The sequence below is a fragment of the Pseudomonas sp. YQ_6 genome (genome assembly GCF_043103245.1).
Classification (GTDB): Bacteria; Pseudomonadota; Gammaproteobacteria; order Pseudomonadales; family Pseudomonadaceae; genus Aquipseudomonas; species Aquipseudomonas alloputida.
The window spans coordinates 1-57671 of sequence record NZ_JBICJR010000014.1 but is presented as its reverse complement, the minus strand read 5'-3'; the positions used below and the strand labels follow the sequence as shown (position 1 = coordinate 57671).

43 protein-coding genes (1 of these 43 running past the window's edge) are annotated in these 57671 nt (G+C 63.0%); 34 read left to right on the top strand and 9 right to left on the bottom strand.

The window, feature by feature from the left end:
* From ACF8FG_RS04365 to ACF8FG_RS04295, 15 genes are all read left to right on the top strand, one after another.
* On the top strand, positions 1–1412 hold the 3' portion of the coding sequence (locus ACF8FG_RS04365) for a BcsE family c-di-GMP-binding protein (protein ID WP_070383809.1). The gene continues 79 nt to the left of window position 1, outside the view; the window shows 1412 of its 1491 coding nt (coding positions 80–1491); its start codon lies off the left edge, out of view; it ends in the stop codon at positions 1410–1412.
* Positions 1409–1594 (top strand): cellulose biosynthesis protein BcsF, encoded by a 186-nt coding sequence (bcsF, locus tag ACF8FG_RS04360; RefSeq protein WP_010953551.1) that lies wholly within the window; start codon positions 1409–1411, stop codon positions 1592–1594. Before ACF8FG_RS04365 ends, bcsF begins: the two co-directional genes overlap by 4 nt.
* Positions 1587–3200 carry a cellulose biosynthesis protein BcsG gene (bcsG, locus tag ACF8FG_RS04355; protein ID WP_318078915.1) on the top strand — a complete coding sequence of 538 codons (1614 nt, stop codon included), beginning with the start codon at positions 1587–1589 and terminating at the stop codon, positions 3198–3200. The genes bcsF and bcsG overlap by 8 nt, the downstream gene beginning before the upstream one ends.
* Entirely contained in the window at positions 3197–3415 is a 219-nt protein-coding gene (gene bcsR, locus ACF8FG_RS04350) for a cellulose biosynthesis protein BcsR (protein ID WP_014591429.1), read from the top strand. The genes bcsG and bcsR overlap by 4 nt, the downstream gene beginning before the upstream one ends.
* A complete protein-coding gene (gene bcsQ / locus ACF8FG_RS04345; RefSeq protein WP_014591428.1) occupies positions 3412–4119 on the top strand; it encodes a cellulose biosynthesis protein BcsQ in 708 nt (235 codons plus the stop codon). Before bcsR ends, bcsQ begins: the two co-directional genes overlap by 4 nt.
* The gene (bcsA, locus tag ACF8FG_RS04340; RefSeq protein WP_318078916.1) at positions 4116–6725 is read left to right on the top strand and encodes a UDP-forming cellulose synthase catalytic subunit; all 2610 of its coding nucleotides are present in this window, start codon (positions 4116–4118) and stop codon (positions 6723–6725) included. Before bcsQ ends, bcsA begins: the two co-directional genes overlap by 4 nt.
* On the top strand, positions 6722–9010 hold the full coding sequence (bcsB, locus tag ACF8FG_RS04335; RefSeq protein WP_318078917.1) for a cellulose biosynthesis cyclic di-GMP-binding regulatory protein BcsB: 2289 nt from the start codon (positions 6722–6724) through the stop codon (positions 9008–9010). The genes bcsA and bcsB overlap by 4 nt, the downstream gene beginning before the upstream one ends.
* Positions 9010–10125, top strand: coding sequence for a cellulose synthase complex periplasmic endoglucanase BcsZ (gene bcsZ / locus ACF8FG_RS04330; protein WP_019436855.1), 1116 nt, complete (start codon positions 9010–9012; stop codon positions 10123–10125). Before bcsB ends, bcsZ begins: the two co-directional genes overlap by 1 nt.
* Entirely contained in the window at positions 10113–13631 is a 3519-nt protein-coding gene (gene bcsC, locus ACF8FG_RS04325; RefSeq protein WP_076402929.1) for a cellulose synthase complex outer membrane protein BcsC, read from the top strand. The genes bcsZ and bcsC overlap by 13 nt, the downstream gene beginning before the upstream one ends.
* Positions 13632–13968: 337 nt before the next feature.
* Complete coding sequence (gene dapA / locus ACF8FG_RS04320; protein WP_318078920.1) at positions 13969–14835, top strand: 4-hydroxy-tetrahydrodipicolinate synthase; 867 nt, start codon at positions 13969–13971, stop codon at positions 14833–14835.
* A gap of 186 nt (positions 14836–15021) precedes the next feature.
* Positions 15022–16065 (top strand): aliphatic amidase, encoded by a 1044-nt coding sequence (locus tag ACF8FG_RS04315; protein WP_012052052.1) that lies wholly within the window; start codon positions 15022–15024, stop codon positions 16063–16065.
* A gap of 55 nt (positions 16066–16120) precedes the next feature.
* Entirely contained in the window at positions 16121–17242 is a 1122-nt protein-coding gene (locus tag ACF8FG_RS04310; RefSeq protein WP_014591421.1) for an AAA family ATPase, read from the top strand.
* Positions 17243–17263: 21 nt separating this feature from the next.
* Complete coding sequence (locus ACF8FG_RS04305; protein ID WP_014591420.1) at positions 17264–18421, top strand: transporter substrate-binding domain-containing protein; 1158 nt, start codon at positions 17264–17266, stop codon at positions 18419–18421.
* Positions 18418–19002 carry an ANTAR domain-containing protein gene (locus ACF8FG_RS04300; protein ID WP_318081970.1) on the top strand — a complete coding sequence of 195 codons (585 nt, stop codon included), beginning with the start codon at positions 18418–18420 and terminating at the stop codon, positions 19000–19002. Before ACF8FG_RS04305 ends, ACF8FG_RS04300 begins: the two co-directional genes overlap by 4 nt.
* Before the next feature lie 12 nt (positions 19003–19014).
* Positions 19015–19527 carry an AmiS/UreI family transporter gene (locus ACF8FG_RS04295; RefSeq protein WP_012052056.1) on the top strand — a complete coding sequence of 171 codons (513 nt, stop codon included), beginning with the start codon at positions 19015–19017 and terminating at the stop codon, positions 19525–19527.
* A gap of 81 nt (positions 19528–19608) precedes the next feature.
* Here ACF8FG_RS04295 and ACF8FG_RS04290 read toward each other — a convergent pair whose 3' ends face one another.
* Together ACF8FG_RS04290 and ACF8FG_RS04285 are read right to left on the bottom strand one after the other, a co-directional pair.
* A complete protein-coding gene (locus ACF8FG_RS04290) occupies positions 19609–20325 on the bottom strand; it encodes a Crp/Fnr family transcriptional regulator (RefSeq protein WP_070383815.1) in 717 nt (238 codons plus the stop codon).
* A gap of 71 nt (positions 20326–20396) precedes the next feature.
* On the bottom strand, positions 20397–29057 hold the full coding sequence (locus tag ACF8FG_RS04285; protein WP_392518615.1) for a GH36-type glycosyl hydrolase domain-containing protein: 8661 nt from the start codon (positions 29055–29057) through the stop codon (positions 20397–20399).
* Positions 29058–29251: 194 nt separating this feature from the next.
* Here ACF8FG_RS04285 and ACF8FG_RS04280 point away from each other — a divergent pair, with 194 nt between their 5' ends.
* Entirely contained in the window at positions 29252–30514 is a 1263-nt protein-coding gene (locus ACF8FG_RS04280) for a PAS domain-containing sensor histidine kinase (protein WP_240788779.1), read from the top strand.
* 46 nt (positions 30515–30560) lie between these two features.
* Here the strand turns inward: ACF8FG_RS04280 and ACF8FG_RS04275 are convergent, their stop codons facing one another.
* A complete protein-coding gene (locus tag ACF8FG_RS04275) occupies positions 30561–31019 on the bottom strand; it encodes a GNAT family N-acetyltransferase (protein ID WP_318081894.1) in 459 nt (152 codons plus the stop codon).
* Between the two features lie 115 nt (positions 31020–31134).
* Complete coding sequence (locus ACF8FG_RS04270) at positions 31135–32901, bottom strand: NAD(P)H dependent flavin oxidoreductase family protein (protein ID WP_318081895.1); 1767 nt, start codon at positions 32899–32901, stop codon at positions 31135–31137.
* On the opposite strand from ACF8FG_RS04270, the gene ACF8FG_RS04265 reads away from it, so the two are divergent.
* The 5 genes from ACF8FG_RS04265 (at position 32902) to ACF8FG_RS04245 (ending at position 41232) form a co-directional block, all read left to right on the top strand.
* Positions 32902–34398 (top strand): PLP-dependent aminotransferase family protein, encoded by a 1497-nt coding sequence (locus tag ACF8FG_RS04265; protein WP_392518614.1) that lies wholly within the window; start codon positions 32902–32904, stop codon positions 34396–34398.
* 322 nt (positions 34399–34720) lie between these two features.
* On the top strand, positions 34721–35611 hold the full coding sequence (locus ACF8FG_RS04260) for an alpha/beta fold hydrolase (RefSeq protein ID WP_119713891.1): 891 nt from the start codon (positions 34721–34723) through the stop codon (positions 35609–35611).
* Positions 35612–35751: 140 nt separating this feature from the next.
* A complete protein-coding gene (locus ACF8FG_RS04255; protein WP_392518613.1) occupies positions 35752–37377 on the top strand; it encodes a methyl-accepting chemotaxis protein in 1626 nt (541 codons plus the stop codon).
* A gap of 741 nt (positions 37378–38118) precedes the next feature.
* Positions 38119–40833: a magnesium-translocating P-type ATPase gene (mgtA, locus tag ACF8FG_RS04250; protein ID WP_014591410.1), complete on the top strand. Its 2715-nt coding sequence runs from the start codon at positions 38119–38121 to the stop codon at positions 40831–40833.
* A 21-nt stretch (positions 40834–40854) separates the two neighbouring features.
* Complete coding sequence (locus ACF8FG_RS04245) at positions 40855–41232, top strand: DUF2493 domain-containing protein (protein WP_014591409.1); 378 nt, start codon at positions 40855–40857, stop codon at positions 41230–41232.
* Positions 41233–41337: 105 nt separating this feature from the next.
* Here the strand turns inward: ACF8FG_RS04245 and ACF8FG_RS04240 are convergent, their stop codons facing one another.
* A complete protein-coding gene (locus ACF8FG_RS04240; protein WP_014591408.1) occupies positions 41338–42564 on the bottom strand; it encodes an MFS transporter in 1227 nt (408 codons plus the stop codon).
* Between the two features lie 293 nt (positions 42565–42857).
* Positions 42858–43412 (bottom strand): GNAT family N-acetyltransferase, encoded by a 555-nt coding sequence (locus tag ACF8FG_RS04235; protein WP_041167019.1) that lies wholly within the window; start codon positions 43410–43412, stop codon positions 42858–42860.
* A 151-nt stretch (positions 43413–43563) separates the two neighbouring features.
* On the opposite strand from ACF8FG_RS04235, the gene ACF8FG_RS04230 reads away from it, so the two are divergent.
* Positions 43564–44418: a helix-turn-helix transcriptional regulator gene (locus tag ACF8FG_RS04230; protein WP_014591406.1), complete on the top strand. Its 855-nt coding sequence runs from the start codon at positions 43564–43566 to the stop codon at positions 44416–44418.
* 59 nt (positions 44419–44477) lie between these two features.
* On the opposite strand, the gene ACF8FG_RS04225 is transcribed toward ACF8FG_RS04230, so the two are convergent.
* Positions 44478–45353, bottom strand: coding sequence for a universal stress protein (locus ACF8FG_RS04225; protein ID WP_076402935.1), 876 nt, complete (start codon positions 45351–45353; stop codon positions 44478–44480).
* Between the two features lie 289 nt (positions 45354–45642).
* The gene (locus tag ACF8FG_RS04220) at positions 45643–46584 is read right to left on the bottom strand and encodes a LysR family transcriptional regulator (RefSeq protein WP_318080655.1); all 942 of its coding nucleotides are present in this window, start codon (positions 46582–46584) and stop codon (positions 45643–45645) included.
* 142 nt (positions 46585–46726) lie between these two features.
* Here ACF8FG_RS04220 and ACF8FG_RS04215 point away from each other — a divergent pair, with 142 nt between their 5' ends.
* The 3 genes from ACF8FG_RS04215 to ACF8FG_RS04205 all read left to right on the top strand — a co-directional run bounded on the left by ACF8FG_RS04215 (position 46727) and on the right by ACF8FG_RS04205 (position 50181).
* On the top strand, positions 46727–47869 hold the full coding sequence (locus tag ACF8FG_RS04215) for an iron-containing alcohol dehydrogenase (protein ID WP_070383823.1): 1143 nt from the start codon (positions 46727–46729) through the stop codon (positions 47867–47869).
* Between the two features lie 44 nt (positions 47870–47913).
* Positions 47914–49257 carry an MFS transporter gene (locus ACF8FG_RS04210; RefSeq protein WP_119713887.1) on the top strand — a complete coding sequence of 448 codons (1344 nt, stop codon included), beginning with the start codon at positions 47914–47916 and terminating at the stop codon, positions 49255–49257.
* A 138-nt stretch (positions 49258–49395) separates the two neighbouring features.
* Entirely contained in the window at positions 49396–50181 is a 786-nt protein-coding gene (locus tag ACF8FG_RS04205; protein WP_014591402.1) for a 2-keto-4-pentenoate hydratase, read from the top strand.
* On the opposite strand, the gene ACF8FG_RS04200 is transcribed toward ACF8FG_RS04205, so the two are convergent.
* A complete protein-coding gene (locus ACF8FG_RS04200) occupies positions 50171–50989 on the bottom strand; it encodes a helix-turn-helix domain-containing protein (protein WP_003254128.1) in 819 nt (272 codons plus the stop codon). The two genes, ACF8FG_RS04205 and ACF8FG_RS04200, sit on opposite strands and share 11 nt — an antisense overlap.
* Before the next feature lie 106 nt (positions 50990–51095).
* On the opposite strand from ACF8FG_RS04200, the gene ACF8FG_RS04195 reads away from it, so the two are divergent.
* From ACF8FG_RS04195 to ACF8FG_RS04155, 9 genes are all read left to right on the top strand, one after another.
* Positions 51096–51410, top strand: a complete 315-nt coding sequence (locus ACF8FG_RS04195; protein ID WP_014591401.1) for a hypothetical protein — start codon at positions 51096–51098, stop codon at positions 51408–51410.
* Positions 51407–51832: an MAPEG family protein gene (locus ACF8FG_RS04190; RefSeq protein WP_019439087.1), complete on the top strand. Its 426-nt coding sequence runs from the start codon at positions 51407–51409 to the stop codon at positions 51830–51832. The genes ACF8FG_RS04195 and ACF8FG_RS04190 overlap by 4 nt, the downstream gene beginning before the upstream one ends.
* Before the next feature lie 71 nt (positions 51833–51903).
* Positions 51904–52137, top strand: a complete 234-nt coding sequence (locus tag ACF8FG_RS04185) for a hypothetical protein (RefSeq protein WP_014591399.1) — start codon at positions 51904–51906, stop codon at positions 52135–52137.
* A 217-nt stretch (positions 52138–52354) separates the two neighbouring features.
* On the top strand, positions 52355–53386 hold the full coding sequence (gene pstS / locus ACF8FG_RS04180) for a phosphate ABC transporter substrate-binding protein PstS (protein WP_003254123.1): 1032 nt from the start codon (positions 52355–52357) through the stop codon (positions 53384–53386).
* Between the two features lie 70 nt (positions 53387–53456).
* Positions 53457–54425, top strand: a complete 969-nt coding sequence (gene pstC, locus ACF8FG_RS04175) for a phosphate ABC transporter permease subunit PstC (RefSeq protein WP_004574212.1) — start codon at positions 53457–53459, stop codon at positions 54423–54425.
* Complete coding sequence (gene pstA / locus ACF8FG_RS04170; protein ID WP_014591397.1) at positions 54422–55315, top strand: phosphate ABC transporter permease PstA; 894 nt, start codon at positions 54422–54424, stop codon at positions 55313–55315. Before pstC ends, pstA begins: the two co-directional genes overlap by 4 nt.
* Before the next feature lie 74 nt (positions 55316–55389).
* Positions 55390–56151, top strand: a complete 762-nt coding sequence (gene pstB / locus ACF8FG_RS04165) for a phosphate ABC transporter ATP-binding protein PstB (RefSeq protein ID WP_017148287.1) — start codon at positions 55390–55392, stop codon at positions 56149–56151.
* Positions 56152–56245: 94 nt separating this feature from the next.
* Positions 56246–56944 carry a hypothetical protein gene (locus tag ACF8FG_RS04160; RefSeq protein WP_004574211.1) on the top strand — a complete coding sequence of 233 codons (699 nt, stop codon included), beginning with the start codon at positions 56246–56248 and terminating at the stop codon, positions 56942–56944.
* Entirely contained in the window at positions 56944–57543 is a 600-nt protein-coding gene (locus ACF8FG_RS04155; protein ID WP_318080656.1) for a hypothetical protein, read from the top strand. Before ACF8FG_RS04160 ends, ACF8FG_RS04155 begins: the two co-directional genes overlap by 1 nt.
* Positions 57544–57671: the final 128 nt, after the last annotated feature.

The window sequence follows — 57671 nt, the reverse complement described above, 5'->3', positions numbered from 1 at the left end:
ACGCCGCCGAAGACGCCTCCTTGCTATGCCGCCAGGTAGTCGAAGGCATGCCCGATAATGCCAGGGCAGCCCTGATCGCCGATGCGCAAGCCATGGATGACGTGCTGGGTGCACTCGACGCGACGCGCGGTCCGGCCGAGCTGGCACTGTATGAGGCCAACCCGCAAGCCACCCGTTATCTGGTTGAAGACCTGCCTCGTCTTGATGCCCGTGGGCGTGTGCTGGTGCTGCTGGCACCGGCACACGCCTGGGCGGATACCGAAGTCGAGCACTGGTGCAATGCGCTGCGCCCGGCATTGTTGGCTGAAGCGGCGTTGCTGCTGGTCGTCAGTGGAGGGCAGAGCACTGCCTTGGTCGAGTGCCTGCGCGTTTTCAACCAGTGCCTCGACGGCCTTGGGCAGGTGTACCGCGGCAAAGGTGGGGTACGTTACCTGCAGCATTTCTGGAGCAATCCGCTTGGCAAAGCAGCCACCCGGGACATGGAGCTGACTCGGCTGAGTGCGGGCTTTGCCGTTGCTGCCGCGCCTCAGGCACCCAGCGACACCGGTGGTGACGAGTTGCTGTGCCTGGCCCAGCGCCCGGTACTGGAAGGCGCGCCAGCCTTCTCCGAACACTGGCAGGTCTGCGAAAGCTTTGAGGAACTGGGGGGCAAAGCCAGCCGGGCGGTGTCTGCCACGGTGATCTTTGCCATGGACGGTGGGCAGCGTCTGGATAGCCTGGCGCGCCAACTGCACCACCTGCGGCAGTCGCGTGGCAACGCCTTGAAGCTGGTGGTGCGCGAAATGGCGCCGACCCTGCGTTATCAAGACGAACAGTTGCTGCTGGCTTGTGGTGCCAGCCAGATCGTGCCGTTCGGTGCCAGCTTGTCACGCTTCCTGACCATGGTGGAGAGCATCCAGGGTTACGTCTGGCGTCGACACCTGCCAACCGACTTCGATGCCTTGCTGGCACGCCTGCGGCCGCTGGCCATCTGCGGGTTGGTAGCGCCACGGGCGTTCGCCGATGCTGTGCAGAGCATGTGGCACGGGGTGCGCAACGGCGAAATCGTCCATCAGTTGCTGGTGTTGCGTCCGGCGCCTGGCCTGACCCCGCTGCAGGCTTGCTCGCGTACGGTATTCCGCCGTGATGGCGACATTGCCTGCGTGGTTGGCGAGGTGCTGTTCCTGTTCCTGTTCGCCTGCCGCTCCGAAGGGGTCGAGCAAGCGCTTGACCACATCTTCCAGCTGTCATGGAAAGAGCTGTTCATCAGCCAGGAGGTACTTGCCGGCGTCGACAGCCTGGCCACTCCGGCCTTCCTCGACAGCAACCTACCGCAGCCACCCCGCAGCAACACGGCGGCGCAACTGCCTGCACAGGCATGTTCGGCGCTGGCACCGCGCAAGGTCGGCCTGGCCAAGCGGGGTAGCGCATGAACTTCGTGCAACTGCTGCAGGTGGTCGGCATTACCGCACTCGTCACGCTGGGCCTGGCCTTGTTGCTAGTGCGCCTGTGTTCGGCATTACGTGGCGTGCTGCGCCGTCGCCTTCCCCCCCGTTACCTGAAACCGCTGGGCGTACGCCGCCGCGCTGCACGCCAGGAACCCCAGAATGACTAATACCACCATCACCCTCCCGGTACTGGCCCGCTGGCCTGGACTGGGAGGGTGGAACCTCTATTTTTTTGCAAAGTTTCTGCTGGTCGCGCTGGGCATGCTCGACTTCCAGGCGCTGCCGAACCTGTTGTTCGCTGCGTTTCTGCTTGTCCCTTTGCCGGGCAAGTGGCTGCGTATTGCCCGGCAACTGCTGGCGGTGCCAATCGGTATCGCGCTTTTCTACCAGGACACCTGGCTGCCACCCTTCAGCCGCCTGCTGGCGCAGCCGGGGGTGCTGGACTTCTCGTGGGACTATCTGCTCGAGCTGCTGGGCCGCTTCATCAACTGGAACCTGCTGGGGGCGCTGGCAATGTTGCTGGTGGGTTACCTGTACCTTCGCCATTGGCTGCGCCTGAGCACCCTGAGCCTGCTGGGGTTGGCATGGCTGTCGGCCGGCGGCTTGCCGTCGCTGGGTGCAGGCCAGGCGCCCGGCGTGGCGGCGCGCACCGCAGCCGAACCTGCGCCTGCCTCTGCAGTAGCCGACAATGCTACGCTCGACAGCTGGCTTGAGCGCTTCTTCGCCAGTGAGCGCGAGCGGGTGACGGCGTTCCCTGCCGTGAATGCCGATGAGCAACCGTTCGACCTGCTGGTAATCAACATCTGCTCGCTGGCCTGGGATGATCTGTCTGCCGTGGGGCTGCGGGACAACCCGCTGTTGTCGCGCATGGACGTGATCTTCGACCAGTTCAACTCGGCGACCTCCTACAGCGGCCCGGCCGCCATCCGTGTGCTGCGTGCCAGTTGCGGACAGTCGTCGCACACTGGCCTGTACCAACCGGCTCCGGAGCAGTGCCTGTTGTTCCAGAACCTGGCCCGGCTGGGTTTCCAGAGCAACACCTTGCTCAACCACAGCGGCCGGTTCGACAACTTCATCGGCGACATTACCCAACAGCACATGCCGCAACCGGGCATGCGCAATACCGACTTCCCACGGGCGCTGGTGGGCTTCGACGGCTCGCCGATCGCCAGTGACCTGGATGTCTTGCGCCGTTGGTGGGGGCAACGCAAAGGCACCCCGGACGAGCATGTGTCACTGTTCTACAACAGCATCAGCCTGCATGACGGCAACCGTATCGTGACTGCCGACGGCGGCACCCGCGTGGCCGACTATGCCACCCGCGCCAATCGCCTGTTTGGCGAGCTTGGCACCTTCCTTGACGAACTGGAGCGCAGTGGGCGCCGGGTAGTGGTTGCCATTGTCCCTGAGCATGGGGCCGCGTTGCATGGTGACCGCATGCAGTTGTCTGGCATGCGCGAAATTCCCACGCCGTCGATTACCCATGTGCCGGTCGGCCTGAAGTTCATCGGGATGGGCCAGCCTGCCCGCAACGAGCCGCTGCGGGTCACGGCAGCCACCAGCTACCTGGCGTTGTCCGAGCTGATCTCGCGTGTGTATGCGGGGCTCGGCCAGCAGCAGGTGCTGGATGTACCCGGCCTGCTGACCGACCTGCCAACCACCGAGCAGGTTGCCGAAACCTCTGGCGCACAGGTGCTGAATTACCAGGGGCGTGCCTACATGCGCCTGCAAGGCCAGCCTGACTGGCAGCCCATCCCCAAGGAGCGCCCATGATCACTGGCAAGTCAGACCCGTCCGACCGTAGCGATGATATTGCCCAGTTGCGCCAGCACCTGGACATGCCAGAGCTGAACTACCAGGACATCTCGATGCTGGTGGGCGTTCAGCAGGCCCTGCAGCGCTGGCCATTGCTGGGTGAAAGCTGCAGGGCCAGTAGCGACGATGCGCTGTACGCGGCTGTCACCCAGCGCGAGAGGATCGCGCCATGACCAGCCTGGCATTGCATGGGGTGCGCGGAGGCCTGGGGCGCAGCGCCTTGCTGGCTGCATTGGGCTACGCGCTACAGGGCGTGGGCGAGCGGGTGCTGCTGATTGACCTGTGTCCAAGCAACTTGCTCGGGTTGCACTTCAACCTGCCGCTGGATACGTCCGAGGGCTGGGCGCTGGCCGAGCGGGAAGGGCGGCCGTTCAGTGATGCCGTGTACGAGGTGCTCGATGGCCTGTTCCTGCTGCCGTACGGCAACCTGCCTGGCGGTGCGCAGCACCGTGTGCCCGATGCGCAGTCATGGCGCGCTCGCCAGGTCGAGCTGGCCGAGCATTTTGACTGGCTGTTGTACGACCTGCCGCAATTGCCGGGCGATACCGCCGGCAATGGCATCGAGACTGATGTGCGGGTATTGGTGGCAGAAGCCGAAATGGCCAGCCACCTGCTGCTCGGGCGACGCCCGCTCGAGCACTTCGACATGCTGCTGGTCAACCGCTACGACCCGGCCAGCCGCTTGCAGAGCGACCTGTTGATGGTGTGGCGTGATCTGTTTCGTGATCGCTTGCCGATCCAGGTGGTCCATCGCGACGAAGCCTTCCTCGAAGCGCTGGCGTACAAGGCTCCCCTGGGTCTTTACGCACCGCAGAGCCTGGCCTGCCGTGATGTGCAAAGCCTGGCGGTGCGCTGTCTGACGAGGCGCCAGCCGTGACCCTGACCCCTCTGTCGGCTTATACCTGGTTCACTGTCCGTGGCGCGCGTCTGCCGGTCGCATGGCTGTTCACCCTCGGCGTGTGGCTGGCCTTCCTGTTTCTGCGCCTGGAGTCACCCGCCTGGCAGGCGCTGCTGGCCGAGCGCCAACGCCTGTACCCGCAGCTGGCGGGCAAGCGCCCAACCCTGGGTGACCCGCTGCGTCTGTTGATCCAGAGCCTGTGGTTGTTGCTGTGGCGCCAACCGCAGGCACGTACAGCAGGGCCTGGCCGCCGCGCGTTGGGCGCTGTGCGCATGCACCTGCGGGCGGCAGGCGGGGTGGCGCGCCACTACCGCGGCCTGCTGATCGATGCATTGCAACAGGTACCCGCGCGCTACCGCGCCAGTGTTTTCAAGCACCAGGCCTCGGCACGCCTGCGCGGCCTGAGCGTGTTTGCCCGGCGGGCGTTCTATAGCGTGCTGACGGTATTCGCCCTCAGCCTCGCCCTGCTGTGCGTGACCGAGCCGTTCGGCTACCTGGCGCAGCTGATGTTCATCTGCCTGCTCCTGGTTATCGCCATGCTGGTGCGACACATGCCGGGGCGTTTCCCGACCCTGATGCTGATCGTGCTGTCGACCATCATCTCGTGCCGCTATCTGTGGTGGCGCTACACCTCGACCCTGAACTGGAACGACACCACCGACTTGGTATTCGGGGTGATCCTGTTGGCGGCAGAAACCTATTCGTGGTTCGTGCTGATCCTGGGTTACATCCAGACCAGCTGGCCATTGCAGCGCAAGCCGGCAAACCTCCCGGCCAACGCCAGGCACTGGCCAACCGTCGATTTGCTGATCCCTACCTACAACGAAGACCTGTCAGTGGTGCGCACCACGGTAATGGCCGCGCTGGGCCTGGACTGGCCACGCGAGTGCCTGCGCATCTACATTCTCGATGATGGCCGCCGCGACGCGTTTCGTGCCTTTGCCGACGAAGTCGGGGTAGGGTATATCGTGCGGCCCGACAGCAAGCATGCCAAGGCCGGCAACCTCAACCATGCGCTGGGCGTCACCGACAGCGAGTTGATCGCCATCTTCGACTGCGACCATGTGCCGGTGCGCTCCTTCCTGCAACTGACCGTGGGCTGGTTCCTCAAGGACGCTAAACTGGCGCTGGTGCAGACACCGCACCATTTCTTCTCGCCTGACCCGTTCGAGCGCAACCTCGGCTCGTTCCGCCGCCGCCCCAACGAAGGGGAGCTGTTCTACGGCCTGATCCAGGACGGCAACGATATGTGGAACGCGGCGTTTTTCTGCGGCTCCTGTGCCGTGCTGCGCCGCACTGCGCTGGAAAGCATCGGTGGTTTTGCCGTCGAGACCGTGACCGAAGATGCCCACACCGCCCTGCGCCTGCATCGCCAAGGGTGGACGTCAGCCTACCTGAGCATTCCGCAGGCCGCGGGCCTGGCCACCGAAAGCCTGTCGGCGCACATCGGCCAGCGCATTCGCTGGGCCCGTGGCATGGTGCAGATCTTCCGCACCGACAACCCACTGTTCGGGCGTGGCCTTAGCCTGTTCCAGCGGGTGTGCTATGCCAACGCGATGCTGCACTTCCTGGCCGGCCTTCCGCGGCTGGTATTCCTGACGGCGCCACTGGCGTTCCTGTTGCTGCATGCCTACATCATCTACGCACCGGCGTTGATGATTCTGCTGTACGTACTGCCACACATGATCCACGCCAGCCTGACCAACTCGCGCATGCAGGGCAAGTACCGGCAAACCTTCTGGGGCGAGGTCTACGAGACCGTACTGGCCTGGTACATCGCCCGCCCGACCACGGTCGCGCTGTTCGCGCCAAAAAAGGGCACGTTCAACGTCACCGCCAAGGGCGGCCTGATGGAGCATGAACAGTTCGACTGGCGTATCGCCCAACCTTACCTGTGGCTGGCGGCCCTCAACGTGGTGGGTCTGGGCTTTGCGGTGTGGCGCCTGTTCACTGGCCCGACGGCAGAAATCGGCACGGTGGTCGTCAGCTCGCTGTGGGTGATCTACAACCTGCTGATTATCGGTGCCGCAGTTGCGGTGGCCGCCGAAGTGCGCCAGGTGCGCCGCGCCCATCGGGTGCCGATGCGCTTGCCGGCGGGGCTGATGCTGGCCAGCGGTCATGCCTACCCCTGCACCCTGGTCGACTACTCCGACGGCGGTATCGGCCTGCAGGTACAGCCCGGTCTGGAGTTGAAACCGGGGGAGCAGGTACGCCTGCTGCTCAACCGCGGCCAACGCGAGTTCGCCTTCCAGGCGTGCGTCACCCGTACCGTCGGGCAACACGTCGGCCTGGTGTTCCGCGACCTCGCCCTGCAGCAGCGTATCGACCTGGTCCACTGCACCTTTGCCCGCGCCGATGCCTGGCTTGGCTGGAACGAGCAGCACGAGGTCGAGCGCCCGCTGCGCAGCCTGATCGATGTGTTGAAGCTGGGCGGCGTCGGTTACGTGCGCCTGGTCGAGCACATGCCGCCATGGCTACGGGCGTGGTTGCGCCCACTGCGTTCGCTGGCGCTGTGGCTGGCCAGCTACTGGCCCCGCACACCGCGGGCAATCCCTTCCATGAACCCTGTTGATCGAGACGCATGATGACTGGTTATCCCGCGCGTACCTGGGGCCTGGCGATGGCGCTGTTTACCGCCTTGTCGCAGAGCGCCGCTGCTGCTTCCGTAGCTCCGCTTGCCGAGCCTGCGGTACCCACACCCACGGTACCAAACTGGCAGGTTGCGAAAACCTTCGAGCAGCTTGGGCATGCGTCCGACAGCCTGCTGCTGGGGGTACGCAACAGCGAGCATGTCGAGTTTGGCCTGCGTCGCGATCGCCTGGCCACCGATGCCAGCTTGCAACTGGACTACACGCCTTCGCCAGCCTTGCTGCCGAACCTGTCGCACCTGCGCGTCTACCTCAACGACGAGCTGATGGGCGTAGTTCCGGTGGAAAAGGAGCAGTTGGGCCAGCGCGTGCGTCGCCAGTTGGCGTTGGACCCGAAACTGCTCGGCGACTTCAACCGGGTACGTCTGGAGTTTGTCGGGCACTATACCGATGTCTGCGAAGACCCGGCGCACAGCGGCCTGTGGCTGAACCTTAACCGCAAGAGCCAGGTGCAGTTGCACGAGCAGGCGCTGGTGCTGGAAAACGACCTGGCGTATTTCCCGTTGCCGTTCTTCGATACCCGCGACACAGCCAAGGTAGAACTGCCGGTGGTGTTCAGCGGCGTGCCGAGCCTTGGCGAGCAGCGTGCGGCGGCAATCCTGGCATCCTACTTCGGCAGCCAGGCCGGTTGGCGCAAGGCCAGCTTCCCTGTGCTGTACAACCGCCTGCCGGCCCGTGGCGATAAACCTGCACCGAGCATCGTGTTTGCCAGCAACGACCGTCGCCCGGCGTTCCTCGCTGATCTGCAGCAGTTCCCGCCGGTCGACGGCCCCGTGCTGCAGATGATCGATCACCCGGACGACCGCTTCAGCAAAGTGCTGCTGGTGCTGGGCCGTAACGACGACGACCTGATCAAGGCCGCCTCGGCGTTGGCGGTTGGCAACAATCTGTTCCGCGGCGCGCGCGTGAAGGTGGAGCAGATGACCGCGCTGCAACCGCGCCAGCCCTACGATGCGCCGAACTGGACGCGCACCGACCGGCCGGTACGCTTTGCCGAGCTGCTGGATTACCCCGAGCAACTGCAAGTCAGCGGCCTGCAACCGCGGCCGGTGACACTGGAACTGAACCTGCCGCCCGACTTGTTCGTCTGGCGCAACCAGGGTATTCCGCTGCGCACCCTGTACCGCTATACGGCGCCAGCGGTGACCGACGAATCGCGCCTGAGCATCAGCGTCAACGATCAGTACATCACCAGCATGCCGCTGGTGGGCAATGACCGGCGCGGCGGTACCCTTGAAGAAATGCGCCTGGCAGTGCTGTCCGGTGACAACACTGCATTGACCGAGAACTCGCTGGTACCGGCGCTGAAGATTGGCGACCGCAACCGCCTGCGCTTCGACTTCAGCTTTGCCAGTACCCTGGGCAGCGCCCAGCGCGATCGCTGCCAGACCTCGCTGCCGGTGGACGTGCGTGCAGCAATCGACGACAACTCCACCATCGACCTTTCCGGTTACCACCATTACATCGCCATGCCCGACCTGCGTGCATTCGCCCGCAGTGGCTTCCCGTTCAGCCGCATGGCCGACCTGTCCGAGACGCTGGTCATCATGCCGGCCAAACCTACGGCGATGCAGGTCGGCACTTTGCTCGACACGGTTGGCGGGTTGGCCGGACAGATCGGTTACCCGGCGCTTGGCCTGCAATTGATCGACGACTGGCAACAGGTCGCAGCGGCAGACGCCGACTTGCTGCTGATCGGCAGTCTGCCCGAGGCCCTGCGCGATGCGCCCGACCTTGGCCTGTTGCTCAGCGCCCAGCGTGACTGGTTACTGCAGGGCCGCAGCGCATCGTTGCCCGGTGGCCAGCGTTTCGATACTGAGCCGGTGGCTGCAAGCAGCCGCGTGGCGGTCAGCGCCCAGGCGCCGATTGCGGCCATCACCGGGCTGAAGTCGCCGTTCCACGAGCAGCGCAGTGTTGTGGCCTTGCTGGCCAACAGCGACAGCGATTACGCATTGCTGCGCGACGTGCTTGGCGATGTGGGCAAGCTCGATGCGGTGGCGGGTTCAGTAACGCTGGTACGCAGCAGTGGCGTGAGCAGCCAGTTCGTCGGCGAGCACTACTTCGTGGGCGCGTTGCCGTGGTGGCTGCTGCTGTGGTTCCACTTGTCCGAGCACCCTGTGTTGCTGGCGGTGATTGCGGCTGTTTGTGTGGTGCTGTTCGCCTTCTTGTTGTGGCGGGCACTGCGCTGGGCAGGCAAGCGCCGCTTGGGTGAGGCGGGGTGATGATGCGTCAGATGCTGGTAGGGCTGGTCGCCTTAGGCCTGCCCGTTTTCGCCAATGCCGGGTCGGTTTGCCCATGGCCTGCCTGGGAGCGGTTCAAGGCCGAGCTGGTGAGTGTGGATGGGCGGGTCATCGACCCGAGTGACGAGCGCCTGATCACCACCTCGGAAGGGCAGAGTTACGCGCTGTTCTTCGCCCTGGTAGGCAACGACCGGCAAACCTTCGCGCAGTTGCTGCGTTGGACCAGCAACAACCTCGCCGAGGGTGACCTGGCCCGGCATCTGCCTGCCTGGCTGTGGGGCCGTGACGGGCAGCAGCAGTGGCAGGTGCTGGACGCCAACAACGCCAGCGATGCCGATCTGTGGATCGCCTACAGCCTGCTGGAAGCAGGGCGGTTGTGGGACCAGCCGGCCTACACGCAACTGGGCCAGCACCTGCTGTGGCGTATCGCCGCGCAGACCGTGCGCAAGCTTCCAGGCCTTGGCGTGATGTTGCTGCCAGGTGACTACGGTTTCGAAGACGCCCAGGGTACCCGCCTGAACCCCAGCTACCTGCCGCTGCAGCTGCTCGACCGCTTCAGCGAGGTGGACCCCTTGTGGGGTGAGCTGGCGGCCAACACGCGGCGTTTGTGGTTGGCATCGTCGCCAAAGGGCTTTGCCCCGGACTGGTTGCTGTGGACGCCGGCCGGAAAACCAGCGGCAGACACGAAACATGGCAATGCCGGTGATTATGACGCCATTCGTGTATACCTGTGGGTTGGCATGTTGGCCGAGGGTGCTGCGCAACGCCGCGAACTGGTGGCCCATTACGCGCCGATGGCGGCATTGACCCAGCGCCAGGGGCTACCTCCTGAGCACCTGGATGCACGCAGCGGTGAAGCCCGCGGCCATGGCCCGGCGGGTTTCTCTGCGGCCTTGCTGCCATTGCTTGCTGCCTCGCCTGAGTACGTGGCCGGCTTGGCGGCCCAGCGCCAGCGCTTGCGCGAACAGCCGGTCGAGGCCAAGGCGTATTACAGCCAGGTGCTGGCGCTGTTCGGCCAGGGCTTCGACGAGGCCCGTTACCGTTTTGACCCGCACGGCCGCCTGTTGCCGGCCTGGAGCGCGCCATGCAGCGAATGATCGGCGTGTTGATGCTGGCGGCAATAACCTGCCAGGCAGATGCGCAACCCAAGGATGTCGATGAGCAGCGCCAATGGCTGCTGGACCAGGTACGCCGTGGCGAAGCGCTGCACCGTGACGACCTGGTACGCGATGCGCTGGGCCGTTTGCAGTTGCTTGAGCCGCGCAACCCGGACGTGTTGCTGGCGGCCTTGAGCCTGGCATTGCGCGAGAAGAACAGCAGTGAAGCCGAGCAGTTGAGTGCGCGGATCAGTGCCGTGGCACCTGGCAGCCTGCAAGCACGTCAGGCCGCACGCCTGCTTGAACTTCAACAACCGGCGCCTGCGCGGCGCCTGCAGCAGGCGCGTCTGCTGGCGGTTACCGGCCGTAATGAAGAGGCGCTGGCGGTGTACGAACAGTTGTTTGCCGGCGAACCACCCAGCCTTGAATTGGCCCTGGACTATTGGCGCGTGCGCGGCAACCTGCCAGGCCAACGTCCTGAGGCAATCCGCCAGTTGCAGCGGTTGGATCAGCAGTATCCAGGCAGTGCCGGGCTGCGCCAGACCCTGGCCGGTTGGTTGTTCGCCGAAAAGCGTGACCGCGAGGCCTTGGCCGTGCTCGATCAGCTGGCGCGAGACCCTGGTGCACGGGATGCCGCTGCCCAGCGCGAGTTCGACTACCTGTCCGGGCAAGCCGTGAGTGCCACCAGCGCGGCAGCCTGGCAGGCCTTTCTTCAGCGTTACCCGGCTTCGCCGTTGTTGGCACAGGCCAGCGAGACCTTGCAACAACAGCGCAAGCTGCTGGCCGACCCGGCATGGCAGGCCGGTCAACGGGGTAAGGCATTGCTCGACAAGGGCCGTAATGCCGAAGCTGAAACGCAGCTGCGCCGCGCCCTGCGCCAGTACCCGGGCGATGCCGGCCTGTATGGGGCCTTGGGTTATGCGTTGATGCGCCAGGGCCGCCATGAAGACGCCCATGCGGCGTTCCGCGCGGCGAGCGCCAAGGAGCAGGACACCTACTGGATCAGCCAATGGAAGGACCTGGAGTCGTCCAGCCAGTATTGGGCCCTGCTGAAGAAAGCCGAGCAGGCCCTGGCGACGAAAGACGTGCGCGGTGCGCGCGCACTTTACCGGCAGGCTCGCCAGCAACGGCCAAAGGATGAATACGCGTTGTTGGGCCTGGCAGATGTCTCGCTGGCCGAAGGCGATGTGGCGGCTGCCGAGCGGCAGTACCTGCAGGTAAGGCGTATGGCGCCGGATAACGAAAGTGCCGTGCGTGGCTTGATGCGCGTTTACCAGGCGCAGTCGCCAGGCAAGGCGCAGGCATACCTGGACAGCCTGCCACCACGGCAGCAGGCGCAGTTCGCCAGCCTGCGACGCAGCCTGGAACTTGCGCGGCTACGCCAGCAAGGGGACGAAGCCCAGCAGCGCGAGGACTGGTCGACGGCCAGCCACGTGCTGGGCCAGGCCGCGGCCCTGGCCCCGGATGAGCCTTGGCTGGTGTATCAGCTGGCCAACAGTCTGCGTCACCAAGGGCGCGCTGGCGAGGCCGACGCGGCATTTGCCAGGCTGATGCAGTACCAGCCACGTGATCCGGCAACGCGCTATGCCCACGGCCTGTTCCTGGAGTCCAGCGACCGTGATGCCTTGGCTCTGGACAGTCTGAGGGCGGTACCTCAGGCGACCTGGAGCGCGGACATGCACGCGCTGGAGCAACGTGTTCAACGGCGTATGACCCTGGCCTCTGCGCAGCAGTTGCAGGCACAAGGCCGCAGTGCCGAGGCGACAGCCTTGCTTGAAGCCGGCCTGGCGCGTGGTGAAGGTAGCCCGGACGACTTGATGCTGTTGGCTGACTGGGCAGCCGCGCGTGGTGAACATGGCAAGGCGCGCAGTTATTACCAGCGTGTGCTGGTCGCGCAGCCTGGGCGTCCTGGTGCACGCCTTGGGGTGATGGAAAGCGCCGTGGCCGAAGGCAACCTGCAGCAGGCCCGGCACATGCTGGGCGTGAAGGTGCCACAATTTGCCGCTGATGACGGCAACGCCCAGCGGCGCCTGGCGGCGGTGTGGACCGCGCTGGGTGAACACGATCAGGCGGCCAGGCTGCTTGACCGGATTGCCGCGCAGCAGACGCGACCCGATCCGTTGTTGCGGCGCGACGCAGCCCGCCTGGTAGCGCAGGATGATCCTCAACGAGCACTGGACCTTTACGCGGCAGCGATGGCCGATGCGCAGTTGCTGGACCGTGCTGCCGTAGCGCCACGGGATGACCGTGCATTGACCCTGGCCAGCCGCGAGCAGGATGGCGACGACTGGCTGGCCCGTAGCCTGCGCAGTGATGTGGACGCCCTGTATCGCCAGCGCAATACCCATGTGACGCTGATGCATGACTACGGCTGGCGCGAGGATGACGGTACGCCCGGCACGTCGGAACTGAGTACCCAGTCGACCTTGTTGCACGTCGACACCCCTTGGCAGGAGGGCACCGCGTTTGCGCGGGTAGAGCGCATTGGCATGGATGCCGGGTCGTTCGAACCGAACGATCAGGGAAGCTACACCCCCGACTTCGGCAGCTGCCAGTTTGTTGGCAAGAGCGCTGACGGGGAAACACTGCCCGCGTGCACGGGGGGATCGCAGACTGCAAACGGCAGCCTGCTGGCGTTGGGTTGGCAGGGCAGCCGCTGGGCGTTCGACCTGGGCACCACCCAGGGCTATGCAATCAACAACTGGCTGGGCGGCGCAACGCTCAACGGTGACCTCGGGCAGGTTGGCTGGTCGCTGACCGCCTCGCGCCGGCCGATGAGCAATTCATTGCTGTCGTTCGCCGGCGCACGCGACCGCCCGACGGGCGTGCGCTGGGGTGGGGTCACTGCCAATGGCGCCACGCTCGGCCTGAGCTGGGACCAAGGTGGCGACAACGGGGTGTGGGCCAGCCTGGGGCACCATTGGCTGTACGGCGAAAACGTGGCCGACAACCAGCGGACCCGGGCCATGGCCGGCTTTTACCACCGCGTGGTGGAAAAGGCCGACGAGCGTGTACGTGTTGGCGTGACGCTGATGCACTGGCGCCACGACAAGGACCTGGGCGGTTACAGCCTGGGGCAGGGCGGTTACTACAGCCCGCAGCGCTACAGTTCGGTGGGCGTGCCGGTCAGTTATGCCTGGCGCAACTACGACTGGTCGTTGCTGCTGGAAGGTTCCGTCAGCTGGTCTCAGGCCCATAGTGGCAGTAGCCGCTTGTACCCGGACGCACACATCAACCGCAAGGTACTGGCGCACTATGGCGTCGACTCCAACATCGATGCGATGACCGAAGCCAGCGACAGCAGCGGGTTGGGCTACCGCCTGCGCGGTCTGTTCGAACGGCGCCTGAGTGACCAGTGGGTACTGGGCGGCGGCTTCGACTGGCAGCACAGCGATGACTATGCGCCTAGCCATGGCATGCTCTACCTGCGCTACCTGTTCGAACCGTGGCGAGGCAACCTGGCCCTGCCGGTGACACCGCTTGAGCCTTACAGCGAGTGGCGGTGACGGCAATCACTGCGTTGCAAGGGGCGCGCCTGCACGGGGCGATGCGGGCCAAGGGTTGACACCAGGTACGCCGCCCCACCATTATCCAGCCATACCTACGCAACGGGCTTGCCAGCATGTCCACATCCAACCACGCCATTTCCGCTTCGGGCTTCATCGCTCAGGCAGACGCGTGCGTTGCCGTTGCCAAGAAATCCAAGAAACAGCCGCTCATCTGACCGAGGCGCGCTGTCTCGTCAGGTGGGCTGACGAGACAGAAGGCGCCAGGTATCCCTGCCACCACTTCCACTCTTTGCCCTGCTGACGCTGACTTTCGGTCAACATCAGGAGTTTTTGCATGTCGAATTTCCGTGGTATCTGGATCGCCCTCGTCACGCCAATGCGCGCCAATGAAATCGACTTCCCAGGCCTGGAAAAGCTGGTGAAGAAGCTGCTCGAAGACGGTGTGGCCGGTTTTGTGGTGTGCGGTACCACGGGTGAGGCAGCGGCGTTGTCCAAGGTCGAGCAACTGGCAGTGCTGGATGCCGTGCTGGCCTGGGTGGAGCCTGGCAGGGTGGTGATGGGCCTGTCAGGTTACAACCTGCGTGAGTTGCTGGCCTTCCAGGCTGAAATCCAGCAGCGTGACATTGGCGGGCTGCTGGTTCCCGCACCTTGCTACATCCGCCCTTCGCAGGCTGGCATCGAAGCCTTCTTCGCCACCGTGGCCGATGCCGCCAGCGTGCCAGTGATCGTCTACGACATTCCCTACCGCACTGGCGTACGCATGGAACGTGAAACCCTGCGCCGTATCGTGCGCCATCCACGCATTGCAGCGGTGAAGGACTGTGGTGGTGACAGCGAGACGACCATGGCCCTGATCGAGGACGGCCACGCCCAGGTGCTGGCCGGTGAAGACCTGCAGATCTTCAATAACCTGTGCCTGGGTGGGGCAGGGGCCATTTCAGCCTCCGCACATGTGCGCGCCGACCTGTACGTACGCATGGTGCAGCAGGTTGACAGCGGCGATTGGGCCGCCGCGCGTGGTACGTTCTACCAGTTGCTGCCCTGGATCAAAGTGGCCTTTGCCGAGCCCAACCCGGCCGTGGTCAAGGCGGCGTTGCAGCTGCAAAGCCTGATTGCAGCCGAGCTGCGCGAGCCCATGCAGGCCTGCACGCATACCACCCGAGACAAGCTGCAAAGCGTGCTGTGTTCACTCGGCGCCTGAAGCGGCAACGGTTGATGGCGGGTTGACAAGCCGCCACACCCGGCATATACCGTTGGTTGTCAGGAGCCGCGCATCAATGGCGATGTCGCTGCCTCCACACCGAACCCCAAAGAGCAAATGAGCTCTCTCCGCATGCGGAGAGGGCTTTTTTTCGTCCCTGAAAAATAACAACAAGAGGTGTTCAACATGCGTCATGGTGATATTTCCAGCAGCAATGACACCGTCGGCGTTGCCGTGGTCAACTACAAGATGCCGCGCCTGCATACCCGCGATGAAGTGCTCGAAAACGCCAGGAAGATCGCCGACATCATTGTCGGCATGAAGCAGGGGCTGCCGGGCATGGATCTGGTGATTTTTCCAGAGTACAGCCTGCAGGGCATCATGTATGACCCGGCCGAAATGATGGAAACCGCCGTGGCCATACCCGGCGTGGAAACCGAAGTGTTCGCCCAGGCCTGCCGCAAGGCCAATGTCTGGGGCGTGTTTTCGCTGACCGGCGAGCGCCATGAAGAGCACCCGCGCAAATCCCCCTATAACACGCTGGTGCTGATCGACAACAATGGCGAGATCGTGCAGAAGTACCGCAAGATCATCCCCTGGTGCCCGATCGAGGGCTGGTACCCGGGCGACCAGACCTACGTTGCCGATGGCCCCAAGGGCCTGAAGATCAGCATGATCATCTGCGATGACGGCAACTACCCGGAAATCTGGCGCGATTGTGCCATGAAAGGCGCCGAGCTGATCGTGCGCTGCCAGGGTTACATGTACCCGGCCAAGGACCAGCAGGTGCTGATGGCCAAGGCCATGGCGTGGGCTAACAACTGCTACGTTGCAGTGGCCAACGCCGCGGGCTTCGATGGTGTGTACTCCTACTTCGGTCACTCGGCAATCATCGGTTTCGATGGCCGTACACTCGGCGAGTGCGGTGAAGAGGAGATGGGTATCCAGTACGCCCAGCTGTCGATCTCGCAAATTCGCGATGCGCGGCAGAACGACCAGTCGCAAAACCACCTGTACAAGATCCTGCACCGTGGCTACAGCGGTATGCATTTGTCTGGCGACGGCGACCGCGGCATTGCCGAATGCCCATTCGAGTTCTACCGCACCTGGGTGCTGGATGCCGAGAAGGCCCGCGAGAACGTCGAGGCCCTGACCCGGCGTACCTCGGGGGTGGCGCAGTGCCCGGTCGGCAGCCTTCCGTACGATGCCAAGGAAAAGGAAGCCCGCTGACGGGGTTGCCCGGCGTGCCTGCGGGCACGCTGTTTCACAAAGCGAGGGGAAGACCATGCCGTTCTTGAATGACCTGCTGGAGCAGACGCGTCGCGATGCGTCCTCCAGTGCTGCACTGAGTGCCGAAAACTGCCACACCCGGGCAATCGTCGAGACCCACCTGCGCAGTGAAGACACCCTGCAGTCGCGTTTCCGCTTCGATGTCGCTGCCGTCATGCAGGTAGTACGCAACGAAGTGCTGGGCCAGGACGAAGCCTTGCAGGCCATCGAAGATGTGCTCACGGTGGTGCGTGCGGATATTCTCGACCCGCGCCGCCCGCTGTTCACGGCATTGTTCCTCGGCCCGACCGGGGTCGGCAAGACCGAGGTCGTGCGTGCCCTGGCCCGCGCCCTGCACGGTGATGCCGATGCCTTCTGCCGGGTCGACATGAACACGCTGGCCCAGGAACACTACGCCGCTGCTCTGACCGGCGCACCACCGGGCTATGCTGGCGCCAAGGAAGGCCGCACGCTGTTTGACCAGGCGCTGCTGGACGGGAGCCAAGGGCGCCCAGGGATCGTGCTGTTCGATGAGCTGGAGAAGGCCAGCAAGGAGGTGTCCCAGGCGCTGCTCAATGTGTTCGACAATGGCCTGCTGCGCTTGGCCTCCGGTGAAAAGAGCTTCAATTTCCGTAACACACTGGTGTTCATGACCAGCAACCTGGCGGCAGACGAAATACGCCAGCACCGGCTGGGCCCGCTGGCGCCGCTGCGGCGTCTGCTTGGCCTGCAGGCAGGGCGCCGCGAGCGTTTGCTGGGGTTGGTGCGGCGGCGCCTGGTGAAGCGTTTTTCTGCCGAGTTCGTCAACCGCATCGACAGCACTGTGGTGTTCAATGCCATCGAACAGGAGGTGAGCGAGCGCATCATTGAACTGGAGGTGTCGCGCCTGAACCGGCGTCTTGCCAAGCATCACTGCCGCCTGCAGCTGGATGCGGCGGTGGTTGGCAAGCTGGCCAGCGAAGGCCATGACCTGGAGTTTGGCGCGCGTGCACTCAAGCGCTTTATCCGCCATGAGCTGGAAGTGCCACTGGCCGAGTACCTGCTTGGTAACCGCATCCCATGCCAGGCAGAAGTGACGTGCATGACGGTGGCCGGCCACCTTGAGCGCGGGCGCATCCGTTTTTCGTTGCCGACATGACAGTTGTCACAGGATGGTGTGATGAGTAGACAAGACAGGCAATTGAAGGTGGGCTTGCTGTTCGCCGAAACCGGCGTTACCGCAGCCATTGAACGCTCGCAGCGCTGTGGCGCGCTGCTGGCGGTCGAACAGGTTAACCGCGAGGGGGGCGTACTTGGCGAACCGGTTCTGACCCTGGTCGGTGACCCCGGGGGCGACCCGGACCGTTATCGCAATCTGTGTGACGACTATGTGCGCAACCACGGTGTGCGCCTGATGCTCGGCTGCTACATGTCGCACACCCGCAAAGCCGTGATGCCCGTCATCGAGCGCGCCGATGGCTTGCTGTTCTATCCCACGCCCTATGAGGGCTTCGAGTACTCGCCCAATATCATCTACGGCGGGCCGGCACCTAACCAGAATAGCGCGCCACTGGCGGCATACCTGACACGTCATTACGGCGCCAGGGTCGCCTTCGTCGGTTCCGACTACATCTACCCGCGGGAAAGCAACCATGTCATGCGCCACCTGTACAAGCAGCATGGTGGCGAAGTGGTGGAAGAAGCCTACATGCCCCTGTACCCCTCGGCCGATGACCTGGCCCAGGTGGTCGAGCGGGTGGTGCGTTCTGCCCCTGACGTGGTGTTCTCGACCGTGGTCGGTACGGGGACGGCAAGCTTCTACCAAGCAATGGCGCAGCGCTATGGTAATGGCCCTCGGCCGCCGATCGCCAGCTTGACTACCAGCGAGGCAGAAATTGCCGAAATGGGGGCCGAGGCAGCCCGTGGCAACATCGTCGTGGCACCCTACTTCACCAGCGTCGAGTCACCGCAAAGCAACGCATTCGTCAGTCAGTGCCGTGCGTTCTTTCCGGCCGATGTGCGGATCACTGCCTGGGCCGAGGCGGCGTATTGCCAGATGCGCATGCTGTGCCAGGCGGTAAATGCCACCGGCAGCCTGGAGGTGGAGGTAATCCGCAATCACCTGTACCACGCGAGCATGGATAGCCCCCAGGGCAGGGTGCAGGTGGAGCAGCAGAACAACCACTCGCACCTGTTTTCACGTATCGGCGAGATCGATGCGCGCGGGCAGATCTGCATCAAATGGCAATCGCCTACGACCATCCGCCCTGACCCCTATGTGGTGGTTCACAACCTGGACGACTGGACCGTGAGCATGATGGGAGGCGGCCCCTCATGAGCACGTCGAACATCCTGAACACGTTGCGTGAACTGCACGTGGGCATCGTTTGTCCGCCCAGTGAAATCACTGATGCCCTGGTGTTGCAACTGATGCGTATCGGCTGCTCGGTGAAGCAGTGCTGGCCACCGCCCAAGGCGTTCGACACCCACACCGACCTGGTGTTTTGCGGGGTGTTCGAAGGCCGCCACCATGCCGAGCTGGGCAAGCTGCTGGCGCAGGGCGGCGTACGCCTGACCGCCATCGCCTTGGTGGAGTACGAGAGCCCGACCATTCTTTCGCAAATCCTGGAGCTGGGGTGTCACGGCGTGATGGTACTGCCTTTGGACAACCACAAGGTGCTTCCGGCGTTGGTGTGCGCCAGAAGCAACAGCGAAGCCCAGGCCCGCTTGATGCAGAAGAATGCCCAGTTGCAGGAGCGTCTGGAGCACCAGGCCGACATCAACAAGGCCAAGGTCCTGCTGATGGCGGCCCAGCGCTGGCAGGAGCCTGAAGCTCATGCCTACTTGTCGAAAGAGGCGATGAAACAGCGGCTGTCGATGCTGGAAATGGCAAGAAAAACCCTAAAACAATTCGAATGAGAAGAGGTTGCCATGTTGTACGGACTGGTTCTGCTGTATGTGGGTGCAGTGTTGTTCATCAACAGCATCTGGCTGATGGGGCGTATCACTGACCGCGAAGTGGCGGTGATCAACCTGTTTGTCGGTTTGCTCAGCCTGTTGGTGGCGGTCTACCTGATCTTCGTGGTGGGCTCGGCCGAAGGCATCAAGGCCGGTGCCTTGACCCTCCTGTTCGCCTTTACCTACCTGTGGGTGGCCGCCAACCAGGTGCTGCAGGTTGATGGGCGCGGGCTAGGCTGGTTCTGCCTGTTCGTCAGCGTGACGGCGCTGGTGGTGACAGTCAGTTCCATCCCTGGCGCCGAAGGGCTGTTGAAGGTATGGGATGTGCTGAACTGGGCGGCGTGGACGGTGTTGTGGTTCAGCTTTTTCCTGTTGCTGGCGCTGGCCAGGAAGATCCAGCGTCTGGTGGCGGCAATGACTCTGCTGTGCGCGATCTTCACAGCTTGGGTGCCCGGGTTGCTGATCTTGTGGCAGCAGATGGGCTGACGACCGTGCGCACCCCGGCTGGAAGAGGCCTCCAGCACCTGGGTGTCGTGGTGCACGGCCTGGAACCATGGGTTCGCACTATCAGCCCGGCACGTAGGGCAGCAGCCGCTCGGTCTCTTTCTTCACTACGGCGTAGCATTCACAGCTCAGCAGTTCCAGGCGTGATCTGTCGAGCACCCTGATCTGCCCGCGGTTGTACTCGATCACCCCCAGACGCTGCAGCTTGCCTGCAGCATCGGTCACACCCTCGCGGCGAACGCCCAGCATGTTGGCGATCAGTTCCTGAGTCATGCACAGGCGATCACCCGGCAGGCGGTCAAGCGACAATAACAGCCAGCGGCACAACTGTTGGTCGATGGAGTGATGCCGGTTGCACACCGCGGTTTGCGCCATCTGGGTGATCAATGCCTGGGTGTAGCGCAGCATGAACGTCATCAGCTCGCCATGGCGGTTGAACTCGTCCTTGAGCCTTTGCACGGGCAGGCGATAGGCATGCCCTGCGCTTTGTACGATGGCCCGGCTGGGTGTGCTTTCACCACCCATGAACACGGCAATGCCCACTAGCCCTTCGTTACCTACCACCGAGATTTCGGCCGAGGCGCCGTTTTCCATCACATACAGCAGCGAAACGATGGCATCGGTCGGGAAGTGGACGTGGCGCAGGGTGTCCCCGGACTCGTACAGGGCCTTGCCCAAGGGCAGGTTCACATGCTCCAGGTCCGGCTCCAAACGGCTGAACGTCTCTGACGACAGTGCAGCCAACAAGTGGTTGCTTTGGGGTTTTTGCGTGGGTTGCATGCGTAGGACCGTAGACGGAGTCGTGTCGGTACAAGCTTAGCCTAGCGGGGCCGAAGCTTCCGTCTGCGCGGTCATGGCGCGCCCAGCGGTTCAGCAGGCAGGCATGGAGCAGCCCGACACTGGGCGATGACGTGGTGCATGCGCCCGTCGTCCTTCAGCTGAAGCTTGGCTTCGGCGAGCTGCTCGCCGTCCAGGCTCAGGATCAGCTCGCTGCCGCTGTCGCGTACCTCGATCCGGTAATGGGCGCTACCAAAGCGGTAATGCAGCACATAACCTGGCCAGCCTGCCGGCAACAGTGGCTGCAGGCGCAGGGTGTCGCCACTGCGTTGCAGCCCCAGCAGGTTTTCTACGATCAACCTGTACATCCAGCCGGCAGAGCCGGTGTACCAGCTCCAACCACCCCGCCCGGCGTGGGGCGCAACTGCATAGACGTCGGCGGCCATGACATAGGGTTCGACCTTGTAGGTATCGATCAGCGCGTTGCAGCTCTGGCGCACCGGGTTGATCAGACGCAGCAGCTCCCAGGCCTTGTCGGCCTCGCCCAGGTGCGCATAGGCCATGCTTGCCCAGATCGCCGCATGGGTGTACTGACCGCCGTTTTCCCGCACCCCTGGCAGGTAGCCCTTGATGTAGCCAGGGTCCAGGGTGCCCTTATCGAAGGGCGGGTCGAGCAGTTTGACGATGCCAATGTCGCGGCGCACCAGGTGGCTGTCCACCGCGGCCATGGCCAGACGCGCACGCTCGGGCGACGCGACGCCCGACAGCACTGCCCAGCTTTGCGCGATTGAGTCGATCCGGCATTCCTGATTGCTCGCCGACCCCAACACTTGACCATCGTCAAACCAGGCGCGGCGGTACCAGCCGCCGTCCCAGGCGTGCGCTTCCAGGTTTTCGGCGAGTGCGGCGGCCTGGATGGTGCAGCGCAGCGCAAAGGCGCTGTCGCCCTGGCGCAGGGCAACGCTGCCAAATGCCCGCAGCACCTCGTAGCCAAAAAAGCCCAACCACACGCTTTCGCCTTGCCCTTGTTCGCCAACCCGGTTCATGCCGTCGTTCCAGTCGCCGCTGCCCATCAACGGCAGGCCTTGGGCCCCGCACTGCAGACCGTGGTCGAGGGCGCGCTGACAATGCTGGTACAGACTCTCGATCAGGGCCGAGTGGCCAGGCAGGTCGTAGTAGGACTCTTCGCCGGCGTTGAGCGGGCGCCCTTCCAGGTAGCCGACCGGCTCGTCAAGCACCGCGTAGTCCCCGGTGGTCTCTACGTAGCGGCTGGCTGCCAGCGGCAGCCATAGCAGGTCGTCCGAGCAGCGGGTGCGCACCCCGCGCTGCAGTGGTGGATGCCACCAGTGCTGCACGTCGCCTTCGGCATACTGATGCGCAGCGCACGCCAGCAGATGTTGGCGCGCCGCCGCCGGAGCGGCATGGACCATGGCCATACTGTCCTGCAACTGGTCGCGAAATCCGATGGCACCGCCGGACTGGTAGAAGCCGCTGCGTGCCCAGAACCGACACGCGATCACCTGGTACATCAACCAGCCGTTGGCCAGCACATCCAGTGCAGGTTCTGCCGTCTCGATCTGCACGGTATCCAGTGTCCGCCGCCAGTAGGCGCTGACCTTGTCAAACTCGCCCAATGCGGTCTGCACGCCCCGGTATTGCTGGACGTAGCGGGTGGCGGCTTGGGCGTCCCGGGCGGCGCCCAGGCGGAACACCACTTCCCGACTTTCGCCAGGCTCCAGCTGCAGCGCCACTTGCAGTGCCGCGCATGGGTCCAGACCGCCGCCGATACGCCCCGACAGCCGTGACTGGCGCATGCCCAAGGGGGCCTGGCAATCGCCGTTGCGCCCCAGGAATTCGCCGCGATCACAGGTCAGGCCCTGTATCGGCAGGTCGCAATCGAGAAAGGCCACTTGCGTGGAGTATTCCACTGCGTAGCTGTTTCGGGCAAACAGCGCACCACTGAAAGGATCGGTTTCACTGACCACGTGCATGGCGGTTTTGCCAGGCAGGTCGCCCAGCACCCACTCGACGAAGCAGGTCACCGACAACCGGCGTACCCGTGTCGAAGTGTTGTGCAGTTTGAGCCGGCTGAACTTCACCGGTGCATCCAGCGCCACATGCACCCAGAGCTCGCTGCGCAGGTCCTGCTCAGCATATTCGAACACGCTGTAGCCAAAGCCGTGGCGGGTGCAGTAACGGCCAGGGCCTGGGCAGGGCTGCGGAGTCGGTGACCAGTACTCGCCGCTGTCCTCGTCGCGTAAGTAGAGGGTTTCGCCACTGGCGTCGGTAACTGGGTCGTTGTGCCAGGGCGTCAACCGGTACTCGTGGGCGTTCTCGTACCAGGTGTAAGCGCTGCCGGCCTCGGAGACGACGCTTCCGAAGTACGGGTTGGCCAGGATGTTGACCCACGGCGCCGGCGGCGGTGAGCCGGGTAACTGCGCAATGACGTACTCGCGGCCGTCGGCGCTGAACCCGCCATAGCGGTTGCCCAGCATCTGCGTGGGTTGCTCGGTCGGTGAATGGCTGGCGGGTGCCGGCCGTCGGCTGGCCGGTTTGTCCTGAGGAGCCGGAGGCACCGCTGGCTGGCGACGCAGGTGCAGTTGCTCCTCCAGCGTGCCGAGATTGTCGTTGAGTACCAGCCGCGCTACCGACAAGGTCAATAGCCGGTCCTCGGCAGACAGTTGCTGCGCGGGCCGTACAAAAATGCCGCCGGGGCGGTCGAGCAGGGCCGCTTCGCTGCCGGAGACGACGATCCCCATGATCAGCTCCTGCAATTGCTGGCGGTAACCGGCCTGGTCTTCGTTCCAGATCAGCAGGTCGAGCGCCAGTCCTTTCTGGCGCCAGTAGGCATGGGCGAGCACCATCTGCTTGACCAGATGAATGTTGGCCGGGTCGCCGATCTGTACCAGCACGATCGGCAGGTCGCCTGACAAACCTTGGCCCCACAGGCCGGACTGGTTGCGCCGGTTGCTGGCCAGCAGCGCTGCGTTGGGCCGCAGGCTGGCGTTGGGATAGAGCACCGAGGCGGCCATCTGTTCGAACAGCCGGGCGTCGGCCAGCGAGCCGTTGAGCTGGTGCAGCAGCACCTGACTGTGCGGCCAGGCGAGGTCGAACACCCGATCGGCCAAGTGCCGGTCGCGGTACTTGCCGATCAGCTGCAGGCAGGCATCCCGGCTTTCGGCGACGCCTGTGACCAGGTCAACCGTGGCCGCATGGCCGGGCATCAGGGTGATGCGGCAGCGGATGGCCACGATCGGGTCCAGCACAGCCCCTGCGCTATCGGACAACACCGCGTTGTCACGGTCCATGGCCGCCGGCCTCGCCAGAGTGCGCCCTCGCCCGATGAAGCGGGCCCGATCGGTTTCGTAGGACAGCGCCTCGATATCGGCCCCGTGCACCGCGAGCACGTGGCACATCCACGGCACGGCGTCCTGCTGCGAGCGCGGACGCCGCGTGCAGAGAATGGCTTGCAGCGGGCGGATCAGTTCGGTCTGGATGAACAGCTTGCTGAAAGCCGGGTGCAGGGCATCGCTCAAGGCTGGTGCCAACACCACTTCGGCGTAGCTGGTCAGCTCCAGGGTGCGGGGCTGGTCGCCGTGGTTGGTCAGATGCAGACGTCGCAGTTCGATGTCGTCTTCCGGCGACACGGCAATTTCGGTGTGGCAGTCGAAGTCGCGCTCACGCACGCGAAACTCCGCGCGGCCGTCGCTGAAAATCGCTTCCTGGAGTTTTGTGCGGTGTCGTGTCGGCTGGTAGGTGGTGGACCAGTAGGCGCCGCTGGCGACATCGCGCAGGTAGCAGAAGTTGCCCAGGTCGTCGCGGCTGGCGTCTTCGCGCCAGCGGGTCACCGCCAGCGTGCTGCGCTGGCTGTAGCCACTGCCCACGTGGTTGACCATGACGTGGTAACGGCCGTTGGACAGCAGTTGCACGGCCGGATGGGCGCGGTTTGGCTCGCTGAACACCCGCAGCCGTGCCTCGGGGGCGCGCTCTGCGGCATCCTCGGCCGGGGTCTGGAGGGTATGCAGGTACGGCGCGGCGGTTTTCGGTACGCGCTCCTGCAACAGCAGCATGCTGGCCTGGAACTGCGGGTCGGAGGCGAAACGCCGTTGCATGGGCTTGTTCAGCAACAAAGCAGTCAGGGCCAGGAAACTCATGCCCTGATGGTGGGCCATGAAGGAGCGGATCACGACGGCGTCCTGCCCGGGGGGCAGGCGTGCCTCGCTGTAGTCCACGGCCTCGTAGAGTCCGAAGCGGCCAGCCAGGCCTAGCGTGGCCAGCCGCTGCAGGTTGTGGCAGGCGGCAGCGGGCTCCACCATCAGGGCCAGTGCGCTGGCATAGGGCGCGACCACCCGCTCTTCACCCAAGCCACGTTTAAGGCCAAGCCCCGGTACGCCGAACGCCCGGTACTGGTAATTGAAATGGGCGTCCAGCGCATTGTAGGCCGATTCCGAGACCCCCCAGGGCAGGCCCGACAGCCTGCCATGTTCGATCTGCCGTTTGACGGCGGCATGGCAGGTCTGGTCGAGTAGCGTGCCCTCATAGTTCGGCATCACCAGCAGCGGCATCAAGTACTCGAACATCGAACCGGACCAGGACAGCAACACGGGGACGCCTGCATTGCTGGTGAGCAGCCGGCCGAGGGCGAACCAGCTGTCCTGAGGCACCTGGCCCTGGGCGATTACGACGAAGTTGGTTAGACGCATCTCCGAAGCCAGCAGGTCGTAGAACGCGGCGTCCAGGCGTTGTTCGTCGGCGTTGTAGCCGATGGCGAACAGGTCGCGTTGGCTGTCGTACAGGAGGCTGAAGTCCATGCTGGCCAACGCTTCAATGCGGCTGGCAAGGGCGTGTGCCTGGGCGATGCGCTGGCGGGCAACCGCCTTGACGTTGGCCACCGCCGGGCGCTCGGGGGGAGGCCACTGGTCTGCGTCGAGCTCTGCAAGCTGGCGCCAGGTCAGCAGCCCTTGGGGAGCTTGATCGTTGCCCGGGGGCAATTGCAGCCGCTGCAGTTCGCAACTCAGGTCCACACATTGCGCATGCAGGGCATTCAGCCAGAACGCCCGGTCTTCAGCAGCTTCTGCCTCCTGCGCAAAGGCCGCTGGCTGTGTGATCAGCGCCTGCAACTGTTCGGCCAGCCTCGGCAGCAGCGTGGCGGGCACGTTGCCCACCTGTCCATGAGCGTGCCATACCTGTTCGCGCAAGGCCTTGATCGGCTGGGCGTCAGCGTTTGTGCGGGTATAGGCGTCCAGCAGCGTATCGAAGGTGTCAAGCAACCCCTGGGTAACGCGCCGGTCTGTCTGGGGCGTGTCGGCCATTTCCAGCAGGCCGGGCCTGAGTGTCAACAGCAGGGCGGCCAGGTTGCCGCTGTCTACGCTCGAGACATAGAGCGGTGACAGCGGCTTGAGGGTCTGGGTGTCGTACCAGTTGTAGAAGTGCCCTTTGAAACGCTCCAGGCGGCCCATGCTGTCGAACATGCAGGCCAGGCGCTCGAACAAGCGGCCAGCACTGAGGTAGCCGAAGTCGTGGGCCGCCAGGTGCGAGAGCAGGGCCATGCCCATGTTGGTCGGTGAGGTGCGGTGAGCGATGCTGGCGAAGGGTGGCGCCTGGATGTTGTCGGGTGGCAGCCAGTTGTCGGCAGGGCCGACGTAGCTGTCGAAGAAGGCCCAGTTGGCGCGGGCAAGCCGATGCAGGAAGGCCAGGTCCTCTGCACCGGGCATGAATGCAGCGCGGCCACTCGAGCGGCCAAGCCACCAGGCCAGCGCCGGGCCGAGCAGCCACAGGGCAAGCACCGGCGAGGCAATCAGCAGTACCATCGGCTGCATCGCCAAGGCTCCGATCAGCACCGCCACCAGGGTCGCTTGCCCCCATTGTTCGCGATACACCGCTTTCAGGGTATCTGCACTGTTGCGCTCGTCCTCGCGCGAGGGGTTCCATTGCAGCAGGCGTTGTTTGCTGACCGCCAGACGCCACAAGGTGCGGAGGATGGCATCCAGGCTGTAGCAGGTCTCGAAGGGTAACCAGGCCAGCGACAGGCCGGCACGTACAAAGTGTTTACCCGAGGTGCGCAAAGCTGCCAGAAGGTGTTCTGACAGAGGTACATCGGTGGTCTTGCCCAGTACTTCAAGCAGCGAATCCAGCAAGGGGCGCGTCATCAGCAAGGCCAGCAGGGCGAGCGTCCAGGCGAGCGGCGTGGTACTGGCCAGCCAGCCCCACAGCAGCAGTGCCAGCAGCGCGGCCGGCTCCAGGCTGCGGCGCAGGTTGTCGAAGATCTTCCAGCGCGACAAAGCGCTGAGTGGGCTTTGCACCTGGCCTTGGGTGCCGGTGTGCAGCCATGGCACCAGCCATGGCAGCAGTTGCCAGTCGCCGCGTATCCAGCGGTGTCGGCGTTTGCTGTCAGCGCTGTAGCGGGACGGGTAGGTTTCGAACAATTGCACATCGCTGAGCAGGCCCGAGTGCGCGTAGCAACCTTCGATCAGGTCATGGCTGAGTACACGGTTGTCGGCAAAACGGCCCTCCAGTGCCTGCTCGAAGGCGTCCACCGCATAGATACCTTTGCCAATGAAGGAACCGCTGAGAAACAGGTCCTGATAAACGTCCGAAACCGCCCGCGTATAGGGGTCTACACCCGCGTCGCTGCCAAACAGGCGTGCATAGCGCGAGCGCGAGACGCTGGGCAGGCTGATGCCCACCCGCGGTTGAAGGATCGCGTAGCCTGCATGGATGCGCCCTGTGTGCGCGTCGAACCGTGGACGGTTCAGTGGGTGCTGCATGGCGCCGATGAACTGCTGGGCGGCACCGCGAGGCAATTGGGTGTCGGTGTCCAGGGTGATGACATAGCGCACGTGGCCGAGTGTTTGCAGGTCGCCGATGATACGCATGAAGCACGCGTGGCCGTGGCCGCGCAACACCATGTTCAGCTCGGCGAGCTTGCCGCGCTTGCGCTCGCGGCCCATCCAGCAGCGCTCGGCGGCGTTCCATACGCGTGGCCGGTGAAACAGGAAAAAGCGCGCGCCGCCCAGGCTTGGGTACTTATGGTTGAGGCCTCGGATGCCTTCGCTGGCCAGGTCGAGCAGCGCCTCGTCATTGGGCTGGCTCTGTTCACGGGCATCCATGAAGTCGCTGAGCAGAGCGAAGTGCAGGTGGTCGTCACGGTTGGCCAAGAAGCGTACTTCCAGCCCTTCGACCAGCTCTTCGACATCGCCGGTATTGGCCAGCAGAGTAGGCACCACCACCAGCGTGCGGGCGTCTGCGGGAATACCGGTCGTGTAGTCCATCCGCGGCAGAAAGGAGGGCTTGACGGTCAAGGTCACCAGCCAGTTCACCAGACCGATGACCAGACGGCTGGTGCACAGCAGAACCGGCAGGGCCATGGTGACCAGCACCGCGAAGGGCCACCCCGCCAGGCCAATGGCGCGTATGAAGCCCCACGCCAGCAGGCAGGAAAGCAGTGTCACAGGCACCAGATAGAACGTCAGTGGCGCCCGGTGCAGCAGGCGTTGCCAGCGCTCGGCCATCGGCACCCGCGCGGTTAGTCGCTGCTCCAGCAACGGCAGGCCGGCACCCGCCAGGTAAAAGCCCACGTGCTCAGCCGGTTCACCTGGGGCGGCGCCTGCTGCCAGGGCCAATTCGATGGCTGTGCTCGCCACCGCGGATTCGCTGAATGTGCTGTGACGCGCCAGGCGCTCGACGCTGTGCCGGTAATGGTCACGGCTGGAGAAATCCATGGCTGGATAGATGGCGGCCGGGTCGCGGCGCAGTATGTGTTCGACATGACTAAGGTGCTCGACGAACAACTTCCAGTCGATGGTCGACAGCAGGCGCAGACTGCCGATGCTGTTGCTGATGGACACCTGGTCGATGGCCTGCTGTTGGGCATCGAGCTGGACATGATGCTCGATGCTGTGCGCCGACTCGCTGAGCATCTGCTCCACCCAAAGCAGCGGCTGGGACAGCGAAACACTGTGCCCCTGCAGCCGCCTGGCCAGCTCGGCGACGAAGGCGGCCGTCATCGGCGGTTGCGAGCGGGCCATGTCGGCGACCACCAGCACCACGCTCTTGGCGTCGCGCTCGGCGGTTTCGCCAAGCCGGTCGGCCCAGACATTGGCCAGGTCGCGGTCAGCCCAGTTGGCCATGACCCGCGCCGCGACTCGGCGCAGGTTTTCTATCAGGGCCAGGCGCAGCATGATCGGGATAGCCCAGAGCTCACCCAGGGTCAGGGTGCTGGCCTGCTGATAGGCCTCGACGAAACGGCTGAAGCTTTCGGCATCGATCCGCCCGTCACCGTGGCAAATCGTCTCCAGGGCAATGTCGTAGACACGCGGCAGACCGGTCGAGGGGCCATTGTCCAACTGCGGCAGCTGCAGGCTGTAGTTGGCTGGCAGGTCGTGTTTGGCAATGCGGATGTGTGTTTCGACCAGATAAAAGTTGTCGAGCAACCACTGCGCGGCGGGTAACGCGGGGCGGGAGCTGGGCAGGGCGCCTGCGAGGGCGGTGCAACTGGTCGACAGCATCCGTTCGTTGTCGGCCAGGCGTTCAAGCAGGGCGTCGTTGGCTGGCAGCTCGCTCAAGCGGTGCTGCTGGGCCAGCCGTAGGCCGTGCTCGGCCATCTGGTCGGCGTTGTACAGCTCCGAGCGCAGCAGGCTTTCATAGGTGAAGGTATGTCGGGGCGAGCGCCAGCGCCCCGCAAGTGCGTACAGGCGTCGAATGTAGCTGCGCGCAAGAAGCCAAGGACTGTCCATGGTAGGTCGGGTTGCTGATCTGGCCTTTCAGCGTTCAGTCTGCGGGGGCGCCCGAGCAGCGTCTGTGCGTTAGCGAACAGACCCGCCGCCGCCTTGCGCCCATTCTGAATCGGCGCCGCTTGTCATGTCGCACGGTGCTTTTACCCCGGTCGACCCGGCAAGGGTGGCAACACTCGCACGCAGGAGACTTTACCTTGAACGCGTTTTTTAATTCTGCCGCAACATCCGTATGCGCCTGCACGGATGTTGCGTCACATATACGTGAGGACACTTCCGGTTTCGGGTTGCTGCTGACATCGCAGAACGGGCAGATCGCCAGCGCCAATGCGGCGTTATGTCGAATGCTGGGCTACAGGCACGAAGCCTTGGTTGGCATGCGTTTTCAGCAACTGCTTACGAGGGAAGCCAACAACCTTCATCAGCTGTACTGGCAGCCATTGATTGGGCAGTTGGGGGCGGTGGCGAGCGTCAAGTTCGATTTCGTACACCGTCTGGGCTTCACTCTGCCGCTGATGTCCAATGCCATTGCCTGCCCACGTTTGAACGGTATCGTTCATGAGCTGACCGTTTTCAACCTTGAAGGTTCGCGTTATGAGCATGATCTTCTGTGCGCGCGTCTCTTGGCAGAGCGTTGCCTGGCCAAAAATCTCCAGGCACAGCGCGCCTTGCTGTCTCGCAGCAGTCCCTGCGTGTTGCGGCGCCCGGAGCCTTCGCAATCCTTACTGGAGGCGCAAATGCTGGCGATCGTCAGCCATGACCTGCGTACGCCGTTGCACGCGATCGGCATGGCTGCCGACCTGTTGGGGAGACGCTCACATGCGGCCGATAGCCCCAGGTTGCTCAGAGTGATCAGCCGCTCTGTGACGCGCGCGCAGCGGCTGGTGGCGGCCTTGCTGGACTTCACGCTCATCCAGGCCGGGCGCGGTATCACCATCGAGTCCAAGGAGGCTGACCTGCCGCATGCCGTGGAGGGGTGCCTTGACGAGTTGCGGCTGACATTCCCAGGCCGTCAATTCAATTATCAGCATAGCGGCGGGCGCAGTGTCTGGTTCGATACCGACCGCCTGTACCAGATGATCGGTAACCTGGTGGCCAATGCGGTTGCCTACGGCGATCCTCGCACATCGGTTGACGTGACATCCTGTGTCGAGGACACGACAGCCACCCTGACGGTGCACAACAGCGGCCCGCCTGTTCCCCTTGACCTGCTGGAACACATGTTCGAGCCGTTGGTACGAGGCGAGCAGCAACTTGCGGGTGCTACCAGCATTGGCCTGGGTCTCTTTATCGTGAGCGAGATAGCGAAGGCCCATACGGGATGCGTGTCTGTCGTGTCTACACGGCAGGGCGGCACTACCTTCACTGTAAGGCTTTCGCGACAGAACACTGGCACAGGCTCGACGCTGACATTTGTCAAACCGTCGCGCTCATCGCCGAGAAGCTTTCACGCAGCATGAGCCCGTTCAGTCCTCAGGCGGCGAGGGACGTCTCATGAGCGTGCTCCTACGCCGACTGCTCCGGCAGGCGCTTTTCCATCGGCTGATACACCAGCCCGGCAAACTCGCCCACGTCGCCTGCCAGGGTGAAGCCGTAGCGTTGGTAGGCGGGTACAGAAGACAATGATGCCTTTACCGTCACCACCTCAGCGCTGGCATGCTTCAGTGCGGCGTTCATCAGGCGCTTGCCTATGCCCTGGCGTTGCAGGCCTGGTGCAATGAACAGCATCGCAACGTGACGACCTTCCTTGAGCTCGATCAGCCCCGCGATAGCGCCTTCGACAAAACAGGCCAGCATGAGGTTGTCACCTTGCATGCGCTCGGCAAACGCCTGGGGGGCTGACACCTGGGTAAAGGTCTCGATACCTTGCGCCGACAGCGTGGGTGCGACTGCCTGCATGAAGGCATCCATGCACAAGGCGCAGGCCTGGGGGAGGTCGTCAGGGGTGAGCGTGCGTACTTGCATGGTAATCGTCCTTGTCGGTTGTCCTTCTGTTGCCAACTTTAACCTGTTACGGGTTCAAGGGCCGAGCCTTGAGGCGCTAAACCGAGGTACACAGCTTGCGCTTTGATTGGCGGCATCAAACTGCCGTGGCAGCGCCCGGCTTGCTTTCGCCAATCAGGATGTCTTCGAAGAATGCCCCGACAGGTTCGGTAGGGTGGCACAGTTGTATCTCCAGCACCCACACCACCTCACTCGGGACAATCTCCACCTCGGCCAGCTTGTCCTGGCTATACAACACATGCGGGAAGTCGGCGATGCGATGCCCGGCCAGGTTGCGCTCCAGCTGCCAACCTTTGGCCTGGGCACTGCGTTCGGCGAAGTCATACAGTTCGCGCCCGGTCAGCCCGCGGCCCCAGGCCTGGCGGGTTTCGTCGAACACTTCATGCAATGCCTTGACGCAGGCGTGGTGCAGGGCGTGCTGGCCGAACACGAAAGTGTCGCCATAGTCGCCTTCATAGCCATCCCAGACTGGCCCAACATCGACCACAACGATGTCCGTAGTACGTAATACACGTTGCAGATCAATGCCTTGCCGCGGTGTCTTCACAGTGTCGGCGCCAAAACGGATGTAGGTTGGGTGCCAGGTGTGCGATGCACCCATTGCCTGCAAGGTTTGCGCGGCCATCTCCAGCGCCTGGGCTGTGGTCATGCCTGCATGCAGCTGGCTGGCGATTGCGGCCACCGCCCGTACCGACTGTTCGCGGGCAGCGAGCATGCCGTCCAGCGAATATCGTGGGCCGACCTTTTCCAGCTCAGGGTGCAGCGTGCTGGCTGATGAAGCCTGCGTTGTCAGTGCGCCGCTGGCGACAAAGGCCTCGGCAACAAAGCGATGGGGCTGTACGCCTGCCGCAAGGCATTGTTCGCGGGCCTGGGTGATCATCGTGGCATTGCCACAGGCATAGACCTGGGTTTCGTCCCAGCGATGCGTCTGGCTGAGCGCCACCTGCTGTATACGTGCCTGGGCCGAGAGCACCGGTTGCCAGCGAAAGTGTGGGTGCGCACGGCTGGACACATCGAGAAATTCGCGGTCATAAAAATCCGCCGGCGATGAGCCGCCCCAGTACAGCGTGACGTCGGCATCGCCGGCCAAGGCTCTCAGCAATAGCGGCTTGATGCCGGCGTAACCTGTGCCGGTGGCGAAAAGTATCAGCGGGCGTTGATCATCGTGCTGCCAGGTACAGGCGCCCAGCGGGCCTTCGAGCTTTACCGTTGCACCTGCTTGCAGGGTGGGCAGCAAACCTTCGGTGAACAGGCCGCCGCTGACCTTGCGGATGTGAAACACCAGTTGCCCTTGTTCCTGGGCAGGCAGGTTGGCAATGGAGAAACAGCGGCTGTCGCCGTTGTCCAGCTGGAACCGCATGTACTGGCCCGCCCGGACATCCAGCGGCTGAGCAGGCTGCAGCACCAGCTCGACAATATCTGTGCTCAGCGCGCGCTTGCCAACAACCTGTGCGAGGGTTGCCAGTGCCGGGGTGTCCAGTGACCAGCCGGGTATTTCCAGGCGCATGTCGCTGCAGGCGTGGCTCTGGCACAGCAACATCTCGTCGGCGGCCAAGGGATAGGAAGGCGGCGGTGTGTCCGCATCCCGCTGCTTGTCCTGATGCTGCCCCGACACCACCTTGACCTTGCACGAGCCGCAGGCGCCGCGGCGGCAGGAGAAGGGTACCGGCAGGCCGCTGGCGAGCATGGCATCGAGCAGCAGCTCCTGGCTGGCTTCGAAGGTTTTGCCCGAGGGCGACAATTCAATGACGTGGCGGCTTTGCATGAGCACCTCGGGGCAAATGGAGGTTCGATTGTTGCTATAGTCCAGGACCAGCAGAACCTCCAGTTTCGGATATTTCATATGGTCCAGCTTCGTAAATGGCAGCCACTGCTCAAGCTCGATGGGGCACAGGCTTCGTACCGGCAGATCGTCGAAGGGCTGGTGGCCGCAATCAGCGAGGGTCGCCTGCGCCCTGGCACGCCGTTGCCGGGCACGCGGGAGATGGCGCAACTGCTGAACGTCAATCGCAAGACCGTGATCCTCGCTTATGAGGAAGCCGAAACCAAAGGCTGGCTGCAAAGCGTGCAACGCCGGGGCACCTTTGTCAGCCAGCAGCTGGCGCCTGGCACAGCGGCCGTTTCCGGTGCCGTGCGGCCTTTTGCCCTGGCGCTGCCAGAGGAACCTGCCGTTGCCTACTTCAAGGCGAACGAACAGGCTGTAGCCCAGCAAGGGCGGCCAGGGGCCTTGTTCTTCGACAACGGCGCCTGTGACCACCGCCTGCTACCGCAGGCTGTGCTGCACCGCTATTACCGCAATGCCTTGCGCAGCAGCTTCAGCAGCAACAGCGTGCGCCACGGCAGCGAGTGCAGCAGCCGCAATCTGCGCAGCGCCCTGGCTGACATGCTGCGGCACAATCGCAGCCTGAACGTTGGCGCCGAGCATATCTGCCTGACCCAGGGGGTGCAGATGTCGCTGTCCCTCGTGGCCAGTGTGTTGCTCAAGCCGGGTGACGTTGTGCTGGTCGAGCGCCTGAGTTACCCCCCTGCCTGGGAGATCTTCCGTCAGCTGGGTGCCCGCCTGGTGACCGTGGAGCTGGACCATGAGGGCTGCCGGGTCGATCAGCTAGATGCCCTGTGCCGGCAGCACAAGGTGCGGATGATGTACATAACGCCCCATCACCAGTTCCCGACCACGGTCAGCCTGCCAGCCGGGCGCAGGCAACAGCTGCTGGAGCTGGCGCGCCAGCATGCCTTTTGCGTGGTCGAAGAAGATTACGACTACGAATACCACTTTGCCGGGCGGCCCTATCTGCCGTTGGCCAGCGACCGCCAGCAGCGGCACGTGATTTACATTGGCTCACTGTCCAAGCCTTTGGGCAGCACGTTCCGTTGCAGCTATATCGTGGCACCGGTGGAAGTGACAACCGTGCTGGAACGCAGGGCGATGCTGACCCTGGGGCAGGGCGATGCAGTCTTGCAGCAGATGTTGGCGGACCTGATCAATGATGGCGAACTGAAGAAGCACCTGCGCCGTGTCAACCGCGAGTACCGGCGCCGGCGCGAGACCTTGTTGGGATGCTTGCGCGATGGGTTCGGCGAACAGATCAGCGTGCAGGCGCCAGAAGGTGGCCTGGCGCTGTGGGTGAGGTTTGCCGATGAGATCAACGTGGATCAGTTGGTCGACAAAGCGCTGGAACGGGACCTGGTGGTGCGCAGTGGGCAACAGTTTTCACCGTTTGGTCATGCCGAGAATGCCTTGCGCCTGGGGTTTGCATCGCTGGATGCGGATGAGATCCGGCGGGCGACCCAACGCCTGGCAGACGCAGCGAAAGTGGTGGGCAAGGCGCGGTGGCTGTAGGCACGGCCTTCTGTCGCGACAGGGGATGGCAGGGGCTTCGCCCTTGTTCGCGGGCGAGCTCGCAGTGATCGCGCTGGCCTCAGGATTTGTGTAAGAGGGTTACTCCTCAAGAACCCCGTGGCCTTTTGGATGTTCAGCAAGGCAGCAGTTCCTGCCTGGCAATGCGGTAGCCTGAATGCCCACTCAGGAACAGCGGGTCCTAGGCGTCACACCCCACCACAGATGCAGCGCGCCGGGTCGCATACGATAGTTTTCCCACGCCTTGTCGCGCGCCTTATATAGTGGCGGGCTTTTACCGATTGAAGTCAAAGGAGTGGCAAACATGCGCGTACTAACCCTGCTTGCGGCAATAGGAGCCAGCTTGTCGCTGTCCTCCACGTTGGCAGCACCGAGCCAGGCAGTGCCAGCGCCTGGTGAGCGCATTTCGGTGCAGGTCGAAGGCGCGGGGCCGGACGTTATCCTGATCCCTGGGCTGGCTTCATCACGTGAGGTATGGGCGGGGCTCGCCACTACCCTGCGCCAGCAGTACCGCCTGCATCTGGTGCAGGTTGCAGGTTTTGCCGGCTCGCCTGCCGTGCCTTCTGTAGACGGTCGCGTGGCCGCTCCCGTTGCCGAGGCTGTTGCAGATTATATCCGCAGCCAGCACCTAGAGGCGCCAGCCATCGTTGGCCATTCGCTGGGCGGTGAAGTCGCGCTGATGCTTGGCGCACGCCACCCCGAGCGGGTAGGGCGGCTGATGGTTGTCGATGCGCTGCCGTTCTACACGTTACTGATCGATCCCACGGCAACTGCCGAAACGGCTTCGGCGCAGGCTGGTACAGTGCGCAGCGCGATGTTGGCGGCCCCGGCAGTGCAGGCCGAGGCCATGCAGCGCGTGGCCATCGACCGGTTGGCCAAGACGGCAGCGGTCAGGCCCGCACTGGTTGATGCGGCGCTGCGCTCGGACCGCCAGGCAGTAGCCGACGCCACCCATGAACTGATGATCACCGACCTGCGCCCCGAACTTGGCGATATCCAGGCACCGCTGGAGGTCGTGTATGCCTATGACTCCATGTATGGCATACCCGCTGCCAGCGTTGACGCAACCTTCGTTAAGGCCTATGCCGGTGCGCGGGGTGTCACCTTCAAGCGTATAGATGGCAGCTTCCACTTCATCATGCTGGATCAACCGCAGGCGCTCGCCGAGGCGGTAGTGGACTTCCTCAGGCGTTGAGGTTGGCCTCAACGCATTCCGTTCGGTTACCGCACATAACCGCATCTCGGCGCCTCAAGCCTGCGCCAGCGCCTCCGATAGCAGCACACCCACCATCGAATCATCGATCAGAAGTGGTGCCAACAAGGAGTACTGCCCGCATGCTTGCCAACCTGAAAATTCGCACCGGAATGTTCTGGGTGTTGTCGCTGTTCAGCCTGACCCTGCTGTTTTCGACTGCCAGTGCCTGGTGGGCTGCCGTGGGTAGCGACCAGCAGATCACTGAACTGGACCAGACTGCGCACCAGTCGGACCGGTTGAACAATGCGTTGCTGATGGCAATTCGCTCCAGCGCCAACGTGTCTTCGGGCTTTATCGAGCAGTTGGGTGGCCATGACGAGAGTGCAGGCAAGCGCATGGCGCTGTCGGTGGAGCTGAACAACAAGAGCCAGGCGCTGGTCGACGAATTTGTCGAAAACGCCCGTGAACCCGCCCTTCGCGTGCTGGCAACCGAGCTGCAGGCTACCTTTGCCGAATACGCCAAGGCGGTGGCCGGGCAGCGCGAAGCGACCCGCCAGCGTTCGCTGGAGCAGTACTTCAAGGTCAACAGCGATGCCGGTAATGCCATGGGGCGGTTGCAAACCCTGCGCCAGCAGCTGGTGACCACACTGAGCGAACGTGGCCAGCAAATCATGCTCGAGTCCGACCGGCGCCTGGCCCGGGCACAATTGCTGAGCTTGTGCCTGCTGGGCATGACCGTGGTGCTGGCGGTGCTGTGCTGGGCGTTCATTGCCCAGCGTGTGTTGCACCCCCTGCGTGAAGCCGGCGGGCATTTCCAGCGCATTGCCAGTGGCGACCTGAGTGTGCCGGTGCAAGGGCAGGGCAACAACGAGATCGGCCAACTGTTCCATGAGCTGCAGCGCATGCAGCAGAGCCAGCGCGACACTCTGGGGCAGATCAACAACTGTGCCCGGCAGCTGGACGCCGCCGCCTCGGCGTTGAACGCGGTCACCGAGGAAAGCGCCAACAACCTGCGTCAGCAGGGGCAGGAGCTGGAGCAGGCCGCCACCGCCGTGACCGAAATGACCACGGCAGTGGAGGAGGTTGCGCGCAACGCGATCACCACCTCGCAAACCACCAGTGAATCCAACCAGCTGGCCGCGCAAAGCCGCCGGCAAGTCAGCGAAAACATCGACGGCACCGAAGCGATGACCCGCGAGATCCAGACCAGCAGTGCGCACCTGCAGCAGTTGGTGGGGCAGGTGCGGGACATCGGCAAGGTGCTGGAAGTGATCCGCTCGGTGTCCGAGCAAACCAACCTGCTGGCGCTCAATGCTGCCATCGAGGCGGCCCGTGCCGGTGAGGCTGGGCGCGGCTTTGCGGTGGTGGCGGATGAGGTGCGCACACTGGCCTATCGCACGCAACAATCGACCCAGGAAATCGAGCAGATGATCGGCAGCGTGCAGGCGGGGACCGAAGCTGCGGTAGCATCCATGCAGGCCAGCACCAACCGCGCCCAGTCGACACTGGACGTGACCCTGGCCTCGGGGCAAGTGCTGGAGGGCATTTACAGTGCGATCGGCGAAATAAACGAGCGCAATCTGGTCATTGCCAGTGCGGCCGAAGAGCAGGCTCAGGTGGCGCGAGAAGTAGACCGCAACTTGCTGAACATCCACGAACTGTCCAACCATTCCGCGGCGGGTGCGCAGCAGACCAGCGAGGCGAGCAAGGCGTTGTCGGGGCTGGTGGGGGAGATGACGGCGTTGGTGGGGCGGTTCAAGGTTTGAGGCGCTGCGCCTGCGTGGAACATTAAGATAAGGTTAAACTTATTTAAAGTTCCCCTTACGGGTTGACTTCGATACTACGCTTGAATAAAGTTCGACCGCCCCGAGCGCGGGGCCTTTTTTCCCTTCACTGAAGAATTCAATGGACACAGTATCTTGTCGCTGCCTGACCCTTGCCGAATGGCCTGGTCAGGCACTTGAACCGGAACACCGGTCCCGACACCCTGGTCGGGCAAGCCGCGCCAGAGCCTGATGCTCCGCCGTGACTTGCCGCCGCCGGTGTTGGCCGGTTGGAGGCAAGCTCATGAACCTCACTTCATTCGTTTCACATCGCCAGCCTGCGTGCCTTGCGCCGCAGCAGACCGGCGTCTGGCCGCGGCGTCTGCACGGCTACCTTGACCACCACCAGGAACCCCCAAGTAGATGCGGGGTGCTGGCGCGTCTTCATGCACGCTTGAGCCCCCGCACTTCTCACTGAATAAAAGATATTGAACGGTATCTTTGTGCTCGAACTTTTTACGTTAAAAGTTCGCGGGATAACTATTGCCTTGTGTTTATGAAAAGGAATCAAACCATGGATTGCGCGAGTAGAAAGTTCGCTGCCGAAACAACTTCCGACTCTCGGCAGCGGACAGACAACTGTCGGAAAGAACCAGCATTATTCAGCGACCCGACATGCCTTCGTTCACCGCCTGAGTGAAACGTCTGTGTGTCGTGCCGCCGCAGCGGCAGGAGCACAGCAACATGACTGTCAAACACCGTAACACCTCATCGGCCAAGGCCGAACGCGAAACCCGCCTGTCCACCCGCGCCGCCCGTGAAGCGCGCAATGGCCTGGCGGTCACCCTCGCCAACCTCGATGCCAGCGAACAGGGCCTGACCGAGCACGAAGCAGCCAAGCGCCTGGCGCGCGATGGGGCCAACCAGGTTGCCCACGACCCGCAACCCCACGCCCTGGTGCAGCTGCTCAAGGCCCTGAACAACCCGTTCATCTATGTACTGCTGACCCTGGCCGGGATCAGCTTCGTCACCGACTACTGGCTGCCGGTCAGTGCAGGAGAAGCAGACGACGCCGACCTGACCAAGGTCATCATCATCATGACCATGGTCAGCCTCAGCAGCCTGCTGCGCTTCTGGCAGGAGTACCGCTCGAACAAGGCTGCCGACGCGCTCAAGGCAATGGTGCGCACTACTGCCACCGTGTTGCGCCGCGAGCAGATCGGGCAAGCCCCGCGCCTGCGCGAAGTGCCCATGGACGAACTGGTGGCCGGCGACATCGTGCAGCTTTCTGCAGGTGACATGATTCCCGCCGATATCCGCCTGCTCGAAGCGCGCGACCTGTTTATCAGCCAGGCCGTGCTTACCGGCGAAGCGTTGCCGGTCGAAAAGTACGACACCTTGGGTAATGTCGCGCAGAAGTCGGCCGCCGAGCATGGCGCACATCAGGACAACCTGCTCGAGTTGCCGAACATCTGCTTCATGGGTACCAATGTGGTCAGTGGCCGCGCCCGCGCCGTGGTGGTGGCGACCGGCCGACGCACCTATTTTGGCTCGCTGGCCAAGGCCATTGCCGGTTCGCGCAGCCAGACCGCTTTTGACCGCGGCGTGAACAGCGTCAGTAGCCTGCTGATCCGCTTCATGCTGGTGATGGTGCCGGTGGTGTTCATGATCAACGGTGTGGTGAAAGGCGACTGGGGTGATGCCTTCCTCTTCGCGCTTGCCGTGGCAGTGGGCCTGACCCCGGAAATGCTGCCGATGATCGTCAGCGCCAACCTGGCCAAGGGCGCCGTGGCCATGGCTCGGCGCAAGGTGGTGGTCAAACGCCTGAACGCCATCCAGAACCTGGGCTCCATGGATGTACTGTGCACCGACAAGACCGGCACGCTCACCCAGGACCGGATCATCCTCGAGCACCATGTGCGCTTCGACGGCCAAACCGACAAGCACATCCTCGAGCTGGCCTGGCTCAACAGCCATCACCAAAGCGGCATCCGCAACCTGATGGACCAGGCCGTGCTGCATTTCGCCGGCCAGGACCGCCAGTTCCAGGCGCCTTCCGCCTACGCAAAGGTCGACGAACTGCCGTTCGACTTCATCCGCCGCCGCCTGTCAGTGGTGGTGAAGAATGCCTTGGGCGATCACCTGCTGGTAAGCAAAGGGGCGGTCGAGGAAATGCTCGCCATCGCCACCCATGTGCAGGAAGGCGACAAGGTCCTTGCCCTCGATCCGTGCCGCCGCCAGCAGTTGATGGCCAGTGTCGATGCCTTCAACCAGGACGGCTTCCGCGTGCTGGTGGTTGCCACCCGGGAGATCCCGGCGGCCGAAGGCAAGGCGCAGTATCACACCGAAGATGAGCGCGATCTGGTCATCCAGGGCTTGCTGACCTTCCTCGACCCGCCCAAGGAAACCGCCGGCCCGGCCATCGCCGCCTTGCGCGACATGGGCGTGCAGGTAAAGGTACTGACCGGCGACAACCCGGTGGTCACGTCCAAGGTCTGCCGTGAAGTGGGCCTGGCGCCAGGCCAGCCCTTGCTCGGCCAGGACATCGAGGGCATGGACGACACCACCCTGAAGCTTCAGGTGGAGGAGCGCACCGTCTTCGCCAAGCTCACCCCGCTGCAGAAATCACGGGTGCTCAAGGCCCTGCAGGCCAATGGTCACACCGTGGGCTTCCTTGGCGACGGCATCAACGACGCCGCCGCCCTGCGCGATGCTGACGTTGGTATCTCGGTGGACAGCGGCACCGACATCGCCAAGGAATCGGCCGATATCATTTTGCTGGAAAAGAGCCTGATGGTGCTCGAGGAGGGCGTGCTCAAAGGCCGCGAAACCTTCGGCAACATCATGAAATACCTGTGCATGACTGCCAGTTCCAATTTCGGCAACGTGTTCTCGGTCCTGGTGGCCAGTGCGTTCATTCCGTTCCTGCCGATGCTGGCGATCCACTTGTTGCTGCAAAACCTGATGTATGACTTTTCCCAGCTGTCGCTGCCCTGGGACCGCATGGACAAGGCGTTCCTCAGCAAGCCACGCAAATGGGATGCCCGCAACATCGGCCGCTTCATGTTGTGGATAGGTCCTACGTCGTCGATCTTCGACATCACCACGTTCGCCCTGATGTGGTACGTGTTCGCCGCCAACAGCGTCGAAATGCAGGCGCTGTTCCAGTCTGGCTGGTTCATCGAGGGCTTGCTGTCACAGACGCTGGTAGTGCACATGCTGCGCACTCGCAAGGTACCGTTCTTCCAGAGCACCGCCGCATTGCCGGTGGTATTGGCAACGGGGCTGGTCATGGCATTGGGTATCTACATCCCGTTCTCCCCGGTGGGCGCGATGGTTGGCCTGGTGCCGCTGCCGTGGGAGTACTTCCCTTGGCTGGCCGCCACCCTGCTGGGCTACTGCGTGGTCGCCCAGGCCATGAAGACCCTCTATATCCGCCGTTTCGGCCAGTGGTTCTGAGCGATGCAAGGAGAGCAGACCATGCGAGTATTGATTTGTGCAGGACGCAACTACGCCGACACCCGGCGTTGCCGCCAGGCCTTGGACGACGTCCAGCGCCAGCGGCCGATCCGGGTGTTGATCCACGGTGGCAGCCAGTTCCTTGGAGGGGAAATCGAAAGCTGGGCGCGCGAGCATGGCGCCGATCTGGTGCGTTACCCGCCAAACTGGCAGCTGCACGGCAAGCAGGCCGAACGCTTGCGCAACCTGTTCATGCTCAATGACAGCCGCCCTGACCTGTTGCTTGCCTTGCCCGGTGGCGATGACACCGAGGAGCTGCTGGCCAGGGCCCGTGGCGCCGAGGTTCAGGTGATGTGCGCCAGGCAACCGCGCCATCCCGAGCGGGGCGATTGCAGCTAATGCAAGCGCCTGGAGCCTACGGTACCTGTGGGAGCGGGCTTGCCCGCGAAGCAGGCGCCTCGGTTTCACGGCCCCACGCTTTGAGCAGCCGCCCTGGGCGGCTGCTTAGCCTGGCTGCGCCGCCAGATCGTTACTGACGTTGCGCCCCAGCACCAGCACGGTGACAAAGCCACAGCCCACCAGCGCCGTGGCCAGGCTCAGCAGCACCGCAGTGCCCATATGGTCCACGACTTGCCCGCCGAAGAACGAGCCCACGGCAATGATCACCTGGAACATGGCCACGAACAGCGGCATGCCACGTTCGACATCCTTGGGCGCCACGACAAACATCCAGATATTGGCACATGCCGGGAACGCACCGAAGGCAAAGCCCCACAGTGCGATCAGCATGGCGGCACCCGTCATGCCGGTGGCGAAGTGCGGGAACAGGGCGGTGCTGATAGCGATCATGAGCGCGACCAGCATCAGGGTATGCCGCACGCTGCGGTTGGCAGCAAAGCCGGCGAAGATGTTGCCCATGAAGCCGGCCACGCCATACAGCAGCAACAATGAACCGATCGTAGGCCCGTCAAAGCCGGCATTCTGTTTGAAGAACGGTGCGACATAGGTGTACGCAGCAAAGTGCGCCAGGCCGATCAGCAACACGGCGATCAAACCGACCCGTGCTTGCGGGTTGATGAACAACGCCGGCAGGTCGCGGATGCGAATGGCCTTTTCCGGCATCAGCCGCGGCAGCAGGAAGACCTGTGCCAGCAGCACCGGTACGCCTACCAGTGCAGTGACCAGGAACGTCATGCGCCAGCCCATCAGGCCACTCAGCCAGGTGCCGACAGGCACGCCCACTACCGTCGCCAGGGTTACGCCCGCCATGATGATGGAGTTGGCTTTGGCTACGCCCATCCCGTCAGGTGCCAGGCGGCCGCTGAGGGCGATGGCTGTCGCCCAGAAGCCGCCGATACTGATACCCAGTAGCACACGGCCGACCAACAGCAGGTTGAAGTCGCCGGCGTAGGCCACGATGGCGTTGGCGATGATCATGATCAGCGTCAGGCCGATCAGCAGGTAGCGCCGGTCCAGCGCGCCGACGCCTACGGAAATCAACGGGGCGGCTAACGCAGCCATGATCCCTGGCAGGGTCACCATCAGGCCTGCAAGGCCTGCACTGATGCCAAGGTCGCTGGCTACATCGTTCAGCACCCCCACCGGGAGGAACTCACTGGTGACCAGGGCGAAAGCACCCACGGCTACCGAGAGGATTGCCAGCCATTGCTGGGTCACGCTTTGTTGGCTGTGTTCGGGAAGGCCGCGAGGGGCCTGGCTGTTGCTTGGCATGGGTTAGGTTCCATGAGGGATCTCGCCTGTAGCAGGCGCAGGAGCGGGGGGATTTGCAGGGGATTGTAGAGGCGGCCGTGCCAGGCCGACAGGCAGGCCGCTCGATAGTAATCATCAGTGCAATCGATGAAACGCCCTGTGGAGAGCGCGCTGGCAGCGACTACGCCCTACCGGTGCCGCACCGGTGCAGGCCATGGCAATTTGCAGCCTGCAGCGTCAGCTTCTCTTTCCTGCGTCGTATACCGGGTGTGCCCAGCGAGTGATCGAACGCACCGTACGGGCGTCGCCGTCGGCTAGTTATGCGGTTGCTCACCCTCCACCCACTGCTGGTAGGTGATGCGGCTGATGTGCTCAGTACGATAGTCGTCGAGGAAGCGGTTGTGCTTGTTTTCTTCGGTGTGATGATGACGGAAGCCACACTTCGCCTGGGCAGCCTGTGACTGGCTGTTGTCAGTGTAGTAGCCACACCACAGTGCCTGCAGTTTCAGGGTTTCGAAGGCGTGGCGCATGACTTCCCGCACAGCCTCCGGAACCAGGCCTTTGCCCCAGTAGGGAACCCCGATCCAGTAGGAAATTTCACCTTCCTGTTCACTGATCTCGAAGTTGCTGTTACTGCCAGTCAGCAGGCCGACACAGCCTACGACACGTTGATTCTGCTTGAGCTCAAGGGCGTACACTTCGGGGTGGTTGAACACTTCGCGAATGACCTCGCGGCTGTGCTCCACACTGGTGTGCACAGGCCAGCCCGCAGCGGGGCCGACGCGCTCGTCCTTGGCATATTCGTACAAATCAGCAGCGTCGCTCTCCAGCCAAGGGCGAAGCAGCAAACGTTCGGTTTCCAATTTCATGTCCTGTACTCCTGTCTGGTCCGTTGGGCCAGCGTATGGCCGACTGGCCACGCGGTAAACGTCACTACCTTGGCATTATCGGTACTTTTCGAAACTGCACGGGTGCTTGATGTTAGGCTGTTGGCTCTATCTGGCGGTGGTACCGAGTGCGATGCATCACATTCCGAAACTTTACGCGGCTGGTGATCCGATCCAGACAGGTGAAAGCACGCTTGCCGACGGGCAGGGGGCGCCACTGTCGTTCGGTCATGCCTATCTGACACTGCTTGTGTGCCTGTCCGGGGCTGCCCGTTTCACGCTGAACTTCAAAGAGCATGCTGTCAGGCGCGCAGATGTGCTGGTGCTGGCCGAAGACACCATAGCCTTGCTCAAATGTCGCTCACGGCGTTTCAAGGTGTTTTTCTGCCTGATACCGCAAGCACTTGCTGCCGAGGTCGCCTACCCACTGCCCAATTCATTGTTCGTCTTTCTGCACGACCATCCGCACTGTGTACTTGCCGAAAGCGAGAGGCCGCTGCTGGAAGGGTGGCTGAGGCAGATGCGCGATATTGTGCGGTGCTGTGCCACTTATCAGCACATCATGCTGCGCAACCAGCTACAGAACCTTTTCCTGAAGATTGCCGAGCAGCTTCCCGTGTTACCGACAGCAGGCAGGGCGTTCAGCCGCAAGGAAGCGCTGAGTTGGCGATTCTGGGAGCTGGTAGGCAAACACAGCACCCGGCAGCGCGAGGTTAAGTTCTATGCCGACGCGCTTAACATCACCCCGTTCTATCTGTCGCAACTGACAAAGGTGTATTTCAATGCCAGCCCGAAAGGTTTGATCGATCGGCAGGTGACCTTGGAAATCAAGGCACTGCTTTCCTACAGTAATCACGCTGTCGGGCAAATTGCCGATGCGCTCAATTTTGCCGACGCGTCTTACCTGTGCCGCTATTTCAAGCGTCAGACCGGTTTTTCGCTTTCCAGCTACCGCAGGCAAGCGCAGAACGTGCAAGGGCAGGGCTGACGCTTGCACAGCGGCGCCTGCCGAGGGCGCTTATCAGCGTGCTCGGCAGGCACGGTATGCTATGGCGAGACCAGCACATCACACTGCGATTCGCTCAGTACATGCTTGGTGACGCTGCCCACCAGCAGTTCCTCCAGCGCGCTTGCCCCCTGCTTGCCGACCACGATCAGGTCGCACTCCAGCTCCTGTTCCTGCTCTGCAATGCGCCAGCCAGGGTCACCGTGCACAAGGATCTGCCGTGCATCGGCCAGGCCGGCAGCCTCACTCAGCGCCGCGAGCTGTACTTGTGCATCCTTGCGGATGACATTGCGGTAGTGGGTGAGGGTGTCGTGGTCGAGATGGGCGAAGCGCACGCTGGCTTCGAACGGGGCTTCGTACACATGCAGCAGAATGATCTGTGCTTGCGGTGCAATGGCCTTGGCCAATTCGATGGTGCGCAGTGAAACGGACGAAAAATCGACTGGCACCAGCACGGTGCGGTAGGCATCACGAGGGGCCGGCTTGACCACTAGCAAAGGGCAGGGCATGCGGTTGAGCAGTTTCTGCACGGTCGAGCCCAGCAGCAGGCGCCGTGCCACGCTCTGGCCCCTGGCCCCACACACCAGCAGGTCGCTGTGCTTGTCCTGCACCACCCGGTTGATCTCCGTGATCACCGAGCCGCTGGCGACCTGCACGCCAGCGGAGATACCGTAACGCTGGAACAGCAGCGCTGCCAGTGCGTGGGTTTTCTCGCCTGCGCTATCCAGTACGCGTTTCAACAGATCGTCATCAGGCGTCACCAACTGTTTGAGGCGCTCGAAGGGTGCCGGGTTGGCAACGTAGAGCAGGTCCAGCGAGGCCTGTTGCGCCTCGCTCAGGTAGGCAGCGCGCTCAGCGGCGTTGCGGGCATGTGGGGAAAGGTCGGTGGCAACCAGTATGTGTTTCATCGGGTTCATGTGGGGCTCCTTGGCCAAGGCCGCGCACAGCGATCAAGCGGTAAACCTTGAGCACTGTGCGCCTGGCGGTGCTTGAGTCATTCCTTGCGTGCAGCCATCGTCGCGCGAACCCGGCGCGAGGGCTTGATCTGGGTCAATGGCGTGCAGGTGTAGCGGCACGTCATGCCGCCAACAGCACTGCGGTGTAGCTGCAAGGCTGATTACCCAGGGCTGGCGGGCTGCCTCATTACTGTCTTGAACCTCAGCCTCTCAGCCCGGATTTCCCAGTGGCTTCTGCCATGAAACCGCATTAACTGTCGCAGCGCTGTCGGCCCTGCAACAGCAGCAGTTCGGTGAGCGTGTCCATGGCCGGTGTTGCCTGGCTGCCTTTACGGGTAACCAACTCGTAGGGGTCGCTGACCGAGCCCATGCTCAAGGGCAGTATGCTGACCTGTTGATTCATTGCACATTGCTGGGCCACGTCGATCGACACCAGCGCAACGAAGTCAGGACGGTTTTGCAACAGCGACAAGGTCGCCAGGATCGAAGTGGTTTCAACCAGGTGCAGCGGGAAGCGCAGCCCGGCATCGTGAAATTCGCGCTCCAGTTGCACGCGCATGGGCATGTTGGCCCGGTAGACGATCCAGCGGCTCTCGGCCAGGTCGGCAAGGATCAGGCTTGGCGCATGCTTGAGCGGGTGGTCGAGGTTGGCGATGACCGCCAGTGTCTCATCCTGGACAAAGGTGCTGGCGAACAGCTGCGGCGTATTGCTGACACTGGTGCGGCACAGGGCGATGTCCAGGCGGCCGCTCTCGATCTGGGTCAGCAGCGACTGGCTGGTGTCTTCGATGATTTCGAACGACATCTGCGGCTGGATGCTGGCCAGCTGTGACACCGCCTTCATCAGCAACGGCACCGCCCCCATGATCGCCCCCACAGCCAGCCGGCCGCCGACCCCACGCAGGATTGCATCCAGATCGTGCCGCAGGTTGGCGATATCGGTCTGCAACAGGCGTGCGTAGCGGATGGCGCAGTGTCCGGCGGCCGTGGGCTCCAGGCCTCGGTTGGTGCGGTTGAACAGCACAGTGCCGAAGGTGGTTTCGATTTCCTGCAAGGCCTTGCTGGCACCAGGCTGGGTAAGCCCGACGCTGCTTGCTGCACCGAGCAGCGAGCGGTGCTCGTCCAACTCGATCAACAAGCGCAGATGGCGGGCGTGCAGGCGGGACATGATCGAATTGAGCGATGGGGTCATCTGGTATTCGTCCTGGTTATACCGATATGGATTGTTCTCAATACCATGGCCAGCCGCGCATTCCTATACTGGCGCTGCACAGTGTCGCATCCAGTGCGGCTGAAACGCCCAGAATAATAAAGCCAGGAGCCTGCCAAGCCTTATGTCCCTGATCAACTACATCACCCAGATCCAATTCGATATCGGTGCCATTGCATGCCTGCCTGCCGAATGTGAGCGCATTGGTATAACCAGGCCTTTGATCGTGACCGACCGTGGCGTGCGTGCCGCCGGTATCGTCGATACGGCGTTGAACACCTTCGCCAGCGACACGGCACAACTGCCGATCTACGACGGTACGCCACCCAACCCCAACGAGCATGCCGTGCGTGAGGCTGTGGCCATGTTCAAGGCATATGGCTGTGATGGCATCATCGCCATTGGCGGTGGCTCGGCGATCGACCTGGCCAAGGGGGTGGCCGTGTGCGCCCGGCACGACGGCCCGTTGAAGGGTTTTGCGGTGATCGAGGGCGGCCTGGCCCGAATCACCTCGGCAACCGCGCCGGTGATTGCGGTGCCGACCACGGCCGGCACGGGGAGCGAGGTCGGGCGCGGTGCCATCCTGATACTCGACGACGGGCGCAAGGTGGGGGTGATCTCGCCCCATGTGGTGCCCAAGGCCGCCATCTGTGACCCGGCACTGACGCTCGGGCTGCCGGCACAACTCACGGCTGCCACCGGCATGGACGCGATTGCCCACTGCCTGGAAACCTTCATGGCACCGGCGTTCAACCCGCCTGCCGACGGCATTGCCCTGGACGGCCTGTGGCGGGCCTGGCGCTTCATCGAACGAGCCACCCGCGCGCCGGGCAACCTGGACGGGCGCATCAACATGATGAGCGCATCGCTGCAAGGGGCGCTGGCCTTCCAGAAAGGCCTGGGCTGCGTGCACAGCCTTAGCCACGCGTTGGGCGGGATCAACCCACGCCTGCACCACGGCACCCTCAATGCGATCTTCCTGCCTGCCGTCATCCGCTTCAACCGCACGGCCGAAACGGTGGTGAGTGAACACAAGATGCAACGCATCGCTCAGGCGATGGGGCTGGCCGATGACAGCCAGATCGAAGATGCCATTCGCGACATGACCCGTAGTCTGGGCCTGCCGACCGGCCTTGGCGAACTGGATGTCAGCCCGGACCTGTTCCCGCGCATCGTCCAGGGCGCGTTGGCTGATCACAGCCACCGCACCAACCCACGTGAGGCCTCTGCCGAGGATTACCAGTGGCTGCTTGAAGCGTCCATGTAAGCCGTTACCTGCTGTTCAACCAATAACAACAAAAGTGAACGCCCATGAATACCAAGTATGCGCAACCCGGGCTTGCCCGCGAACCTGAAGCGGTCGCCAGCTCGAACCCGTTCAGAAAGTACCAGGTCATCACCGTCAGCCTGTTGCTGGTGATCGGCATCATCAACTACGTCGACCGCAGTGCGCTGTCGATTGCCAATACGTCCATCCAGCGCGACATGGGCATCACGCCGTCACAGATGGGCATTCTGCTGTCGGCGTTTTCCCTGGCGTATGCCTTTTCGCAACTGCCCTTGGGCATGATCATCGACCGCCTGGGCAGCAAGATTTCGCTGGGGGCGGCCCTGCTGGGCTGGTCGGTGGCACAGACGGCTTCTGGCCTGATCAACAGTTTTTCTGCATTCATCGGGCTCAGGGTGGTGCTGGGAATTGGCGAGGCGCCGATGTTCCCGTCGGCGGCCAAGGCGCTGGCGGAGTGGTTCGAGGCCGAGAAGCGGGGTACGCCGACCGGCATCGTGCTGTCATCGACCTGCATCGGGCCGTGTCTGGCGCCGCCGTTGCTGACGCTGCTGATGATCACCTGGGGTTGGCGCGGCATGTTCATCGTCACCGGAGTGTTCGGCATTCTGGTTGCCGCCTGCTGGTTCGCCTTCTACAAAAGCAAGGCGCAGTACCTGGCCGAACTGCCTGCCGAGGAGCGTGAGCAGCTGCTGGCGGCCCAGGCGCATAAACAGGCGGTGGCAAGCGCCAGGCCCAGTGTGCAGGCACAACTGGCGGCGTGGGCCGAGCTGTTCCGCCACAAGAGCACCTGGGGCGCAGTACTGGGCTTCATGGGGGTGATCTACATGTTGTGGCTGCACCTGACCTGGCTGCCGGGCTACTTCGAGCGCGAGCATGGCTTGAGCCTGTACCAGACAGCCTGGGTGGTTTCGCTGGCCTATGTGTTCGGCGCGTTGGGCACCATTGTCGCGGGCCGCATCTGCGACCGCCTGGTGAAGAACGGTGCCAGTGTGCTGGGTAGCCGCAAGCGGGTTGTAGTGACTGCGTTGCTCGCGGCGGCCGCATTCACCGTTCCCCTGTCGTTCGGTAGCGGCTTCCTGCTCAGCGTGGCGCTGCTGTGTTGCGCGCTGTTCAGCGTGAACATGGCCAGCTCTACCGCATGGATGATCGCCAACACCGTGGTCGATAGCCAGCGTGTGGCCTCGTTTGGCTCGATCCAGAACTTCGGCGGCTACCTGGCAGGCTCTGTGGCGCCCATCGTGACCGGGTTCAGCATTCAGCAGACCGGGTCCTTCGCTTCGGCATTCCTGATCAGTGCCGCCGTGGCCGCGGTTGCTGCGATGGCTTATGTGTTGTTGTTGAAGCAGCCGGTTTCCACTGATCGCTGAGCATGCACCTGCAGGCGGATTTCATCAGGCAGTTCAATAACAATTTGTGATGATGGGCATCATGACAATATATTTATCATTATCAATTTCAGGCCATAGCATCTGTTACCTGCCATCGCCTATCTCAATGAGGTCTTGATGAACCGTTCGCTCTTCGTACACCAACGCACTGCAGCCTTGCTACTGCAACACTGGCGCAGCGGTGACCTGCTGACGGAACTGCCCGCCAGCCTCAAGCCCGAGACGTTGAAACAAGGCTATGACAGCCAGGACCAGTTGTTTGCTGCTGCCGCAGGCCAGCGCGCCGGGTGGAAGCTGGGCGTCGGCAGCCCAGCTGGCATGCGTGCAGGCAAGTTGTCGCGGCCCTTGATTGGCCAACTGGAAGCGGGGCGTTGCCATGCCGATGGCGCACATATCAAGCTGCCAGCGGTTACGCCGGTGACCATCGAATGCGAAATTGCCTTCGTGCTGGACCGGGATATTCCTCCGCAAGCCGGGCGCGTACCGGTGAGTGAGGATATTCGCGCCACGTGCGTCACCTTTGAAGTGGTGCGTTCGCGCTTTGTCGACCGCAAGGCTGTCGGCTGGCCAAGTTTTGTGGCTGACAACGTGGGGTTTGAAGCATTGGTGGTCGGCAATAGCCTGGGCGCTGGTATAAATGTGCCGTTGCTCGCTGACCTGGCCGAAACCACCGAGGTGCATGTGGATGGTCAACGGCGCGCCGGTGGCTTGTCTGGCGATGCGGCCACCGACCCGCTGGTGTCGCTGGCTCACCTGTACGCGCACGCTGCCGAGCGTGGCCAGACCCTGAAGGCCGGGGATGTCGTGACCACCGGGGCCATGTGCCAGCCGTTCGACCTGCATGAAACAGGCCACGAGGTCAGCGCCAGGTTCCTTGGCCAGACCCTGACGTTTACGCTGTAACGGCCGACCATTGCTCGAACGCTGCCTGCATTCTTTGCCGGGTCTGAGGGTCGGCGGGGATCAGGTGTTCGATGCGCAGTGACTGCACGGTGACATCCTGCGGCATGCCAAAGGTGGTGAACGTGGACAGGAACCGTAGCTCACCATATGGGGTGTTCACGCGGGTCAGCAGCAGAGGGGTGGCTGTCGTCATCTGGCACGGGCTTGCCGGGGCCGGCAAGTCGCGCAAGCGCGCTGCCAGTGCCGGATTGCCTGCGGCCTCCCGGGATGCACGTTGCCAGGCTGCAGCGCGGATTTCCGGCGCGTTGACCAGGTGATCACCCAGGCCACCGGGGCACAGCAGTGTCTGTAGCAGGTTGAGGCCGGTTGCCGGCTGTGCGCTGACACCGGCCATCGCCAACAGCAGCCCGGTACTGGCGTTGGCGGCGATGACGTCCCAGTGGCTATCGATGACGATCGCCGGAGCGGGGTTGTTCACCTGCAGAATATGCTCGATGGCAGTATTCACCAAGGCCAGTTCAGGCGCATCGAGCGGCGTGGCGGCGTAGCGGGGCGCGTATCCTGCAGCAACGAACACTTCGTTGCACCGCTCCAGCGGCGCATCCAGGGCTGAGAGCAGGGCATGCAACGTGCCTGGGCTGGCCTTTGCGCGTCCTGTTTCCACACAGCTCAGATGACGCTGCGACAGCCCCGTCAGCAGCGCCAGTTCCAGCTGGCTGAGGTTGGCCTGACGGCGCAGTTCGCGAAGATGCTGGCCCGCTGAGATGTGCGGGGCAGGGGTGCTGCGATGGAACAGATGCTGATTCATGCGTTGCCCTGATCGTCCTTGAGTGCAATGTCCATGACCTCACGGGTCATTGAGTGCAAGCAACCCTATCACTACTGTGCCGGCAAACCCTATCAAGGAGAGCTATATGGGCTTGCGTATCTGCGCGCTGGCAATACTGGTGCTGTTTTCGCTGTATACCGGCTGGACCATGCTGATTGCCGAGCAATCGCTGCTGGCATTCGGGCTGGCACTGCTGGCGCAGGCGGACACGGCCCAGGTGGTCATCGACCTGTACCTGATGGCCGGGCTGGCCGGTTGCTGGATGGTGAGAGACAACCGCATGCGCGGCAGAGCCGGGATCGCGGTGCTGCCTTACCTGCTGCTGACCGTCGTGTTCGTTTCGCTGGGGCCGTTGCTGTACCTGGTGACCAGAGGCGTTGCCGAGGGGCGCCAGCCATGAGCAGTGCCTTGCAGGTTTATGCGCTGTGTGTGGTGCTGCTGTTCCTCAAGATGTTCCTGGTTTCCTGCTATCAGGGCTATCACCGCTTGCGCTTCGTCGCGTTCACCAACCCGGAGGACGCTGCCGTGTTCAGGCGCATCGCCCAGGCCGCAGAACGCCCGCAGGTGATACGTGCTGCCAAGGTTTGGGCCAACGACCTGGAGAACATTCCCATGTTCTTTGCCCTCGGCGGGCTGGCTGTTGCGCTGGAAGCCGCCACGCTACCGGTGCTGTGGCTGAGTGTGGTGTTCACGGTTGCAAGGGTCCTGCACACGCTGGCCTACCTGCGGGGTTTGCAGCCCTGGAGAACGTTGTTCTATGGCATCGGGGTCATTTGCCTGCTGGGATTCTGCTCACTCATCACCGCGAGAATAGGCGGCTGAACCAAAATATTGCATGAGTCATCTTGATGCTTTCACATAGCAGTACTAATACTTAAGCACTGCCGAAGGGGATGATCATGCAGACACGCTTCGTTGTGGTTCCCGCAGTGCCACTCAAGAAAGAGGCTTATCCTCGGCGGCTTGGCTTTCCTGCCGCACTGGGGGAGGGTTACGACCTCTACGACACCCAGGACAAGATGCGTCTGAGCCTGAACTTTTCCACCCGTGCCCAGGCTGAGTTCGAATGTGCATGCCGCAACCGCTGTGCGGATGCCGGTGATACAGGTCTCGCCGGCATCGGTTGATCGCCTGCAGGGGCCAGGTTCCTGTTCCCGGTGCCGCATTGCATGGTCTATCGACACATTCAAGCGTTAGCGTCGAGACTGGAGCCGTTCCAGGGTTCCGGCTCGGCGCCTGATGGCACAGTCAATAAGCTCTACCGCGCGGCCTGCCATTCAATAGTCACAAAGTTGTAACACAGCTGATGCAAAGTGTGCCGGCCATCACATGGAGCACATTTTGATGAAACGCCTGATGAAGTCTGCTGCACTCGCCGTTGCCGTTTCCCTTTGCGCCACCTCGGCAGCCTTTGCTGCAGAAAACGTTCGGTTGACCGGTTCGGGCGCCAGCTTCCCTGCACCGATCTACCTGACCTGGTTCAAGGACTTCAGCAAGAACACGGCTGGGGTCACCGTCGATTACCAGTCCAAGGGCAGCGGCGCGGGCGTTCAGGACTTCCTGAACAAGACCGTCGACTTCGCCGCCAGCGACTCGGCCATGAGCGAAGCAGACATTGCCAAGGTTGGCGAAGGCGTGCAGTTGCTGCCAATGACCGCCGGTGAAATCGTCCTGGCTTACAACCTGCCGGGCAACCCTAAAGGGCTGAAGCTGCCGCGCGACGTCTACTCCAATATCTTCCTCGGCAAGATCACCCAGTGGAACGACCCGCAAATCGCGGCGGCCAACCCAGACCTGAAGCTGCCTGCCACCCCGATCACCGTGGTTGTGCGTGCCGACTCCAGCGGCACCACTGCCGTCTTCACCAAGCACCTGTCGGCCATCAACGCTGACTTCAAGCAAGGGCTGGGTGAAGGCAATACCGTCAACTGGCCGGCCACCGACAAGTTCATCAAGTCGCCGAAGAACGACGGCGTAACCGCCACCGTCCGCCAGACCCCGGGCGCCATCGGCTACATCGAGTACGGCTTCGCCAAGCTGGCCAAGGTCGACTTCGCCATGTTGCAGAACAAGGCCGGCCAATACGTCGTGCCGAATGCCGAGAGCGGTGCCGAAGCACTGGCTGCGGTGAACATGCCGGAAAACCTGGTGGCCTGGCTGCCTGACCCGGACGGTGCCAAGTCCTACCCGATCACTTCCTATACCTGGATGATTTTCCGCAAGGACAACGGCAACCCGGAAAAAGCCAAGGCCATGCGTGAAATGGTCGAGTACAGCCTGACCAAAGGCCAGACCATCGCCGACTCGATGGGTTACATCCCGCTACCGCCGTCGGTAGTAGACCAGGTGCGTAAAGCGTCCGCCAACATCCAGTAATACCCAGGCGCTCCCGGTATCGGCATGAAGCCGTGCCGGGGGTGTTTGTCCCTTGTCCCGGAACTCGCCAATGAACACACCTTTTGCCATACCGGATAACCCCGACTCCGCGTGCCAGCCACCGTCTGCGAAAGACTTTCTGGTCGATCGCACCTTCCGTGCGCTTGCGCGCATTGGCGTGGTGCTGGTACTGGCGCTGGTCTTCGCGCTGGTCTACGAAGTGGGCCGCAAGGCGCTGCCCGGCATTGAAAAGCACGGTTTTGACGTGTTGTTCGGCAGCGTCTGGGACGTTAACCAAGGCAAGTACGGTATTCTGCCAGCGATCTGGGGTACGCTGTACAGCGCCTTGATCGCCCTGTTGATCGCCGGTTTCTTCGGCGTCAGCATGGCCATTTTCCTGACCCAGGATTTCCTTCCGGCCAAGCTTGCCGCGGTGTTTCGCACCATCGTCGAGTTGCTCGCCGCCATCCCCAGCGTGGTGTACGGCCTGTGGGGCATCTATGTGGTCATCCCGGCGATTCGCCCGTTGACCGCCTGGCTGAACAGCGAGCTGGGCTGGATCCCGTTTTTCGGCACCTCCCTGAGTGGCCCAGGCCTGCTGCCTGCGGCGCTGGTGCTGGCGATCATGATCCTGCCGACCATCGCTGCGGTTTCCCAGGATGCGCTGACCAGCGTACCGATGAAAACCAAGCAGGCTGCCTACGGCATGGGTACCACCCACTGGGAAGCCATCCTCAAGGTGATGGTGCCCTCGGCGGCTACCGGCATCTTCGGTTCGCTGGTGCTGGGCCTGGGCCGTGCACTCGGTGAAACCATGGCGCTGGCCATGCTGGTCGGCAACGCCAACACCATTTCCCTGTCCTTGTTCGCACCGGCCAACACCCTGGCGGCGCTGCTGGCGCTGAACTTCCCGGAAGCCGGCCCGAACGAGGTCGAAGTGCTGATGTACGCGGCACTGGTACTGATGTTCATCACCCTGCTGGTGAACGTTCTCGGCTCGATGATCATGCTCTACGCCCAGCGTGGTAACAAACAATGACTGACCTGACGACCCCTGTAGCCGCGTTGCCCAGCCTGCAGCGCAAGCTGGAAGGCCGTGCCCTGCGCAGCCTGATCCTGACCACGCTGGCCTGGTTCGCGGCACTGGTGGCCAGCGTGCCGCTGATTTCCGTGCTGTACATGCTGATCACCCGCGGTGGCGCACGGCTCAACCTGGAAGTGTTCACCGAACTGCCACCTACCGGTTTCGAAATGGGCGGCGGCTTCGGCAACGCCATGGCCGGTACCTTCGTGATGGTCGGCATTGCCGCCGCCATCGCCGTTCCGGTCGGTATTTTGGCAGCGGTGTTCCTGGCCGAGCTCGGCCCCGACAGCAAGCTGGCCAACGCTGCGCGCTTTGCCGCCAAGATGCTCACTGGCCTGCCATCGATCCTGGCCGGGGTGTTCGCCTACGCCCTGGTGGTGATGACCACCGGTACCTACTCGGCACCGGCAGGCGGCGTGGCCCTGGCGGTGCTGATGCTGCCGATTGTGGTGCTGACCGCCGAAGAGTCGATGAAGATGGTGCCCAAGATCATGAAGGACGCTGCCTACGGCATGGGTTGCACCCGCGCCCAGGTCATCTGGAAGATCGTGCTGCCTACCGGCCTGCCGGCCATCCTCACCGGCGTCATGCTTGCCGTGGCCCGCGCCGCTGGCGAAACCGCGCCACTGCTGTTCACCGCGTTGTTCAGCAACTACTGGATCTACCATGACGGCAGCCTGGAGGTCATGAACCCTACGGCCTCGCTCGCCGTCCTTATCTACAACTTCTCCGGCATGCCGTTCGACAACCAGCTTGAGCTCGCCTGGGCGGCCTCGCTGGTGCTGGTAATGATCGTGCTGGTAATCAACATTCTGAGCCGAGTCTTCGGCAAGCCCAAGTATTGAGAAAGGGAGCATCCAACTTGAACGTATCCACTGCGCAAAGAGCCGCTCCCCTGGTCAGCGAAGCCCCCATCGTCATGGACTGCAAGCTCGACAAGATTTTCTACGGTAACTTCATGGCCGTGCGTGACAGCCATGTGCCGATCAGGAAAAACGAGATCACCGGTTTCATCGGCCCGTCGGGCTGCGGCAAGAGTACCGTGCTGCGTAGCTTGAACCGTATGAATGACTTGGTGAAGGGCTTCCGCTTCGAAGGCCATGTGCACTTTCTTGGGCAGGATGTCTACGGCAAGGGCGTCGACCCTGTTGTAGTGCGCCGCTATATCGGCATGGTGTTCCAGCAGCCCAACCCGTTCTCGATGAGCATCTTCGACAATGTGGCCTTCGGCCTGCGCCTGAACCGCTACAAAGGCGACTTGGGCGATCGCGTGAAGCACGCCTTGCAAGGCGCCGCGCTGTGGGACGAAGTGAAGGACAAGCTCAAGGTCAGCGGGCTGTCGCTGTCCGGTGGCCAGCAGCAGCGCCTGTGCATCGCCCGTGCGATCGCCACCGAGCCGGAAGTGCTTTTGCTGGACGAGCCCTGCTCGGCACTCGACCCGATTGCCACCCGCCGCGTGGAAGAGCTGATGGTCGAGCTGAAAAAGGACTACACCATCGCCCTGGTGACCCATAACATGCAGCAGGCGATTCGTGTGGCCGACACCACCGCGTTCTTCTCGGTGGATATTTCCCAGGGCACGCGCACCGGCTACCTGGTCGAGATGGGCCCAACCGCGCAGATTTTCCAGAACCCGCGCGAGCAGCTGACCAGCGACTACATCAGCGGCAAGTTCAGCTGAGCCCTGCAAGCCCAAGGTGGGCGGGTGTTGCAGCCAGGAAGGTTGCAACACCCGGCCGCGTTACCTTCCGTTAAAGTGTTACCCGGGATTACCAATGCGAGCGACGCGTCGTCTTGATCTGTCAGCGGTAGAGCGCGCACTGCGCGAGGTGCAGGGCCGTTTTGCCGAACTCAGCCAGCATTTCACCGAGCCGCGGGACCCGTTTACCGACGAGGTGCTGCTGAATGTGGTTGAAGGCTATGCGCTGATTGACGACTATGTCGCTCGCGGTATCGACCTGTTCGACCTGCAACAGCTGAACCTGATGCTGGAAATCAATGCCACCGTGCTATGCGGTAGCGATCCGGCCCGTCGCCTGGAATTCGCCCCGCACCTTGCGGCAACCGAAGCGCACTTTTTCAACAACGTGGAAGGTGGCATCAAGGATTTGTACAACTGGTACTGCGCGTACCGCAGCGATTCCATCTGGAAGCGGGCAGCGGGTGTGTATGTACGGATTCTCAGCAAGCCGCAGCTGTTCATCGAAGGCAACAATCGCACGGGTTCGCTTATTGTCAGCTATTTGCTGATGCGTGCCGGTCTGCCGCCATTCGTGCTGTCGCTGGACAACGCCGAGGGTTACTTCAACCCGTCCTCGGTCATACGCAACTCCGCCAAACACGGTGTCAAGGCTTTGTACGAGCTCCCCAAGATCAAGAAAAAGTACGCCGCGTTCCTGGAAGCGAAGGCGCCTGAGCCCGGCAAGTTCTTCCTGAACGGCACGCCCGTGCCTGCCTGCGAGGGGAGCCGCTGATGCAAGGTTCATCCCTGTTCGTACGAGGGCGGCAAGCTATCGAGCGCAAGCTCAAGCGTGGCCAGGTACGCATTTCGTTCGATATCGACGACACGTTGGCCTGCCTGCCCGAACACGCCGCCGCCGAGGACAGCAAGCTGCCGGGGTTCGTCCATCGCTGGCTGGGTGAGCCCCTGCGCAGCGGCAGCCGCGAACTGATCCGCGACCTGCGCCGCCAGGGCTGCAGCATCTGGATCTACACCTCCTCGGGGCGTACCCCGGCTTACATCCGCCGCTGGCTGATGCTTTACGGCATTCATGTCGATGGCGTGGTCAACAGCGATCGGCACCAGCACATCCTGGCCCAGCGAGGGCTGGAAAACTCACCCTCCAAGCTGCCTTCGGCTTTTGATATCGATCTGCACGTAGATGATTCCGAAGGTGTGCGCCTGGAAGGTGTCGACCACGGTTTCCGCGTGGTGGTGGTGTGTCCGAAGGATGAGCACTGGGCGCAGAAGGTGAAGGACGCGGTGGTGGATGTGCAGGCACGGCTGGCCTGGCAGCAACCGCACCGTTATGAAATGCCCGCTTGCCAGCGTTCGCAGGCACTGGCTTCCTGAAGCCAGGAGATTCCGCTCAGACAATGTAATTGGGGCTGCTTTGCAGCCCTTCGCGGGCTCGCCCGCTCCCACAGGGGTCGTGGATCCTGAAATTGGACTGCCCCCCAAAAGTTGGACAGTTTTAAGCT

Excerpts from the sequence above, each read along its gene's own strand:
- ACF8FG_RS04245 (WP_014591409.1), top strand. The coding sequence starts at position 40,855 with ATGCGAGTATTGATTTGTGCAGGACGCAACTACGCCGACACCCGGCGT.
- ACF8FG_RS04270 (WP_318081895.1), bottom strand. The coding sequence starts at position 32,901 with ATGAAATATCCGAAACTGGAGGTTCTGCTGGTCCTGGACTATAGCAAC.
- ACF8FG_RS04230 (WP_014591406.1), top strand. The coding sequence starts at position 43,564 with ATGCATCACATTCCGAAACTTTACGCGGCTGGTGATCCGATCCAGACA.
- ACF8FG_RS04285 (WP_392518615.1), bottom strand. The coding sequence starts at position 29,057 with ATGGACAGTCCTTGGCTTCTTGCGCGCAGCTACATTCGACGCCTGTAC.
- dapA (WP_318078920.1), top strand. The coding sequence starts at position 13,969 with ATGTCGAATTTCCGTGGTATCTGGATCGCCCTCGTCACGCCAATGCGC.
- ACF8FG_RS04185 (WP_014591399.1), top strand. The coding sequence starts at position 51,904 with ATGATCATGCAGACACGCTTCGTTGTGGTTCCCGCAGTGCCACTCAAG.
- bcsQ (WP_014591428.1), top strand. The coding sequence starts at position 3,412 with ATGACCAGCCTGGCATTGCATGGGGTGCGCGGAGGCCTGGGGCGCAGC.
- bcsC (WP_076402929.1), top strand. The coding sequence starts at position 10,113 with ATGCAGCGAATGATCGGCGTGTTGATGCTGGCGGCAATAACCTGCCAG.
- pstC (WP_004574212.1), top strand. The coding sequence starts at position 53,457 with ATGAACACACCTTTTGCCATACCGGATAACCCCGACTCCGCGTGCCAG.
- ACF8FG_RS04300 (WP_318081970.1), top strand. The coding sequence starts at position 18,418 with ATGAGCACGTCGAACATCCTGAACACGTTGCGTGAACTGCACGTGGGC.
- bcsR (WP_014591429.1), top strand. The coding sequence starts at position 3,197 with ATGATCACTGGCAAGTCAGACCCGTCCGACCGTAGCGATGATATTGCC.
- ACF8FG_RS04290 (WP_070383815.1), bottom strand. The coding sequence starts at position 20,325 with ATGCAACCCACGCAAAAACCCCAAAGCAACCACTTGTTGGCTGCACTG.
- ACF8FG_RS04295 (WP_012052056.1), top strand. The coding sequence starts at position 19,015 with ATGTTGTACGGACTGGTTCTGCTGTATGTGGGTGCAGTGTTGTTCATC.
- ACF8FG_RS04215 (WP_070383823.1), top strand. The coding sequence starts at position 46,727 with ATGTCCCTGATCAACTACATCACCCAGATCCAATTCGATATCGGTGCC.
- ACF8FG_RS04275 (WP_318081894.1), bottom strand. The coding sequence starts at position 31,019 with ATGCAAGTACGCACGCTCACCCCTGACGACCTCCCCCAGGCCTGCGCC.
- ACF8FG_RS04310 (WP_014591421.1), top strand. The coding sequence starts at position 16,121 with ATGCCGTTCTTGAATGACCTGCTGGAGCAGACGCGTCGCGATGCGTCC.
- ACF8FG_RS04190 (WP_019439087.1), top strand. The coding sequence starts at position 51,407 with ATGAGCAGTGCCTTGCAGGTTTATGCGCTGTGTGTGGTGCTGCTGTTC.
- ACF8FG_RS04210 (WP_119713887.1), top strand. The coding sequence starts at position 47,914 with ATGAATACCAAGTATGCGCAACCCGGGCTTGCCCGCGAACCTGAAGCG.
- ACF8FG_RS04265 (WP_392518614.1), top strand. The coding sequence starts at position 32,902 with ATGGTCCAGCTTCGTAAATGGCAGCCACTGCTCAAGCTCGATGGGGCA.
- pstS (WP_003254123.1), top strand. The coding sequence starts at position 52,355 with ATGAAACGCCTGATGAAGTCTGCTGCACTCGCCGTTGCCGTTTCCCTT.
- ACF8FG_RS04305 (WP_014591420.1), top strand. The coding sequence starts at position 17,264 with ATGAGTAGACAAGACAGGCAATTGAAGGTGGGCTTGCTGTTCGCCGAA.
- ACF8FG_RS04235 (WP_041167019.1), bottom strand. The coding sequence starts at position 43,412 with ATGAAATTGGAAACCGAACGTTTGCTGCTTCGCCCTTGGCTGGAGAGC.
- pstB (WP_017148287.1), top strand. The coding sequence starts at position 55,390 with ATGGACTGCAAGCTCGACAAGATTTTCTACGGTAACTTCATGGCCGTG.
- bcsG (WP_318078915.1), top strand. The coding sequence starts at position 1,587 with ATGACTAATACCACCATCACCCTCCCGGTACTGGCCCGCTGGCCTGGA.
- ACF8FG_RS04160 (WP_004574211.1), top strand. The coding sequence starts at position 56,246 with ATGCGAGCGACGCGTCGTCTTGATCTGTCAGCGGTAGAGCGCGCACTG.
- ACF8FG_RS04225 (WP_076402935.1), bottom strand. The coding sequence starts at position 45,353 with ATGAACCCGATGAAACACATACTGGTTGCCACCGACCTTTCCCCACAT.
- ACF8FG_RS04315 (WP_012052052.1), top strand. The coding sequence starts at position 15,022 with ATGCGTCATGGTGATATTTCCAGCAGCAATGACACCGTCGGCGTTGCC.
- ACF8FG_RS04260 (WP_119713891.1), top strand. The coding sequence starts at position 34,721 with ATGCGCGTACTAACCCTGCTTGCGGCAATAGGAGCCAGCTTGTCGCTG.
- bcsZ (WP_019436855.1), top strand. The coding sequence starts at position 9,010 with ATGATGCGTCAGATGCTGGTAGGGCTGGTCGCCTTAGGCCTGCCCGTT.
- ACF8FG_RS04205 (WP_014591402.1), top strand. The coding sequence starts at position 49,396 with ATGAACCGTTCGCTCTTCGTACACCAACGCACTGCAGCCTTGCTACTG.
- mgtA (WP_014591410.1), top strand. The coding sequence starts at position 38,119 with ATGACTGTCAAACACCGTAACACCTCATCGGCCAAGGCCGAACGCGAA.
- ACF8FG_RS04220 (WP_318080655.1), bottom strand. The coding sequence starts at position 46,584 with ATGACCCCATCGCTCAATTCGATCATGTCCCGCCTGCACGCCCGCCAT.
- pstA (WP_014591397.1), top strand. The coding sequence starts at position 54,422 with ATGACTGACCTGACGACCCCTGTAGCCGCGTTGCCCAGCCTGCAGCGC.
- ACF8FG_RS04240 (WP_014591408.1), bottom strand. The coding sequence starts at position 42,564 with ATGCCAAGCAACAGCCAGGCCCCTCGCGGCCTTCCCGAACACAGCCAA.
- ACF8FG_RS04195 (WP_014591401.1), top strand. The coding sequence starts at position 51,096 with ATGGGCTTGCGTATCTGCGCGCTGGCAATACTGGTGCTGTTTTCGCTG.
- bcsF (WP_010953551.1), top strand. The coding sequence starts at position 1,409 with ATGAACTTCGTGCAACTGCTGCAGGTGGTCGGCATTACCGCACTCGTC.
- ACF8FG_RS04255 (WP_392518613.1), top strand. The coding sequence starts at position 35,752 with ATGCTTGCCAACCTGAAAATTCGCACCGGAATGTTCTGGGTGTTGTCG.
- ACF8FG_RS04155 (WP_318080656.1), top strand. The coding sequence starts at position 56,944 with ATGCAAGGTTCATCCCTGTTCGTACGAGGGCGGCAAGCTATCGAGCGC.
- ACF8FG_RS04200 (WP_003254128.1), bottom strand. The coding sequence starts at position 50,989 with ATGAATCAGCATCTGTTCCATCGCAGCACCCCTGCCCCGCACATCTCA.
- bcsB (WP_318078917.1), top strand. The coding sequence starts at position 6,722 with ATGATGACTGGTTATCCCGCGCGTACCTGGGGCCTGGCGATGGCGCTG.